Genomic DNA, 46,362 nt, shown 5'->3' with positions numbered 1-46,362 from the left:
CACACTTATCGGCTGTTTAGTTTTTAAAGAACAAATCTGCGTGAAGCAGAGAAACGAGATTATGAAGAAGTTTTTTAATCTTGTCAAGCAGCTGGGGTGGGTGACTCAACCGGTTATTAACTTGCCACATCGTGACAAAACCGCTTGAACACTGCCTCGCAGCGCCTTGACAAGGAAACCTTCATCCCCTCGTCGAGCCCGAAATTAAAACACATTTAAGTGTTAACGTCAAGCCAGACTGCCACCGGCCGAAACCGGCGCCTCGCCTTTTTACCCCGCACAACCATCGAGACCATTGCCTTCAAATGACTGCGCTTCGGCTTGCCAAACCACTGGTTTTACCCAGTGTTGTCGGGGTTAACCCTGACCGCCCGGCGGCGAAGAGACCGAACTATAGCACGCTTTTTTTGTTGTGCGCAAACTGCGTACCGGAAGCTCTGTGGTTTCTTTGATGGACTGCAAAGCGAAGCTGCTGCGGATGTCTACCACGGAGGGATGGCGCATCAGGGTATCCATGGCGAAACGGGAGAAAGCGGCGAGGTCTTCGACCTGGACACGCAGCAGATAATCCATATCGCCGGACATCGCGTAGCACTGGATGACCTCGGGCCAACCCTGAACATCCTGGGCAAAGCCGGTGATGCCCTGGTGCTCGGCACGAGAAGATTTATCCAGCCTTACCGAGATATAGGCAAGCAAACCCAAACCAAGTTTCTCGGGACTGGCCAGTGCCACATAACGTTGTATGTAGCCGTGGTCTTCGAGGCGCTTGACCCGGCGCAGACAGGGGCTGGGGGAAAGCGCCACCCGCTGGGCGAGCTCTTGGTTGCTGATGCGACCATCTTGCTGCAGGTGCATCAGGATAAGTTGATCAGTCTGGTCGAGGTCCTCGGCAGGCATCATGTAAAACCTATTTTGATAGAACAGCAATAAACGTTCAGGATAAGATGGCCTGCCAGCGCTGGCAATCCCTAACCACCCCAGCAGGGTTATTGAGCCTGCGCTTCTGGTGTACAGTCGCCCACATCGGCGCCTTGCGCCACTCTGGGCCTGCCTCCATTGTCATGAACGTCCTTCTTTATCTGAACACTATCCGGCAACGCAGCATACGCATGTTTATGACCATTGCGCGCATCATGGTGCCCGTGATGGTGATTGTCTACGCGGCCGACCGCATGGGCCTGGTGCAGCAGGTGGGCGAGTTTCTGGCACCCGCCATGGCATTTCTGGGGCTTCCGCCGCAAGCCGGGCTGATCTGGGCCACGACCGTCATTACCAATATCTATGGCGGCATGGCTTCGATGGCCGCGCTGTCGGACACCCTCGACATGAACGTAGCCCAGATCAGTGCGCTGGGTGCCATGATGCTGTTTGCGCATAACGTACCCACCGAACAGTCAGTGGTGCGTCGTGCCGGCGCAAGCGCCTGGATAACCGGTACGCTGCGCATTATCGTGGGCATTGTGTATGGCGCAGCCGTTACCTGGACTTGCCAGGCGGCCGGCTGGCTTCAGGATCCGGTGTCGTTTGCCTGGATGGGACAGGATGCAGGGCTTACCCAGGGCCCGCCCGATGTCCTGACCTGGCTGCTTTCCACGGTGCAATCCCTGCTGCTGGTGCTGCTGGTCATCATCGGCATGGTGATTTTGCTGGATCTGCTGGAGCGGCTGAAGATCACGCGCCTGATTACGCGCTTGCTGACCCCGGTGCTGAAGCTCTCGGGCCTGGAAGAACGCGCGGCACCACTGACCACCGTGGGGGTTTTGCTGGGCCTGGCCTATGGAGGGGCACTGATCATTGATGCTGCAGAACGCGAGAACTTCAGTGCGCGCACGCGATTGCTGGCACTCTCGTGGCTGTCGTTGTGTCACGCCCTGATAGAAGACACCCTGCTTATTTTGACGCTGGGGGCCAACGTGTGGGTGATTTTGGTGCTGCGCGGCCTGCTGACGCTGGCGGTGCTGGCCGCGCTGGCTGCCCTGACGCAACCACACACCCGGTGGGGCCAACACCTGGCCAGACAAGACAATATCAGGCCTGCTTGAGCAGCTTGGCGTAGCGCTGCCTGAACTTCGCCATCTTGGGCGCAATGACCACCTGGCAATAGCCTTGCTCGGGGTGCTGCTGGTAATACTGCTGATGGTAGGACTCGGCAGGCCAAAACGGCTGCGCCGCACGAAGCTGCGTACACACCGGGTCTGGCAGAAGGGCCTGGACTTCGGCCACCACCGCCCTGGCCTCTGCATGCTGGGCGTCGTCCTGGTAAAAAATCACTGAGGCATATTGAGGCCCGACATCATGGCCCTGCCGATTGGGCGTGGTAGGGTCGTGGGTGCCAAAAAATACTTCCAGCAAGGTGCGATAACTGATGCGGGCAGGATCGAACTGAATCTGGTTGACCTCGATGTGACCGGTATCCTGCTGACAAACCTGCTGGTAGGTGGGAGAAGGCACGCTGCCGCCACAATAGCCGGGCAGTACATCCAGCACACCATCCAGGGCACGAAACACGGGCTCCTGGCACCAGAAGCAGCCGCCACCAAAAATTGCCTGTTGCATAAGAAACTCCTGATCAGTGCGGCGCCGTGTTTGCCAGCGACAGAATCCAGCGAGCCAGCTGAATGGCATCGGTTTTGGACACCCGGGTTTGTGCCGGCATGGGAATAGCCCCCCACTGGCCTCTGCTGCCCTGGCGGATTTGCTGCGCCAGATAGGGTGCGGCATCCGCACGGCCCTGAAAACGCTGGGCAATGGCCGCAAAGGGTGGCCCCACGCGGCGGGCATTAACCTGATGGCACCCCAGACATTGCCGTTGTGCGGCCAGCGCCCGGCCCACGGAAACATCCGCCCAGGCGGACGGACCCCAGGAAAAGAGGCACACAGCCAATAACAGCAGCATCTGCCGCATACCGAGATGTGTTTGCGCCACCCGCACTGCCATCAAAGCTACCCTCTGGTTGAACCTGCGTTACGGTTATTATCCATGATTGTGTTTCCTCGGGGTGCCTGTCCATGCCTTTCCCTCATATCAACCCGATTGCCCTGCAATTGGGGCCCGTGGCCATCCATTGGTATGGCCTGATGTATCTGGCGGGGTTTGCCCTGGCCTGGCTGTTGGGGCGCTGGCGCATCCAGCATCATCCGGGTGAACTCAACTTGCGGGATCTCGAAGACATTATTTTCTACGGCGTGTTGGGCGTGGTGCTGGGCGGGCGCATCGGTTACGTGGTGTTTTACAAATTTGACGACTACCTGGCCAACCCCTTGTCGATTTTTTATGTCTGGCAAGGCGGCATGTCGTTTCACGGCGGTTTGCTGGGCGTGATTGTGGCCATGCTGATTTTTGCCCGCAAGCGTGGCCAGCCGCTATTGGCCATTGGCGACTTCATTGCGCCGCTGATTCCGCTGGGCCTGGCCGCCGGCCGCCTGGGCAATTTCATTAACGGCGAACTCTGGGGCCGGCCCACCGACCTGCCCTGGGGCATGGTGTTCCCGGGATCCGGGGATGGGATCGCCCGCCATCCTTCGCAACTGTACGAAATGGGCCTGGAAGGCTTTGCCCTGTTTGCGCTGGTGTGGTGGTTTGCCCGCAAGCCCCGCCCCATGGGCCAGATCAGTGCCGTGTTTTTGATGGGCTACGGTACGTTTCGGTTTCTGGTGGAATTCACCCGGGAACCCGACGCGTTTCTGGGGCTGCTGATGGGGGGCTTGTCGATGGGACAGATTTTGTCTGTCCCGATGGTGCTTATTGGTCTTTGGCTTTTTTTACGGGCCGCAAAAGAATCGTCCCGCTGACCGACACCGCAAGGGTTTGCTGGCCGCCCTCAATGGGCGCAGCCACCTTGTCGGCTGACATCATTGCCATCATCATGCGCGGCGCGGGGGAAGGTGGCATTTCGCCACTGCCGCCGACGTCGATGGTAGACAGGCGATAGGAATCAAACCCCAGGGCTTCTGTCAGCGCCTGCGCCCTGGCGCGAAACGCCTTGACGGCCTGAGTAGTGAGCGCCTGTTCTTGAGCCAGACGGCGCTCGCGCGAGACTGAAAAATCCATGCCGGAAATCGGCATATCCCCGGACAACTGCCCGGCCAGCTTGGAGGCAGCCGAAAAATCTTGCGACGTCAGGATGATTTCGGCGCGCCCACGCCATTCGGAGATCTGGCCATCCTGGTTGGTGGTGGGCCAGATACGATAGTTGCCGCTACGGACTTCGATGCCCTCGTGGCCCTTGGCCTGTTTCATTGTCGTATCCAGCCGCTGGTTAAGTTGCTCGGAGACCTTGGCCTGGCTATCGGCGGAAAGTTCTGCTGCCAGAGTAACCTGAACCGTATCCTGGGAGACCTCGGCACTGGCTTGCGCTGACAACGTGGCCGTCGGGCCGTGGGGGCCATCCCACTTGGCTTGATGGTGAGGTGCGGCAGACGCCAGAGAACCATAGGCGGCCAGCCCAAGGGCCATGGCGCCAACAAGGGCAAAACGGGATAAGGAATTGGATGGTGTCATGAATACCTCTGTGAATGCCGCCATCTGACTGACGGCCAATACCGCAGGATACCCGGAGAAGCCAGACAAACAAAAGCCCACCGTGTTACCACGGTGGACCATTTGTAAACGCCCCGCTTGTGCCGTCTAGGCCGGCATCCCGGAACCTGAGGTTCACGGTGGTCGCCATCAGTCAGGCTTTGGGCTATCCAGTGAAGGTAGCTCTCCCATCTGTCAATCCGGCAACCGATGCCAATTAGCATTGGTTCAAGGAATGTATGGCCAAGTCACGTACACGGCAGGGACTTAGAAGTTTGGATGCGCAAGAACACGGCATCCGAAAATCTGCTTAAGCGGCATCCCCGAGGATTTCATCAAGCATGCCGTTCATGTCGTCAATTTTACTCCTGAAATCACCCAAGGCAAGTTGACTGAGCGGGCCGTCGGGTGCGCGCAGGGTAAGAAGCTCGTTGGCGATCTGGATGGCAGCCATGACGGCGATACGCTCGTTGCTGACCACCTTGCCCGAACCCTTGATGGCGAGCATCCGTTGATCGACCTGTCTGACGGCCGCCAGCAAGGCGTCTTTTTCTTGGGGGGCGCAGGCCAGCGAATAATCGCGACCCAGGATGGAAACATCTACGCGTTCCATGGTCAGACCTCCGCGCCAGGCAGGCGCTCAAGGATCAGTTCGATCTGTTTTTGGGCATCCACAGCCACCGCGCTGAGCCGGCCGTAGTCTTCCTGGGTAGCATCCAGGCGCCGTTGCAAGGCATCGGCATGCTGTTGCTGGTTGCGCACCCGGGTTTCGAGGGCACTGCGGGCCTGTTCGGTTTCGGCACGCACGGCCTGAAGCTCGTGATCGTGCTGGGCGGCTCGTTGGGACATCTGGGAAAAGGCATCGCGCTCTTGTGCCTGTTGGGTTTTAAGCATCTGGCACTCGGCCTCGAGCTGATGGATGCGAGCCCGCAGGGTTTGGCGTTCGGCCTGCAGGCCCTGGGCCAGTTGCACAACCTTCTGGATGCGTCGTGACAAGGCGTCTAGATCTTCGAGCATGCGGATATCCTGGTTCAGGAGGTGGTCTGGGACGAATGCGATCCCGGCACTGCCGGGGAATGACTGGTCTGTACGGTACCGCGCGCCCCGCGATGACGCAAATAGCGATTCTCGCGACCCCGGCGAAACAACAAACTGGAGAGCTCGTTGAGCGCCAGGGTGTAGACTTCGCGTTTGAATTCGATGACGGCCTCTAGGGGCACCCAGTAGGCGTTCCAGCGCCAGGCATCGAATTCGGGCATATCGGTAGCCCGCAAGGAAACATCGGTATCCCGGCCCACCATACGCAGCAAAAACCAGATTTGCTTCTGGCCTTTGTAATGACCGCGGAGTTCGCGGCGAACGTAATGATCGGGCACGGTATACCGCAGCCAGTCTCGTGTACGCCCCAAAATGCGGACATGTTCTGCACGCAGGCCGGTTTCCTCGTGGAGTTCTCGGTACATCGCCTGCACGGGGGTTTCTCCGTGCTTGATGCCGCCCTGCGGAAACTGCCAAGCGTGCTCTCGGATGCGTTTGCCCCAGAAAACCTCGTTTTTCTGGTTCACAAGAATGATGCCGACATTGGGGCGGTAGCCTTCGCGATCCAACATGGGGCCACCTCGGTTGTGAATTCAATACAATTACTGTCGATTATACGTACCCAGCGGAATCCCTACCATGTACGCCAGCAAGTACCACCTGAATACACTCAAAGAAGCCCCTGCCGAAGCCGAGGTTGTTAGCCACCAGCTAATGACGCGGGCCGGCATGATCCGCAAGATTGCGGGCGGCATCTACACCTACATGCCCATGGGCCTGAAGGTACTGCGCAAAATTGAAAACATCGTCCGCGAAGAAATGAACCACGCGGGTGCCATCGAGCTGTTGATGCCGGTGGTGCAGCCGGCAGAGCTCTGGCAGGAGTCGGGGCGCTGGGAGCAATACGGTGCCGAGCTGCTGCGCATCAAGGATCGCCATCAACGCGATTTTGTGCTGCAGCCTACCTCAGAGGAAGTGATCACCGACATTGCCCGCAACGAAATCCACAGCTGGCGCCAGTTACCCCTCAATTTCTATCACATCCAGACCAAGTTTCGCGACGAACGCCGGCCCCGATTCGGCCTGATGCGCGGGCGCGAATTCACCATGAAGGATGCCTACTCCTTTGATCGTGATGAGCAATCGGCGCTGGCCAGCTACGACATCATGTACGCAGCCTATCAGCAGATTTTTTCCCGTCTGGGTCTGAGCTATCGGGCAGTGGCCGCAGACACCGGCTCGATCGGCGGCTCGCGCAGCCACGAGTTTCAGGTGATTGCCGACACAGGAGAAGACCTGATCGTCTACAACCCTGACTCGGATTACGCCGCCAATATAGAGCTGGCTGACGCCCCCTGCCTGATTGCCACGCGTGAGGCAGCACAACAGCCCCTTACGCAACGAGCCACTCCCGAGGCCCCCAAGTGCGAGATTGTGGCTGAACAACTGGGATTGCCGCTGTCCAAAACGGTAAAGGCCGTGGTGCTGGCCACAGACCCTGAAAAAGGCCCGGTGCGTTTGTGGCTGCTGCTGATTCGTGGCGACCACGAAACCAACGAGATCAAGGTAGGCAAACTGCCCGGCCTGACAGACGGCTATCGTCTGGCAAGCGAAGCCGAGATCGACAGCGTGTTTCATTGCACGCCCGGTTATCTGGGCCCAGTGGGCCTGGCCGCTGATTCAATCACCATCATCGCGGATCGCACCGTGGCCAATATGGGCGATTTTGTCTGCGGCGCCAACCAGCCGGGTTACCACTACACGGGCGTGAACTGGGGGCGTGATCTTCCAGAACCACATCTGGTGGCCGATTTGCGCAATGTCGTGGCCGGCGACCCAGATCCCGCAGGTGGCCAGCTGGCCATTCAGCGTGGCATCGAGGTGGGGCATGTGTTTTTCCTGGGAGACAAATACTCCAAGGCCCTGAATGCCACCTATCTGGGTACTGACGGCAAGCCAGCGGTATTGCAGATGGGCTGTTATGGCATCGGCATCAGCCGGATCGCCGCCGCTGCCATCGAGCAAAACCATGATGATCGCGGCATGATCTGGCCCCGGGCGCTGGCTCCCTTCGAAGTGGTGCTGTGCCCCATTGGCATGGCGAAAAGTGAAACCGTTCGAAACGCCGCGCGCTCGCTGTACCAATCCCTCAAGGACGCAGGCATCGATGTCATCTTGGACGATCGCGATGTGCGCCCCGGCATCATGTTTGCCGACTGGGAACTCATCGGCGTGCCGGTGCGCGTTACCCTTGGCGATCGCGGCCTGAAGGAAGGCATCGTCGAGATCCAGGCACGTCGCGATACCGAGGTAAAAAAGCTGGCGCCTCAGGATGCGGCTGCCCGGGTGATTGAGATGCTGCAATCCCTTTGATGCCTGCCATTCAGGCCACAGACCACGGGCATACGGATTCTGTGGCCTGTCACACGGCTTAACCAAAAAATGACGACAGATTCCAGCAACACTTCCGGCGACCTGACCATTCGCGTATATTACGAAGACACTGATACAGGTGGCGTGGTGTACTACGCCAACTACCTGAAGTTTTTCGAGCGTGGCCGCACCGAATGGCTGCGGGCGCTCGGGGTCGATCAACATACACTGGCGGTGCAGGAACAAATGATGTTTGTGGTGAGACATGCGGAGATTGCCTATCGGCAGGCCGCCCACCTCGACGACCAGATCCGCATCCACACAGACGTCACCGACATCCGGGCCTCGACACTGGTGTTTTCCCAGCAAGCCTGGCGCGGCACCGAACTTCTGTCCACTGCAACCGTCCAAGTGTGTGTGGTTCACGCCGTCAGCTTCAAACCTATCCGTTTATCTACTTCCCTTCGGGATCTCTTGAACAAGGCCCTTCACTAACCATGCAAGCCTCGAGCGATTTGTCGCTGCTCTCCCTGATTGGCAATGCCAGCATCCCCGTACAGATCGTCATGCTGATTCTGCTGGGCGCATCCGTGCTGTCCTGGACATACATTTTCAGCAAACGCGCCGCCCTGAAGCGCACAGACGAGCAAACCCGCCGTTTCGAAGACGATTTTTGGGCGGGAGGCGATCTGACCGTGCTGCAGCAGGCAGTGGCCAGCCGTCGCAACGAGCACGGTGCCCTGGCCCGCATCTTTGATGCCGGCATGACCGAATTCATCAAGGCACGACGCTCATCCACGCGCGGCGACACCATGCTGGACGCACCTCGGCGCGCCATGAAGGCGGCTTTTCAGCGCGAGATGGACAGCCTGGAATCCCACCTAAACTTCCTCGCCTCCACCGGCTCTGTCAGCCCCTATATTGGTCTCCTGGGTACCGTCTGGGGCATCATGCACGCATTCATGGGTCTATCCACCATGCAGCAGGCCACGCTGGCGGCAGTGGCCCCCGGTATTGCCGAGGCACTGATCGCCACGGCCATCGGCCTGTTTGCGGCGATCCCGGCGGTGCTGGCGTACAACCGCTACACCAACGAAATCGATCGCCTGTCGATTCGTTTCGAAAGCTTTATCGACGAATTCCTCAACATTCTCCAACGTCAGGTGCACTGAGATGACCTCACTTGGCAACCGCCGCACCCGCCGGATGAAAAACGACATCAACGTCGTCCCCTACATCGACGTGATGCTGGTACTGCTGGTGATCTTCATGGTGACGGCACCCATGATTACCCCAGGTCAGATCGAGCTGCCTTCTGTTGGCACGGCCTCCGAGGTTCCGTTGCAACCCATCGAAGTACAGATCGACGAAAAAGGCGAACTCTCCATGCGACTGCGCGAAGGTGGCGCGTCTTTTCGGCCTGTCGACAAGGCCAATCTGCTGGCCGAGGTAAGGGCCGCCGCCACACCGGATACCCCGGTGGTGATCTCGGCCGATGGCAAGGTGCCCTACGAAACCGTCATGCAGGTCATGGACCAGCTGCGCAGCGGCGGTGTCTCCAAGCTGGGGCTGATCGTCAACCAGAATGCTGCCGGCAGCCATCAGTGACCGTTCACGCACGCAAGGTTAAGGTTTCATGACTTGGCTGGATCGACTCCTTCACACCGATACGTCCTCTGACCAGCGCGACGACCGCATCGGCCTGGCCGCATCATTGGCTGCACACGGGCTGCTTATATTGCTGATGGTGGTGGGTTTCTCCTCCGCCCCGGACAACGCCGGCCCTGTGCAGGTAGAGCTCTGGTCACAAGGCACGGTGGCCGAGGCCGCTTCGCCGGAACCCACCGAAGAAGCCGCCCCGCCCCCTGAAAAGCCTGACGTCCCGCCCACACCCGAGCCCAAGCCGGAGCCTCCCAAACCGGACGACAGCGCCCAGAAGGCCGCTGAAGCCGAAGCGGCAGCGCAGGCCAAGGCGGCCGCCGAAGCACAGGCCGCCCGTGAAGCCGAAGCTGCACAGCAGGCGGAAGCCCAGGCCCGCGCGGCAGCGGCTGCCTTGGCCCAGGCCGAAGCCGAGATTGCACTGGAGAAAGAACGCCAGGCACAAGAAGAAGCCAAGCGGCAAGCAGAAGAACAAGCCAAAAAAGAGGCCGACGCAAAGGCGGCGGCAGAGAAATTAGCCCAGGAAAAAGCGGCCGCGGAAAAAGCGGCGGCACAGAAAGCGGCTGCCGATAAGGCTGCCAAGGAAAAGGCTGCCAAGGAAGCCGCCGATAAAGCAGCTGCAGAAAAAGCGGCTGCCGATAAGGCCGCCGCCGAGAAAGCAGCTGCAGATAAGGCTGCTGCGGAAAAAGCGGCTGCCGTGAAAATAGCCAAAGAGAAAGCCGCTGCCGATAAGGCTGCCAAGGACAAAGCTGCCAAAGAGGCCGCCGACAAGGCGGCCGCTGAAAAAGCTGCTAAAGAAAAGGCTGCCAAAGAAGCCGCCGCCAAGGCTGCAGCAGAAAAAGCCGCCAAGGCCAAGGCCGCCAAAGAAGCCGCTGCCAAGCGCGACGCCCTGAAGGCGGCATTGCGAGGCGCGGCCATGGAAGCAGCCGGTATCCCCAGCGGCAACGCCGACCGTAACCAGCGGGGCGGTGGCGGTAACGATGGCTATGCCGCCAAGGTGCGCGCCTGCGTCCAGCCGGGCGTGATCTATAACGTGCCGCCACAAAGCGGCTCACGCAACCCAACTGCCAGCTTCCGTACCCGGTTAGCCTCTTCGGGCCGGGTAGAAAGTGTTGACCTCACCCATTCCTCTGGAGACACACGTTTTGATGATGCCGTACGCAAAGGTATCCTGGCGTGCTCTCCCTTCCCCAAACCGCCTAACGGGCGGTATCCATCGTATATTGATGTGGATTACCGCATGTACGACTAAGGAGATCGTAACCATGACCGTATTTACAGCTACCGGCTTTATCGGGCGCCTGTGGCGGCGCACGGCGGCCGCTGGCGTGGGCCTGGCACTGGCTGCCCTGGCCACTGGCCCTGCCCATGCCCAACTGCGTGTGGATATCTCAGGGGTGGGCGCCACCCAGTATCCCATCGCCATTGCCGACTTCTCTGGTGCCAGCGGCACCACCTCCACCCCGGAAGTCATCCGGGCCGACCTCACCCGCTCGGGTCAGTTTCGACTGATCAGTGCCGGCGGTGCCAGTCTGCCGCTTAAAAGCACGGTGGATTACGGTACCTGGCAAGCCCGCGGTGCTGATTACCTGGCACTGGGCAGCGTCGAGCAAAACGGTGGCCAATACACCGTCAGCTACCGCTTGGTCGATAACGTCCGCAAGAGCGAACTCGACTCCGCTGTGTTCACCGGAAACGAATCCGAAATGCGTCGGATTGCACACCGGATTGCCGATCGAATCTACGAAAAAATCACCGGTGTACGCGGCGTTTTCTCGACTCGAATCGCTTATGTGTTGCAAACAAGCAACGGATATGAGTTACAAATTGCTGACGCGGACGGCCAAAATCCGCAGGTAATGTTGCGTTCAAAGCAGTCGATTATTTCGCCCACATGGTCTCCCGACGGCAGCAAGCTGGCATATGTCAGTTTCGAGTCAGGAAAGTCGGTGATTTACGTCCAGACTCTGGCCACTGCACAGCGCCAGCCGGTGTCCAATTACAAGGGTAATAACAGCGCGCCGTCGTGGTCTCCGGATGGTTCGCACATGGCGATCGTGCTGTCTATGGACGGCATCTCGCAGATATACACCATCAATGCGGATGGATCCAACTTGCGACGCGTCATGCGCTCTCCGCTGATCGACACCGAACCCGACTACACCCCCGATGGGCAATCCCTGATTTTCACCAGTGATCGGGGGGGAAGCCCTCAAATTTACAAGGTACCCGTGGCGGGTGGTGACGCCCAACGAGTCACCTTCTCCGGCAGTTACAATATCTCACCTAGGGTATCGCCGGATGGACAGCAACTGGTGTACGTTACACGTAGAAACGGTGCTTTCAGGATAGCTAGCCAGGCCTTGAATTCGGGCTCCGAGCAGCTTCTGACAGACGGTCCGGACGATCAATCGCCCAGTTACGCGCCCAACGGCATGCAAGTGCTTTACAGTTCCATCCAAAATGGGCGCAGCGTACTGGCAGTAACTTCGATCGACGGGCGTGTCCGCCAGACGTTGTCGGTACTCAATGGCAAGGTTCGCGAACCAGCCTGGGGCCCTTTCACGAATTGATTTTTTCGTGTGACTCTTTCTTCTAAAGGACATTCAATGAGCTCGCGCATCACCAGGACCCTAACCATTGCCGCGTTCGCTGCCTCTCTGGCAGCTTGCAGCTCCGTACCGCTCGACGAAAACGGTGCCGGCGGCGCCGGCTCGGATTCGGCGTCGGCCGGGCAGATCATGGATCCGTTCAACCCGCAAAGCCCTCTGGCGCAACAGCGCTCAGTCTACTTCGACTTCGACAGCTACACGGTGCCTGAACAATATCGCAGCGTCGTCGAAATGCACTCCAACTATCTGACCAGCCATCAGGGCCAGAAAGTGCGCGTCGAAGGCAACACCGACGCCCGTGGCAGCTCCGAATATAATCTGGCCTTGGGCCAGCGCCGTTCGGATGCCGTGGCACGCATGATGAAACTGCTGGGTGTAAACGCCAACCAGATCGAAGCCATCAGCTACGGTAAAGAGCGTCCCAAAGCTCAAGGCAATACCGAAGCCGACTACGCCGAGAACCGTCGCGCAGACATCAATTACCAACATTGATCGTCGTCTGACGCAGGCAGCGCCGTAGCGGTTGACGCTACGGCGTTTTTTATTCTGATGCAGACCTCTCGACCCAAAGGAAACATGCCATGCACGCCCTGACCCATCGTCTAAACACGCTTTCTGTGGCCACCTTGATGGCCCTGACGCTGGCAGCAGCACCCGCACATGCTTTTACGGATGACGAAGCGCGTCGTGCGATCCTGGATCTGCGCACGCAGTTGCAGCAAATCAAAGACCAAAATCAGCAGGCCCGCCTGCAACTGGCCGATCAGATCGACAAACTGCACCAGGAAATGGCCCTGATGCGTGGCCGTCTTGAAGAGCTTGGACAACTCAACCGGCAAGCCCAGGCGCCTCAGGGCCCGGCCAATGCGCCCAGTGCCGGCACACAGGCCCAGGATGACCCCCAACAACGGGCCGCCTACGAGGCAGCTGCGGATCAGTACCGCAATGGCCGCTACAAAGAGGCCGCCGCCAGCTTTGCCACGTTTGTGCAGTCGTATCCCGACAGCACGCTAAATGCCGACGCGCAGTTTTATCAAGGCAGCAGCCAATACGCAGCCAAAGATTTCAAGGGCTCGATCCAGACGATGCAAGCCCTGGTAAAAGCACATGCCGATGACGCACGCGCCCCAGAGGCCTTGCTGGTGGTGGCCACCGATCAGATCGAGTTAAACGACATGAAAGGCGCCAAGGCCACCTTGCAACGCATCATCAAAGACTACCCCAGCAGCAACGCAGCCGAAACCGCCAAAAGCCAACTGAAACTGCTGTAATGCCGGCTGCTCCTGTTTTACCGCCACACACGCTGGCCCTGCCCGATGGCGACGTGCTGCATTACACACGCATGGGCCGGCAGGGCAGCCCCATTTTGCTGATTCATGGCTCTTTATGCGACTACCGCTACTGGCGCTGGCAGTTTGAAGCCCTGAGCCAATCCCACCAATTGATTGCGCCCAGTTTGCGCGGCTGCTGGCCCGATACCCGCCCGCACCCGATGGCGGCTTACCGCACCGATCGTCACGCAGACGATCTTATTCATCTGGTGCGCCAGTTGGGCTTGCAAGCCGGTGTTCATGTGCTGGGGCACTCGCGTGGCGCACAGGTGGCATTTGAATTTGCCCGCCAGGCGCCTGACTTGTGCTTGTCGCTGACGCTGGCCGACCCAGGGTTTCGGTTTGACGACGAACCCGAAACACCCCCGTTTTATGCGGACACCGTGCGACAGCTGCAGGCGGGCGCCATCGATACTGCCTTGCAGGCCTTTATCGACACCGTCAACGGCCCCGACACCTGGCGCCGGATGGTGGCATGGTTCAAAGAGATGGCGCGCGATAACGCACTGACGTTGATATCCCAGATACAGGAAGCCAACCGCGCCGTGCGGGGGGCTGATGTCTCGGCATTGCACTGCCCGGTATTGTTGGTGGGTGGCAGCAATAGCCCGGCCAAATACGGCAACCGCCAGGATCGTCTGCAGCAGTGGCTGCCTGCCGCGCGGCGTGTGCGCATTGCCCTGGCTGCCCACGGCATGAACCTGGCCAACCCTAGGGCGTTTAACAAGGCACTGATGGATTTTGTGGCGTAAGGCCCCAGCCCCACGCCAGGCGCTTAATGCGCCATATGCTTCATGCCGTGCTTGCCCATGCCAGGCATGGCGTTGGGCGCCTTGACTTCGCACGACACAGACACTTGCTGCTGGTTATCAAGCACAAACTCGACTTGTACGTGATCGCCCACCTTCAAGCCATCACGGGGCTGCTCGAGCATCAGGTGATAGCTGCCCGGCTTGAATGCCAGGCTGCCACCGGCAGGCACCGCCACCTGATGCACCATCGACATTTTGCTCATACCGCTTTCTTGGGTGGTTTGATGCATCATCACCTGGCCGTAATCGGGCGAGCTGGCGGACGTGAGCTGACGGGCCTGCTGGCCGGCATTATGAAACACCAGGAACCCGCCTGAAGGGGCCGGAGACGGCAACTGGCGAATCCAGCAATTGGCGGCCGTGACCTCGGCTGGGGCCGCAGAGGTAGTGGCTGCTGGCGCCGCTGCCCAGACACTGGCAACTGCGAAAAAACTTAAAGAAAACATCCCGAGAGAAGCACACACGCGTTTCATGGACTGGCCTGTATCAATGAAGGTGCAGCGGGCCACCGTGGCGTAATGCTGCACAGGTTCTTGCCAGTGTACTATGGCCTTTTCCCTCGACCTTTGCGCCATGACAAGCGTTTCTTCCCTGGCGGATACCTTGCCGCCATCGTGCATCACCATCAAAGAGTTTGAAGATCTGCTGGCACGTCTGCACCCCTTTGCGGCCGTACTGGGTATCGAGATCAAGGATATCCGCCATGGCCAGGCCACATTACGGCTGCCACCCAACCCATCCAATCAGCGCTTGGGCGGCATTGTGGCAGGCCCCATGTTGATGGGACTGGCGGATCTGGCTCTGTATGCGGCGGTGGTCAGCGCCACCGGCGTACCAGAGGCCGTCACGGCCAGCCTCACTATCCACTTTTTGCGCGGAGCCCCCGCGGGCGGCATCATTGCACAGGCCAAGATATTAAAAACCGGCCGCATGACGGCCGGTGAGGTACTGCTGCTACCTGAAAGCGGGGGCGACCCCGTGGCTCAGGTAATGAGTACGTGGTCGGTACCCCGCAAGGCGGCTTAGTTTTTGCTGAGCTCGCCCACAACGCCTTCGACGTAATAATCCATGGCATTCAGCCCGGCATCATCCAGCGCACCCTCGGCCAGCACCACCTTGCCCTGATTGGTTTTGATCGGTGCGGCAAAGACATTAAGGCTGCCATCAGCAATGGCGTCTTCTTTGACTTTAAGCTCGGCCTTCAGCGCGTCGTCGACGGCAGGGCCAAAGCCCTCGAGATCAACCATGTGCTCTTTGAAGCCACCCCAGACTTGGTCGGGTTTCCAGGTGCCATCCAGGACGGCCTTGGCCTCACGGGTAAAGTACGGGCCCCAGTGATGGGTGACGGCAGCCAGCTGGGCATGCGGTCCGAACTTAAGCATGTCGGAGTGATAGGCAATGGCAAATTTGCCGCGTTCTTCGGCCGCTTGCACAGTGGCAGTGGAGTCGGTGTGATGGGTGACAATATCAGCACCCTGATCCAGCAAGGCCAAAGCAGCATCACGCTCTTTGCCCGGATCAAACCAACTGTTGACCATGATCACCCGCACCGTAGCATCGGGTTTGACGCTACGCAGGCCGCGCGTAAAGGCGTTGATACCCTGCAGAACCTCGGGGATGGGATACGCACCCACATAGCCGACGACACCGGTTTGTGTTTTATGGCCAGCCAGCACGCCTGCCACATAGCGGGCCTGGTAAAAGCGGGCGTTGGTGGTGGCCACGTTGGGCGCCGTTTTGTAGCCCGTGGAGTGCACAAATTTGACGTCCGGGAACTGGCGCGCCACCTTGATGGTGGGGTTCATGAAGCCAAACGACGTGGTGAAAATGAGCTTGTTGCCTTGCTGGGCCAGATCGCGGATAACACGATCGGCATCGGCGCCCTCGGGTACGTTTTCAACAATTTGCGTCTTGATTTTGTCGCCTAGCTGTTCTTCCATGTACTTGCGGCCCAGATCCTGCTGCCACGTCCAGCCGGCTTCGCCCACTGGACTGACATAGACAAAGCCGATTTTGAGGGGCTCTTGGGCCGAGGCCGGACCTGCTGCCCACAGGCAGGCGGCCGCGGTGGCCACCCCCAGGGTTTTAAGAATCGAAGCTGTATTCATGGCGGAAATCTCCGTGGTTCGAGTCGGTGAATGAAATCTTACCGGTTAAGCAGGAGCTGGCGCCGCAGCGCAACAGCCTTGGGGTTAATGGTTAGGGTTAAAGGCCCGCCCCAGCGAAGCTGGCATATTGATGCGTATCCAGTTGACGTTGCGGGAAATCAGCACTAGCACCAGGATGGTGGCCAGGTATGGCAGCATGGACAGCAGCTGCGAGGCAATAGGCACGCCCAGCGCCTGCATGTGGAACGTAAGGATGGTGATGCCACCAAACAGATAAGCCCCTATCAGCACCCGCAAAGGCCGCCAGGTGGCAAAGGGGGTAAGCGCCAGGGCGATCCAGCCGCGCCCGGCCACCATGTTCTCGACCCACATCGGGGTGTACACCAAAGACATGAACGCCCCAGCCAGGCCACAGCACGCCCCGCCAAACAGCAGGGCCACCAGGCGGATGCGGCGCACCGAGTACCCCAGCGAGTGGGCGGATTCGGGGGATTCACCGACAGCCCGCAACACCAGGCCGGCACGGGTGCGATACAAGAACCACGACAACAACACGGCCAGGGCCAGGGCGCCATATACCATGGGATGATGCTGAAACAGCGCCGGGCCCACAAAGGGGATATCACCCAGCAGCGGAACCGACCAGGTAGAGATCTGGATGGTGGCGCCCACATACGGCAAGCCGATGGATGCCGACACCCCTACCCCGAAAAGCGACAGGGCCAGACCACAGGCCACCTGATTGGCCCCCAGCCACACCACCAGCCAGGCAAAAAGCCCGGCCATCAGGGCACCAACCAGCGCACCCCCGATAAAACCCACGGCTGGGCTGCCGGTTTGCACGGCAAGTGCAAACCCCAGGGCGGCAGCCACCAGCATCATGCCTTCGGAGCCCAGATTGATGACACCGGATTTTTCGTTGATCAATAAGCCCAGCGCCGCGAGCATCAGCGGCGTGCCCGCGTTCATGGCGGCGGCGATCAGTGGGGCCAAGGCATCCATGATCAGGACCTCCAGCGCAAACGTTGATAGATCAGGACATCACAGGCCAGCAGGGAGAACAGCAAGATCCCCTGGAAAATGCCGGTGATGGCGCTGGGCATGCCCAGACGTGTTTGGGAGAGCTCGCCACCAATATAGAACAAGGCCATGATGAAACTGGCAAAGACCACCCCGATGGGATGCAGCCGGCCGACAAACGCCACAATGATGGCCGCAAACCCGTAACCAGGCGACACAGACGGCGTGAGCTGGCCGATGGGCCCCATGATTTCGCAGGCACCGGCGACACCTGCCAGCGCACCCGAGCCCAGCATGCAACCCCATAACGCCCGCCGGGATGAAAACCCAGCATAGCGCGCAGCCAAAGGGGCCAGGCCGCCGACGGTTAGACGATAGCCGGCAAACAGGCGTGACAACAGCAGCCATGCCAGCAACGCTGCCACCAGCGCCAGGACAATCCCCAGATGCAGGCGGGTGCCCGGCCACACCGGCAACAAAAAGCCAAAATCAAACAGGCGCGACTGCGGGAAGCCAAAGCCGTCGGGATCGCGCATGACGCCATGCACCAGATAGCTGAGCAGCAACTGCGCCACATAAACGAGCATCAGGGACACGAGGATCTCGTTGGCGTGATAGCGGTCTTTGAGCCAGGCCACCAGCCCAGCCCAGAATGCTCCGCCCAAGGCACCGGCCACCAAAGCCAAGGTGATCATCAGGGGGCCGCCCCCCGTACCCGAACCGTCGTCGAACTGCAAAATGAACGCGCCGGAGGTAATGGCACCCAGCACCAGTTGGCCTTCGGCCCCGATATTGAAAATATTGGCGCGAAAACACAGCGCCAGGCCCACCGCGCACAGCAGAAGCGGGGCCACCTTGACGCCGATTTCGGACCAGCCACGCAAGCTGCTGAGTGGCTCGATAAAGAACACCCCCAGGCCCTGCAGGGGCGACTTGCCCACCGCCAGAAACATAAGCACGCCGCAAAGAGCCGTAAGGCCCAGTGCCAGCAGTGGCGACAGCCATGCCATCCGGCGGGAGGGTTCGGCACGGGCAACGAGTTCAAGCATGAGCGGGCTCCGGGGTGTTATCTGACTGGGCGCCCGGCCAAAGGCCGCTCATCCACTGGCCGATCTGTTCGCGATCGGCGTGATCGCGGGCCAAGGCGGGTGATACCCGGCCCTTGGCCATCACCACCACACGATCCGAAAGCTCAAGGAGCTCGTCGAGTTCTTCGGAAATAAGCAAAATGGCGCAGCCGGCATCACGCAAGGCGAGGAGCTCGGCGTGGATTTGCGCGGCGGCACCGACATCAACCCCCCAGGTGGGCTGGGCGATGATGAGCAGACGCGGGTTGCGTACGACTTCGCGCCCCACGATATATTTTTGCAGGTTACCCCCCGACAGACTGCCTGCCAGTGCATGCGGGCCGGCAGCCTTTACCCGGAAACGCTGCAGGATTTCGGTGGTGATGCGTTGCACGGCACCGGTACGGATCCAGCCGTGACTGAGGGTTTGCGGCCCCTGGTGCGAAAGCAGCAAGTTGCGCGCGAGGGAGATCTCGGGCACCGCACCGCGCCCGAGGCGCTCTTCGGGCACAAAGGCCAGACCCTGTGCACGCCGCCAAGCCGTAGGCTGATGGCCGATGGGCGCGCCATCCATCTGGATGGCGGCAGCGCTGCTGCGGCGGTCTTCGCCCGAGAGCACGCCCATGAGTTCTTGCTGCCCGTTGCCCGACACCCCGGCAATACCCAGGATCTCGCCGGCATGCACATCGAAGGACACTTGCGACAAGGGTGTGGCAAACGGATGTGCTTGCGGGAGATCGAGCTGCTGCACCTGCAGCACCACGGGGCCGGGCTCGCGGGCCTGGCGGTGCTGTACCGGCAGATCGGCACCGATCATCAGGCGCGACAGACTGGCTTCGGTTTCTTCGCGGGGATCACACACGCCGGTGACCCGGCCGGCGCGCATGACCGTACAGCAATGACACAGGCTGCGGATTTCGTCGAGCTTGTGGCTGATGTACAAAATGCTGCAGCCCTCGGCCGCCAGTTGGCGCAATACCTCGAAGAGCCGCAGCACAGCCTGGGGCGTGAGCACGGAGGTAGGCTCGTCGAGAATCAACAAGCGGGGTTTGCCCAGCAAAGCGCGCACGATTTCGACGCGTTGACGCTCGCCCACCGACAGGGTGTGTACATGGCGATGCGGCTGCACATCCAGACCATACTGGCTGGCGGTCTCGGAGATGCGCTGGGCCAATACCTGCAAAGGGGTGCCCGGGGCCAGGCCCAGGGCAATGTTTTCGGTGACGGTTAAGGTATCAAACAGCGAGAAGTGCTGAAACACCATCCCCAGGCCCAGTGCGCGGGCCTCGGCGGGGCTGGCGATTTGTACGGTGTCGCCATCCCACTGCACCGTGCCGACATCCGGGCGTACTACCCCGTAGATGATTTTCATCAGCGTGGACTTGCCGGCACCGTTTTCACCCAACACCGCGTGAATTTGACCGGGTTCGACGGTGAGATCGATGTCGTCGTTGGCCAGTACGGCCGGGTAAGACTTGGTGATATGGCGCAAGGCCAGACGCGGGGGCATGCAGTGTCCTGTTCGAATCAAGGTGAAACAGCCGGGATTCGAAAAATTCTACTCAGGATGCCTATAAGGGCCTAAAGGGGATAAACCCCTAGGGACCCCGGATTGCCTGCACCAAAGAGCGTGTCAGGCGCATCTCGCGGGCCTGTCCGGCAATATCGGCTGACTCATCACGATGAGTGAATGTTGGATATTAACGCAGCGTGATGAATGATGTCACCCGGCGTCCAGTGCCATGCGCCCGGCAAACCACAGAAACAGGGCTCCCACCAGCGCACTGCCCGTGCGTGCCACCCCCGGCCGGCGACGAAAGGCAGCCGCCAGCCGCGCCCCGCCGAAGATCAGCGCCGACAAATACAACGCGCTGCACAGCTGCAAAATAGCGGCAAGAATCAGAAACGACAATGCCGGGTGTGCGTAAGCCGGATCGACAAACTGCACAAAGAAGGACAGCAAAAACAAAATGGCCTTGGGATTCAGCAAACTGAGCAACAAGGCCTTTTGGAACGGACGCCCACCGGCACTGGACACGGTGGTGGTGGCAGACGGTTGCCCAGGGTGCCACGCCGACCACAGCAGGCGCGCACCCAAATAGGCAAGGTAAATTGCGCCCACAGCCTTGAGTGCCAGAAACACCACGGGCAAAAGACGCAACACCGAAGCAGCGCCTGCTGCGGTGAGCGTCATCAGGATGGCATCACCCAGAAACACCCCAAATGCTGCCTGGTAGCCCGCCCGCACGCCCCGCCCTGCCCCGGTAACCAGGACAAACAAAGAGTTGGGGCCGGGCAGCAGCACAATAAAGATTGTGCCGGCGATATATGTCCAGACGTCCAGAACACCGTATTGCGACAGCATGGCGGGGCTCTGGTGATCAGGCCACAGCGGCCTCGGGCTCAACCGACGAGCGGATCAGGTGATCGAAGGCCGAAAGCGCTGCCTTGGCGCCATCTCCCGCCGCGATGATGATCTGCTTGTACGGCACCGTGGTGGCGTCTCCGGCAGCAAATACCCCAGGCACAGACGTCTGGCCACGGGCATCCACCACAATCTCGCCATGCGGAGTGAGCTCGACCACACCCTTGAGCCATTCGGTATTGGGCACCAGACCAATCTGGATAAACACACCTTCGAGTTCGACTTGATGCAGCTCGCCGCTGCGACGGTCTTTGTAGCTGAGGCCCGTGACACGCTTGCCGTCACCGTGAATCTCGGTGGTTTGTGCGGACGTGATGATCTGCACATTGGCCATGCTGCGCAACTTGCGTTGCAGCACTTCGTCGGCCCGCAGGACGTCGCCGTATTCGATCAGGGTGACATGACCCACAATACCGGCGAGATCAATGGCAGCCTCTACACCCGAGTTGCCACCGCCGATGACGGACACGCGCTTGCCCTTGAATAAAGGACCATCACAGTGCGGGCAATACGCCACACCACGATTGCGGTATTCGTCTTCGCCAGGCACGTTGATGTGCCGCCAGCGGGCACCGGTGGAGAGAATCACGTTCTTGGCCTTCAGCACCGCACCATTGGCCAACTCGACCTGAATCGACTTGCCCGGCACCAGGCGGGTGGCCCGCTGCAGGTTCATGATGTCTACTTCGTAGGCCTTGACGTGCTGCTCGAGTGCGACACCGAACTTGGGGCCTTCGGTTTCCAGTACCGAGAGGTAGTTTTCGATGGCCATGGTATCCAGCACCTGGCCGCCGAAGCGCTCGGCCACCACACCAGTGGCAATACCCTTGCGTGCCGCATACACAGCCGCCGCAGCTCCGGCCGGGCCACCGCCCACCACCAGCACATCGAATTCGCCACGGGCGTTCAAGGCATCTACCTTGGCCTGATCGTCGCCCACATCCAGCATGGCCAGGAGTTCTTCAACCCCGGCACGCCCCTGATGGAAGAGCTCGCCATTAAGGAACACGGCCGGCACCGAGAGGATCTCGCGGCGCTGGACTTCGTCCTGGAACAAGGCGCCATCGATAGCCACGTGATGGATGCGCGGGTTGATGACCGACATCACATTGAGTGCCTGCACGACATCCGGGCAGTTTTGGCACGACAGGGAGAAATAGGTTTCGAAGTGGTAGTCGCCCGGCAAGGCGCGGATCTGCTCGATGACGGCATCATCCAGCTTGGGCGGATGGCCCCCCACCTGCAACAGCGCCAGCACCAGCGAGGTGAATTCGTGCCCCAGCGGAATACCGGCAAAGCGCACGCCAATATCAGTACCCGTACGGGCAATTTCAAATGAGGGCACACGGTGATCGCCCGCCGGGGCGTCGATCACGGTGATGAGATCGGACAGGCTGCCGATTTCTTCCAGAAAGGCGCGCAGTTCTTGGGCTTGGGCGCTGCCATCCAGGGCGGCCCGCAGCTCGACGGGTTGACTGACCCGCTCGAGGTAGGTTCCTAATTGTCCTTTGAGGTTTGCATCCAGCATATTGACACCTTTTTGGAAAAAATCTGCCCCCAGAGTACGCCAATTGGGCGTGCCCCGACAGGGTGCAGAACATGAAAGAAACCCGCTGCCTGCCCGTAGACAGGCAGCGGTGAAATCAGAAGGCCGGCAAAGACGACCGGCGGCCTTCTGTGTCGCAGATAAGACTTAGATCTTGCCCACGAGGTCGAGCGAAGGGGTAAGGGTCTTGGCGCCTTCTTCCCACTTGGCGGGGCAGACTTCACCGGGGTGAGCAGCGATATACAGGGCAGCCTTTACTTTGCGCAGCAGCTCGGAGGCGTCACGGCCAATGCCGTTGTCGTGGATCTCAAGCACCTTGATCTCGCCCTCGGGGTTGACCACAAACGTGCCACGCAGGGCCACGCCTTCTTCCTGGATCAGGACTTCGAAGTTATTGGCCAGCACATGGGTGGGATCGCCGATCATGGGATAGGTGACCTTGCTGATGGCGTCGGATGTGTCATGCCAGGCTTTGTGGGCAAAGTGGGTATCGGTAGACACCGAGTAGACTTCAACACCCAGTTTTTGGAACTCGGCGTAATGATCGGCCAGGTCTTCGAGTTCTGTGGGGCACACAAAAGTGAAGTCGGCGGGATAAAACACAAACACAGACCACTTGCCCGCGACGGATTGCTCGCTGACATCAACAAACTTGCCGTTGTGATAGGCGGTGGCTTTAAACGGTTTGATCTTTGTGTTGATCAGGGACATAGAGGGCTCCTTGGTTTAGTGAATTGCCTGATTGGCGACAGACCCAGTGTAGGCAATCCCTATTGATAAGTAAAATTGATAGTTTTTATAGTGTCGATTGCTTTAGACTATCAGAAACACTGGGTAGCTGGCCCAACGCGTCTTCTGGCTTGACTTGTAACAGAGTGGCCGGAATCGTAGCCTGATCTTAATACAGACAAAAACACAAACCCGTGTTTTTTTTGCATCCGGGCATGCCACCCATCAGCAGACCGGCAGTCTTAAGAGAATTCCCACCCCAGTGGCTCATATTTAGATATGCATAATTTTTAACACTTTCAGCCAAATGGTTATTGACCCTGATTAAGACAACAGCGTAGCGTGATTATTACGAGGTTTTATTTTATTAATCATGGAGGATAATCTCATGCGTGCACAGAAAACTATTGCAGCATTAGCCGTTATAACCATGAGCATGGCTGGTACCGCTTTTGCACAAACATCAGATTCTCAAGCGCCGGCGGGTTCGGCGTCCACTTCAGCAGCAAGCAGCGCATCTGCGGACACCTCTGCAGATCAGCAGAAATCCACACAAATGCTGGCCAGCAATATCATAGGCATGCCTGTTAAAAATGGCACCGGCGATGATGCCCAGGATATTGGCAAGATTACTGATCTGGTTTTAAACCGCGAACAGAAAACCGTTAACGTACTGGTTGGTGTAGGTGGCTTTCTGGGGATCGGCACTAAAGAAGTAGGTGTGCCTTTAAACGAAGTGAAATTTAATCCCGGCACCAAGACCGCTGTGGTTGCCATGAGCAAGGAAGCCCTGGAAAAGGCCCCTGCTTACGTAACCCTTGAGGAAAAGCAGGCGAAAACCGAGCAGGCACAGCAAAACGCCAAGATGAAGCAACAACAAACCCAGCCGCCTTCTTCGCCGTTGGGCGCACCGGCCGCCCCGGCCCCCGGTGGTGCCACCAAGTAAGCCACTGTGCCATCACTGCAGGCAACATCCAGCCGGAATTTACGAGAGCATGACGTAAGTTCTGGCTAAAACCCAGACTGGCGAATAAACACCGGTCTGGGTTTTATATCAGACGCTTTTATCGCGGCAAACATCAATCAGATGAGTTTCCCGCCAACCGTTACCAGCCGACGGGCCTGATGACGAATTGCATCGAGTTGATCTTCGGTGAATTCGGTTCCGTATGTATGCGAGTAGCCGTAGGGATTGCCGCCTGATTTGAAAATCGACTGATCTGTGTAGCCTGGGGCTACGATGATGCCGCCCCAGTGCATGACCGAGGTGTAAAAGGACAGGATCGTGGCTTCCTGGCCACCATGGGTATTTTGCGCCGAAGACATGGCCGACACTGCCTTGTTGGCAAACCCGCCCTTGGCCCAGAACCCGCCCAGCGTGTCGATGAACGCACGCATCTGGCTGGCCATCACACCAAATCGCGTGGGCGCAACAAACAGATAGGCATTTGCCCATTCCATGTCATCCACCGTAGCGACTGCCACATCAGCCGTGCGGTCGGCCTGGGCTTTCCAGCCGTCAACGCCAGCAACTACCTCGTCAGACGCGGTTTCTGCCACCTTGCGCAAGCGCACTTCTGCTCCTGCGGCACGCGCAGCCTCTGTGGCTACGGTAGCCATCTGATGATTTGTTCCGTAGGTGGAATAGTAAATAACGGCAAGCCTGACACCCATGCTGAACTCCTGAACGAATGAGAGTGAAATTGAGAACCGCCCTGCCAGAACAACCCGGCAAGCGGACAATGTGCTCATTCTATTGATCCAAAACATGACAATAAATAGATGTAATGGAATATGGTATTTTCATAATTGGAACAATGCATCTCCAGCCGCTATATTCATGAACGTCCCGAATCTCTACGCCAACGACTTGATCCTCTTTACGCACATCGCTGAAAGAGGTCGCTTCACTGCGGCAGCGCACCTTTGCGTTCATGGAGATTTTGACCGAGGTGCTGGGACCACAAGGGAGTTGAGCTGATTCCATTAAAATCAGGCATCAGACATTTCTTGTTATCCACCTAATGCCGCCACACATCTACGTGATCAGCCTGGCCACCGCGCACGAGCGGCGGGTTTTTATGCGCCAGCAGCTGGATGCGCTGGCCCTGCCTTACACCATTGTGGATGGCGTGCATGGCGCCACCACGCCAGACCACGCGCTATTTGGCAAGTACAACGACAAGAAGCGCCTGCGCCGCCGCGGGGCGGGGTCTTCGTTGCGGCTGTCTCAACTGGGCTGCTTTGCCAGCCATTACCTGCTTTGGCAACGGTGTCTTGAAAGCAAGCGGGCGATCATCGTGCTGGAAGACGATGCCATCCTCCAGCCTACCTTTACTGATTTCTATCAAGCCGCAGAGCAGCTTGCAACACAGCATGGTTTGATCTGGTTGCAGCCCAGCCGCAAGCAGGATCAGCACTCGGGTAGGAAAATCGGCAACCTGGGCCCCTTTACGATCCGCCAATACACAAAGGGCTTTTCAGGAACAACCGGCTATCTGCTGACACCCTTGGCGGCAAAGACCCTGTTGGCATACTCCACCGAGTGGCTTTATCCCGTGGATAACACCATGGATCGCTTTTTTGAGCACGGTATTGCAGCCATTGGCCTGGATCCAGTGTGCATCCAGCAGGACGATGATTTCGAATCCTCCATCAATGTGGCAGATGCAGGCACGCGGCGCACATTGCCCGACCGCCTGCGGCGCGAAGCCGATAGCCTGAAGGACACCCTGGCACGGGGTTGGTACAACCTGAAAGCCAGGATGGCTGCCCGCAATCCTTAAGCCGCAACAGGCGCAGGATCTGCAACCCTTAGTGGCGCAAGTAACGATCCAGCTGCAGCATTAAATAGCTGGCCACCGTTGCGAACAAAAACAGCATCAGCGCAAGCGCCATGATGCTGGCGGTGACATGCCGGTTTCCTTGCAAACGCGGCTATTGCGCGTCTTGCAAGAAAAAGAAGTCATTCGCCTGGGTGGAACCCAGCCTATCCCGGTCAATGTGCGCGTCATCGCGGCCACGCATCACATCCTGCACGATCGGATCCAGCAGGGGTTGTTCCGCAGCGACTTGTATTACCGTCTGAATATCCTGCACCTGCATCTGCCCAGCCTGAGATTTTCTCGCCTCACGTCGGCCTGGCAACTAACGATGCAAACAGCCTGGATGTCGAATCCGTGAAGGCCGCCCTGACCAAAACCCACGGCAACCGCCGCAAGGCGGCAGAACAACTGGGTGTCAGCCGCACCACGCTATGGCGCTGGCTTAAGTCGCATGAAGCGGCCGGCCTTCCGAGCCTCACCCGCCGTATTATTCAGTCGTCGGGCCAACTCGACGAATCCATACCTTCCAGATCAACCCAAGGGAGTTTTTCATGAGTGAGTTTGAATTTCAGCCTGGCATCATTCACCGCCTCGGTGATGTCTACGAGGGACAACTACAGCGCCGTATCGATCATCGCCCGGCCGAGGTGTGGCAAATGCTGACGGCGCCGGATCGCCTGGCGCAGTGGCTGGCGCCGGGGATCATTCAGTTGCGCGAGGGCGGCAACGTACGCATCAATTTCGCCGACAGCGGCACCCTGATCGAAAGCACTGTGCTGGCGTTTGAATCCGAGCGGCTGCTTACCTACTCATGGAGCAGCGGCAGCGAGCCTCAGCGGCCCCTGTCATGGTCGCTGGAAGCCGTGGACGAAGGCACTGTGCTTACCCTTGTCGTGCAGGTGCCCATACAAGAAGACATCGCCAAGGCCTGCGCAGGCTTCGAGGGCCATCTTGAGATGCTGCTGGCCGCGCTCGAGGGTGTGCCCATCCGCTTTCCATTTGATCTGTTTCTGCAAGCGCGCACGGCGTATCAAGCGGCAGTTGCAGCACTCGTTAAAGCATAGGCTTTCGGTCGCATCGTCCATCACACAGCCGGTTGCGTGAGTCGGTTCAGGCGGGCGAAGCCATACTGTTTCACTAAAGCCCCTCCGCATCAGCAGACGGTTCGGCAGTGCGCGAAAAATCACTCACACCCACCCAATCGCCTTGGGCGACAAGCCCACGAGCCACGTTGCGCATGACCACGCGCGCAGCCAGGGCCGCCGGTGAGAGCTCGTCATCCGAGAGGCTGACCAGATAGCCGCGGCGGCTGAGCCATTGGTCGGAAATCCTGGCGGCCATCAGCTGCGCGCGCCCTGCGCGGCTGATGGCGGCGTCTGGCTGAATGGTGGCCACCAGCCCCGCGGCCACCGTATCCATCAGGACGGCCAGCGAATCAATCTCCATGACGATATTCAGGCCCAGCGCATGACGGTCGGCCGCTGTGGACAACACGCTGCGCAGCCCGTGCATATGCGTGGGCATCGCCAGGGGCAGCTCGCCCAGGCGCGCGAGCGGCACGCTGTCGCCCTCGGGAAACCCGGCAAATCCCACCTTGGCCATCACATAAAGCGATTCTTCAAACAGCGGCATCACCGAGCAGCCCCAGTTTGGTTCATCACCAAACAGGATGGCCAGATCCAGCTGGCGTGATTTCAGCATCGCCGCCAAGTGCCCGGAAAGCGACTCGACCAAATGAAACCGGACATCCGGGTACTGCTGGCGCATTGCAATGATCAATGGCAAGGCCATTACCGATGCCGTGGTGGGTGCCAGCCCGACACTGACGTGGCCCGCCAGGCGCGCATTTTGCGCCGAGCGCACGGCTTCGTCCGCATGACGCAAGGCCAGTTGCGCCTGGCGAAAGAACGCAATGCCCGCATCGGTGGGGATGACGCCCTGATGGGTGCGTTGCAGCAGGCGGGTGGAGAGCTCTGACTCCAGCCGGCTGATCTGCTGGCTTAGCGTCGAGGGCACCACGCCCAGCTCGCGGGCGGCCTTGCCCAGGCTGCCCTGCCGGACAACGCAGACGAAATATCTGAACTGACGGATTTCCAAACGAAAGGCTCCAAAAATCCTGTATCCGGCGGCGGCACAAACGGCGTCGTCCAGAGATTTTATCTCGCACCGTCGAGAAAGTTCACGATTCTTGAATACCTATTGAGCGCATGCCCTCTAGCGACCACGACTCCACAAGCATATCGTGAAAAACAGACAGGCAGATGAGCCCATTTTTTCTCCTGGGCAGCAGCCCGGCCGGACAACGGAGACACATGACATGAGCAATGACCAATACGACGTGATCGTCGTGGGCGCCGGCAACGCCGCCCTGTGTGCTGCACTCGCAGCACGAGAACAAGGCATGAAAACCCTGGTGCTCGAAAGAGCACCGGAGTCTGAGCGCGGCGGCAATTCTTACTTCACGGCCGGTGGATTCCGGTTCGCGCACAACGGCCTGGAGGATATCGCCCAGGACATCCTGGTGGACCTGACCCCGGAGGAGCGCGACAACATCGTGTTGCCGCCCCATGATCGGCAAACCTTTTTTGACTTGCTGATGGATGTCACCGGCGGGCGGGCCAATGAAGAGCTGGCCTGGATCCTGATCGACCAATCACGTCCCGTGATGGCCTGGATGCGCAGCCATGGAGTGCGCTTTCTGCCCATGTACGGACGCCAATCGTTCCTGGTGGAAGGCAAGCATCACTTCTTTGGCGGGCTGGCGATAGAAGCCGTGGGCGGCGGCGCCGGCCTGGTGGAATCGGAAATTGCCCTGGCAGAGAAACTGGGCGCGGAGATCCGCTACGAGACGGCAGCCGTCGATCTACTGCAAGACGATCGCGGCGCCATCCACGGGGTACGGGTACAAACACCAGCCGGCTACCAATCCATTACGGCACGTGCCGTGATCCTGGCAAGCGGCGGCTTCGAATCCAACCCGGAAATGCGTGCCCGCTACCTGGGCCCGGGCTGGGATCTGTGCCACGTGCGCGGGACACGCCACAACCTGGGCGAAGGCATAAAAATGGCGCTGAAAGCCGGCGCCAACCCGTTTGGCAACTGGTCCAGCTGTCACGCCTGCGAGTGGGACATCTCGGCACCGCCCTATGGCGACCGCTGGGTACTGGACAACTTCCAGAAGCACTCTTACCAACTGGGCATCATCGTCAACAATGAATGCAAGCGCTTTGTGGACGAAGGCGAAGATTTCCGCAACATGACCTACGCCAAATTTGGGCGCGAGATCATGAAACAGCCCCAGCGCACTGCCACACAGATATTCGACCAGAAAACCGTGGGCATGCTGCGCGACGAATACCGCATCAAGCAGGTTACCAAGGCCGAAGCACCCACCATCCGTGGGCTGGCCGATCAGCTTGGGCTGGATCCGGACGCGCTGGAGCAGACCGTCAACGAATACAACGCAGCATGCGGCGATCAACCCTATAACCCGGCCGTACTCGACGGCAAAGGCACCACCGGCATCACTCCGCCCAAGTCCAACTGGGCCCTGCCGCTGGACAAACCGCCTTACGTAGCCTTTGTGACAACCACCGGCATCACCTTTACCTTCGGCGGCCTGCAGATCAATGCCCATGCCGAGGTTCAAGGCACGATGGGCCGATCCATCCCCGGCCTGTTTGCAGCCGGCGAGCTGGTGGGCGGGCTGTTCTACGAAAACTACCCGGGCGGCACCGGCCTGATGTCCGGCTCGGTGTTTGGCAAGCTTGCCGGCGAAGGCGCCGCACGCTACGCAAAAGCTGCGCAAGACAAAGACCAGGGGGCAGCACAATGAAGGTTTTGGTACCGGTCAAGCGCGTGGTGGATTTCAACGTCAAGGTACGCGTCAAATCCGACCACACGGGCGTCGACATTGCCAATGTAAAAATGGCCATGAACCCGTTTGACGAAATTGCGATGGAAGAAGCCGTGCGCCTGAAAGAAAAGGGCTCGGCCGCCGAAGTGATCGCTCTCTCGTGCGGCGTCACGCAGTGCCAGGAGACGTTGCGCACCGCGCTTGCAATCGGTGCGGATCGCGGCGTGCTGGTGCACACCGACGCCGATTTGCAGCCACTGGCCGTGGCCAAACTCATCGCCGCCCTGGTGCGCCGCGAGGAACCCGCGCTCGTGATCCTGGGCAAACAGGCGATTGATGACGACGCCAACCAGACCGGACAAATGCTTGCGGCAATCCTGGATTGGCCTCAGGCAACCAACGCCAACCAGGTAGAGGTGGCGGACGGCCACGTGCAAGTGCGCCGCGAGGTGGATGGGGGCCTGGAAACAGTACGCCTGACCTTGCCTGCGGTGATCACGGTGGATCTACGCCTGAACGAGCCGCGCTACGTGACGCTGCCCAACATCATGAAGGCCAAGAAAAAGCCCGTGGCCACGCTCTCTCCCGAAGACCTCGGGGTAGACGTCGCACCACGCTTAAAGACATTGCAGGTCACAGAACCACCGGCGCGCCAGGCGGGCATCACGGTGCCGGATGTGGCTACCCTGGTGGACAAGCTGAAAAACGAAGCGAAGGTGGCGTAAATGGGGATTCTTGTTATAGCGGAACACGATAACGCGCATCTATCGCCTGCCACCCGCTGCGCGGTGGCGGCAGCGGCAGCCATCGGCGGCGAAGTACACGTACTGGTGGCAGGCCTGGATGCACAAGCGGTGGCGACACAGGCTGGCGGACTGGCCGGCGTAGCCAAGGTACTGCACGCCGATGCAGCGCCGCTGGCCGATGGGCTGGCCGAGAACGTGGCCGCGCAAGTACTGGCGGTTGCGAAAAGCTACAGCCACATTGTCTTCGCCGCCACTGCCACAGGCAAAAACGTGGCCCCACGCGTAGCAGCCAAGCTTGATGTGGCGCAGATCTCCGACATCATCGCCGTGCAGTCACCCGACACCTTTGTGCGGCCCATCTACGCGGGCAATGCGCTGGCCACCGTGCAGTCGGCCGACACGGTCAAGGTGCTGACCGTTCGCACCACAGCGTTCGAGCCGGTTGCCGCAACCGGCGGCACAGCCTCCGTTGAATCTGTGGCCGCAGTCACAGACTCCGGCAAGTCGGCTTTTGTGAGCCGGGCGCTGGATACCAGCGAGCGTCCTGACCTCACCACGGCACGCGTGGTGGTCTCGGGCGGACGAGGCCTGGGAAGCGCCGAGAACTTCAAACTGCTGGAGCCACTGGCCGACAAGCTGGGGGCAGCGCTGGGCGCATCACGCGCAGCGGTGGACGCGGGCTATGCCCCCAACGACTGGCAAGTGGGGCAAACCGGCAAGATCGTTGCCCCGCAGCTCTACATCGCCGTCGGGATCTCGGGTGCCATTCAGCACCTGGCGGGGATGAAAGACTCGAAGGTAATCGTCGCCATCAACAAGGACGCCGAAGCACCCATCTTTGGGGTAGCGGATTACGGGCTGGTGGCCGACCTCTTTGAGGCAGTGCCAGCCCTGAAACAGGCGCTCTAAGAGGGTTTAGTCGCTTGTCAGGTTTCACGAAGTAGACTGAAACCGCTATTTTCAGACCGAGAAAAGCGGCCGTTGTGCGCAGCCATCCGGGTAATCAGACCCACAGCAAATGGGCACGGGTGACCAGCGCTTCCATTATCAAAGGAGCACACCATGAATCACTCTATCCGTAAGCTATTTGCCGTCTCCAGTATCGGCGCGGCCTGCCTGCTGGGGATGTCAGCCACGCAGGCGGCAGACCTGACCGTACGCCTGGCCTGGTACATGCCACCGCATACCGCGACGGCCGATCAAGGAGAAAATTTTGCCAAGGCCATCACGGATCTGAGCAAAGGATCCATCAAGGTTGAAACTTACCCGTCGGGATCCCTGCTGAAGGAATCCAACATTGCGCAAGGGCTCAGCAACAACACCACCAATATGGCCATTTTCGGCATGCACTGGTGGTCCAAGTACGAACCATCGCTGGAATGGGACACCATCCCCTTTTTGGTGGATGATGCCAGCTTGCTGCTCCAGACCTTGCACGGCAAGCTGGGCCAAGATGTTAATGCCAGCCTGAACAAACACAATGTAGAAGTGATTGGCTGGGGCTTTTACGGCTACGCAGAAAGCTATATCAATACCAAGCACGTCATCAAGACGCCGGCCGATATCAAGGACCTGAAAATCCGCTCTGAAGGCAAGCTCTCGGCCAAGTTTCTGGCCGCCCAGGGGGCCACGCCGGTGGCAGTGGATTCCAGCGAGGTGTACACGGCCTTGCAAAGCGGCAGCCTGGACGCAGCCGTCTCGGGATTGTCGAGCATCATCTCGCGCAAGTGGTACGAAGTTGGCCACTACATCACCGCTATCCACTACGTCCCGCTGGTGTACCCCATCCAGGTCAATGCCAAGTGGTGGAAAGGCCTGACGCAAGAGCAGCGTGACATCATCAGCAAAGCTGCCGTCAGTACCGAGAAGCTGGCCGTCGCCGACATCGAGAAAGAATTCAACAACGATATCGTCATTGCAAAAAAGAATGGCAACGATGTCTATCGGCCAACGGATGCCGAGCTGAAAGAATGGAAGGCCACCGCCGGCGTGCAGGCACGCAAGGACTATGTGGCTGAAACAGGCGCCAGCGGCCAGCAGATACTGGACGATGTGGACGCCGCACTCAACAACAAGAAGTGATCCGGGCACACCGCCCGTAATCATCCACTGTACTGTCCGGCCAACCACAGCCGGACAGCAAGGGGGCAACAATGACTGAATCATCTGCAAGATCCCCCAGCGGGGGACGCTGCGTGCAAGCGGCGCAACACGCCGCCACAAAGCTGGGGATCACTGTCGGCTATCTCTCAGCCGTCTTCATGATCGTGATGGCAGCATCCATCATCTTAGGTATCGTGATGCGCACCACCCACATCGATAACTCCTGGACATACGATGTGGATCTGTTTGCCCTGTCCTGGCTGGCTTTCGTGGGGGCGTCATATACCGCACTGCGCGAAGAGCACGTTACTTCGGGCATCGCGCTGGAAAACATGTATCCGCGCAGCGCCCGGATCATGCACATCCTGCGTTTCATCATCATCGCCGGATTCCTCGTGGTGTTTACCATTTCGGGCTACACGCAGTTCAGCGACAGCCTCCTGGCCCACGAAACCACGCTGGACGTCATGAGCTGGCCTGTCTGGATTCCACACCTGGCCTTACCGGTGGGCACCCTGCTGTGGCTGATCTTCGAAGTCCACCTGTTTGTACGCCGCCTGACCACCCCCCGGAGCTGACATGGTCTTTACACTCACATTGGTTTCGCTGGGCGTATTGCTCATTCTCGGGGTTCCCATTGCCGTATCACTGCTGATCAGCGGCACGGTGGGCTACATGCTGACCATCGGCTTTGATCCCGGAATGACTGCCCTGGCGCAACTGGCCTATACCGACCTCAACTCCTTTGTCATCATCGCCATCCCGCTCTATATCCTGATGGGGCAGATCATGCTCAAAGGAGAATCCGGGCGCGATCTGTTTGATTTTGCACAGCGGATCGTTGGCCGCCTGCCTGGCGGGCTGGCTGTGGCCGCCACCGTGGCCAGCGCCATCTTTGCGGCAATCTCCGGCTCATCCACCGCCACCGCCGCCACCATCGGTTCAATCAGCGTCCCCGAGATGTGCGACCGTGGCTATGACAAGCGCATGGCAGCCGGTGTCGTGGCCGTTGCCGGCACCCTGGGGATTTTGATCCCGCCCAGCATCTCGTTCATTCTTTATTCACTGGTCACCAACGCTTCCGTTGGCAAGCTGTTCATGGCCGGTGTGCTTCCCGGCATCATGCTGGCCGCCATGTTTTGCCTCTACTCCATTTACTGGGCCTGGCGCAGAAACCAGCGCAGCGGCGGCAAGGTCTCGATTTCTCGCGAACACGTGCCCTTTACCTGGGGCATGTGGGGCAGCCTGTTCATGATCCCCCTGATCCTGGGCGGCATCTACACCGGCTGGTTTACACCCACCGAAGCCGCCGGCGTGGGCGTCATCTACGCCTTCATCCTGACGACATTCTTCAAGCGCACACTGACCTGGCAGCGCTTTATCGACGCCGTGCGCGACAGCGTTGTCACCAGTTGCATGATCCTGATGCTGATTGCTGGCGCAGGGGTGTTTGGCAACACGCTGTCGCTCTTGCGCGTACCACAAGACTTTGCCACCTGGCTGGAAGGCCTGCAGCTGGCACCCTGGCAGTTTCTGATTGCCATCAACCTGCTTTACCTGGTTTTGGGTATGTTCATGGATGCCTCGGCCGCCATCCTGGTTACCGTACCCATCCTGCTGCCCGGCCTGGTGGCGATGCAAATCGATCTGGTCTGGTTTGGCGTGATTCTGGTCATCAACATGGAGATCGGCGCCGTTACCCCACCCGTGGGGATGAACCTGTTTGTCGTCAAGGCCCTGCGCCCGGATTACACCATCCGCGATGTGCTGATTGGATCCTTGCCCTACGCCGGCCTGGGGCTGGTGGGCCTGGCGTTGGTGGTGATCTTCCCGCAGATCGCGTTGCTGCTGCCCAGCATGGGGGGCGGGTAAGCCGATAACAACAAGCGGCTTGCCACTGCGCGCATGGTAGATTCAGAAGTTGCACGATCTGTCCTTTTTAAGGTTTGATCTGTGCGGACTCAACCACTTCGACGCGTGCGCTGGTTGCCATGCACGACGCTCCTGGCTGACAACCACAGCCGAGCCAACGGCGCACACCATGAGCATCCAAGAAAAGATCCACACTTCAAGAATGAGCAATCCAATATGACGGTTACCATCTACGGCATCAAGAACTGCGACACGATGAAGAAGGCCTTCACGTGGCTTGATACGCAGGGCGTTGATTTCAAATTCCACGATTATCGCGTTGTGGGCATCACCCGCACCGAAGTCGCGGCATGGGTTGCCGAAGCAGGCCTGGACAAGGTGCTGAACAAGGCGAGCAGGACGTTCCGTGCCCTGCCAGAAGCAGTACGCAACGATCTGGATGACGCCAGAGCAATCGACCTGATGGTCGCAGAGCCAACGATGATCAAGCGCCCGGTACTGACAACACCGCACGGCATTGAAGTGGGTTTCAAGCCCGAGCGCTATGCAACGATTTTCGGGCTTTGATCGCGGCGGCAAACCATCTTGACGATCTCGTCGGGACGATTGCCGCAGCGAGCTGCCTGCACGATGCGGGGCTTACCACCCAAATCCCTTGGCATCTGACCTTGGCAATCACCCCGCGCAGATCCACACCAAACATTAGTGGACTGGATCTTTTTGTGCGGCCCCGCCAAGCGGCACCCTGTCAATTTGAGAACTCTTTGATCCCAATCAACAAAAGCATCTTCAGCATGCGGCACCAGCGAGCCGTTCCTATACACTGACAGAATCGGATTTATCGATAGCAATCGCCATCTCGGTTCGGTTCTTCTTAGAGGGGATTCCTCATGCGCACACGTCTCTTTGCGACCCTACTGGGGCTCTCGACATTGGCCTTTCAGGTTCAGGCCCAGAATGCCACCTACGTGGTCGAAGCGGATCACAGCTTTGTCACCTTCGCGGTTGTGCATAACGGCACATCCACCACCCGCGGGCGCTTCGATACGGTCACCGGCAGCATCCAGCTGGATCAGGCCGCCCAAAAGGGGCAGGCCAGCATCGTGATCGATATGAACTCGATCAACAGCGGCTCAACCGGCTTCGACGAGCACCTGCGCACCAAGGACTTCTTCGATACCGGTGCCTTTCCAACGGCCCGTTTCGAAAGCTCTGCCTTCACCTTTGAAGGAGATCGAGTCACCGGCCTGAGCGGCACGCTGACACTATTGGGTGTTCAGCAGCCAGTGGCACTGACAGCCAGCCACTTCAACTGCTATACGAACAAACGCATCCAGCGCGACGTCTGTGGCGGCGACTTCGAGGCCACGATCCAGCGCAGCCAGTGGGGCATGAACTTTGGGATACCCGGCATCCCGGATTCTGTTCGGCTGGAAATACAAATCGAGGCCATCAAGCAATAAGGCTGGTTTTGCTGCCTATGCGTGCTTCCTGGACACAGTTTTCTTCAGAACCTCATTCATCCGAGCCTGCCAGCCTGGACCATCAGCCTTGAAGGCGTCGATCACAGCCTCGTCGTAGCGGATCGTCACGGCAACCTTTGGGTGTCGAACGCCACTGAGGTCTGAATCACCACTTCTTTTAAATCAGCAAGCTGCAGAGAAGCCACCATTGAGTCTCGACCAACCTGGTCGTTGAGTTCTGAACTTTCCGGACTATCCGCCGCTAAGTTTTAAACTTTCCGAATGGATCAGCATGAACGGCTGGTTTCGGCGTGCAAGAGACAGTGAGCGCGAATGATCTTTTTTACTGGCCGCCGGGACATAACGTAAAGGTGGAGGTAGACGCCGACATCGTCATGTTTAGTCCTCACCGTGAACACACCCACGTCATTAATCACATGATCGAAAAAGTGAAAGGCTAAAAGCGGTGCAAGAAGTTTGGTGGGGGCGTCCTCGTATGCCGGGGATACGGCCATGAGCATAATACCGGGCACCGTCCCACCGGCGATATTGCATAACTTGAAGCACAACAAGGTGCTACATGAGCCATTGCAACTTTCTTATTTTCTGTCGAGTCACTCCCAGCCGTATTGTTGAGATGGGAATTCAGGAGGAGATATAGTGGCACATTCGCGCTTTGGCGGCGTTGTAATAGTGCCAACTGTTGACGGAAATGCATAAATGAATACTCAAGTACCGAATAGTAGACCACCGCGGACGTCGGTCAAGTCAGATGGGGCAACTTATTTTGGCAAGCCGGAGTCGGGATTCCGCGACCGTTTGTTCGTGATTATTTTTGAAGCCGATACGCGAGCTGGCCGGTGGTTCGATTTTGTGTTGATCGCAATGATATTGCTCAGTGTGACAGTAGTGATGCTTGATAGCGTTGACACGATAAACATACGGCATGGTGCAAGCTTATGGGCTTTCGAGTGGTTTTTTACCGTTGCTTTCACTATTGAATATATCGCCCGGCTGGCCTGCGTGAAACACCCGTTAAGGTACGCAAAGAGCTTTTACGGGATAGTGGACCTTTTGGCCATTCTGCCCAGTTATGCTGCTTTTTTCATCCCAGAACTGCACGCTCTCTTCGACCTGCGTCTGTTGCGATTGCTACGAATCTTCCGGCTTCTGAAGCTTGCTGCCTACATGGAAGAGTACGCGATGCTGGGCAACGCTCTATTGGCCAGCAAGCGCAAGATTGTTATATTTTTGTCGGTCGTTGCAATAATTGTAATTGTTAATGGCACGTTGCTTTATGTAATAGAAGGCGGTCCCGGCTCTGCCTTCAGCAGCATCCCCACCTCAGTTTACTTTGCCATCACCGCCGTCACGACTGTTGGCTTCGGAGATATAACGCCCCAGACGGATCTTGGAAGGGCGATCACATCAATCAGTATGCTTGTCGGATGGAGCATTCTCGCTGTTCCTACCGGAATCATCAGCTCGGAAATGACCGCTCAACGATTCATTATCCGACTGAATACGCGTACATGCCCTGAATGCCTTACGACTGGACTGGATGAAACGGCAAAGTTTTGCCGAAATTGCGGCACAAAGCTTCCTCCGTTCGCCCAAGATGGGAAATAGCCCCCAACGCGACTGCCTATTTCCAACAAGTCATGAGGCAACGCCGGCTGGGGGAGCGTCACTTCTACCCAAAGGGACTCTAACGCCAGCGGCAACATCCGACTGCGGATTCAACCGTAAGCAGTCAACATAGCTGGTCTGCCCCGAAAAGAGCATCCAAGCCTAGAAAACCACTAAAATAAGGTTTTCTTGAAGCCTACCTCAGTCCCATTTTTGACCGGGGGCCCGTATCAGCACTCGCTTTAGGTGTTTTTTGGAGTTCAGAACTGAGTGGCGGAAGTTCAGAACTCATGTCGAACGCCACTGAGGTCTGAATCACCACTTCTTTTAAATCAGCAAGTTGCAGAGAAACCACCATTGATTCTCGACCAACCTGGTCGTTGAGTTCTGAACTTTCCGGACTTTCCGCCGCTAAGTTTCAAACTTTCCGAATGGATCAGCATGAACGGCTACTTTCGGCTGCGGATTCAACCGGTGGATGCAACATACTAGACGCTACGTGAGCAGAAGGAGTGTCGCAGATGAAGCAGATGCCTCGAATCTACTACACAGAAAGCCAGAAAGCCCTGATGTGGGAGCGCTGGCGTAAGGGCGAATCGCTTCAACAGATCGCTCAGACTGTCAGAGTGGCTACTCGTAATGCGTCCACATTCTCAAAACACGGACGATACGTTCCTGGACGAACACCTCATACACCAATCGATGCTGGATATTGATTCTGCGGGAATAGGCACCAGAGAGATCACCGACCAGCTTTTCATAAGGCGGCGGGTTTTGCAACGGGTTAGCCTCCAGTATTCCAATCAGTGTTTGCACCTTAGTCTTGAAGCCAGCCGCAGCAACCTTTTTCGCATCCTTGAGCGCTGCATTTGCGTAGACGACCTGCCAAGTCACCAATCAAGCTCCTTGGCACTGCTTCCCAGGGGTTCTGCCATCCCTTTCTTGATGGAATCGCGCATGCCCGGCACGGAAGCCAGATACAGGGTTTCCTGGATGGCATCCCAATCTGTCTCGGAGATAAGTACCGCGCTTGAACGCTTGCCGGCAATTCGAATCGGCTGGTGAGACTCGGCTGTTTGGTCGATGAGGCGATAGAGGTTGGCACGTGCCTCGGTCGCAGTCATTGTTGTGGACATGGTACATCTCCTAAATACTGTATCGTACGTTTTTACGTACGCACAGTCAAGCACAGTGGTGCTTGTCAGAAGTCGACCCCTATGCGCAGGTCGCAACTATGTGCAGGAGGTTGGACGCGAACGGGGCTTCGGTAGGATTGGTGCGGCGCATATAGATACTGGTCGATGGCGATCTGGACATAGTTTCTGCTGAGGCGTGCACTGGTGACTTCACTTCTGGAGATCACCATGAGAATTCCTCGTCAATCACACATGGACATCAACCGTCTTGCTGATGGGCCGATTGGACCATACGTTGATGCGTTCAAGCAGTACCTGACCGAACGCCGGTACGCTGAACACACGGTCGCAAGCTATGTTGCCGGCATCACACATTTTGCGCGTTGGGCGCGTAGCAGACGCCTGCGACTGCCCCGGATCGACGAAGGAGCGATCACCGAGTTCCTCGACAGTCATCTTCCCAATTGCAAGTGTTCTGGACCCACGCGCCACGACCGCGGGGACCACAGCGCGGCGTTGGGCCACCTGCTTGTTGTGCTTCGCGTGCATGGTGCCATTGCGCCACCGGCCGTCGCCTCCACGCCAGTGGAGGCGGAACTGATCCGCTATGACCACTACCTGGAGCAAGTGCGTGGCCTGGCACCCAAGACCCGGGACATGTCGTTGCGTATTGTCGGGCGGCTGCTCGCCGCGCGCTTCGGTGGCGGTGCCATCGATATCCCAGCGATCAGTCCCGAACATGTCCGGCGTTTCTTCGCACAGCAAGCCGAGCTTTACAGTAAGCCCGCCAGTGCCGGGTCGGTGGTGGCATCACTACGAGGCTACTTTCGCTACCGGGCATCGCTTGGCGATCTTGTTCACGGTCTGGTCGGAGCCGTCTCCTACCCCGCCAACTGGTCGCTGTCCTCGTTGCCCAAGTCGTTGACGACAGAAGAGGTTGAGCAGCTGGTAGGTTCTCTTGGTCAACCGGGCCGCTCGATGCGGCGCGCCGATGCCATTGTGCGCTGCGCCCTGGATCTTGGCCTTCGCAGTGCAGAGGTGGCTCGGCTCGCTCTGAACGATATCGACTGGCGCGCAGGCACGATCACGCTACGCCGTACCAAGGGTCGGCGCGAGGATGTACTGCCACTGCCAGTGGCCACCGGCGAGGCCATCGCGGCATACCTGAAGCAAGAGCGGCCCATGACTAGCAACCGAGCTGTCTTCGTGCGCATTGTGGCGCCTCGCGATGAACCGATCGGCCCCGATCTCGTTCGCAAGACGATCCGTCAGGCTTATGAGCGCGCCGGATTGCCATACACGCGCTCGCATCTGCTTCGCCACACGATGGCCAACCGACTGCTGGCCGCTGGTTCGTCGTTAAAGGAGGTGGCCGATGTGCTGCGACACCGCTCACTAAACACCACGATGATCTACGCCAAGCTCGACAGTCGCAAGCTGGCTGAAGTTGCCTTGCCATGGCCGGGGAGCGCGACATGAGTATCTCCATTTCTTTGTCCTCGCACGTCGAGAAGTACCTGGTCGAACGCCGCCGTTTGGGGTTCTCTGACCGCAACGATGGCTATAGCTTGCGAAGCTTTGCACGCCATGTCCGAGCGGTCGGCCACCGTGGGCCGCTAACGACGGAGGTCATGGCCGACTGGGCTCGGCACGACAGCCACGCCAGCAGTGACCCCCATACCTGGGCCCGACGGCTAAAGAAATTGCGCACGTTTGCGCGCTGGCTGCAGCAGTTCGAGCCGCGCACCGAAGTACCCACCGACGCGATCTTCGGAAGTCTTCCTGAGCGACAGGCGCCACACATCTACAGCGAACAGGAGATCGTCGATCTGCTGGCAGCAGCGCGTCGGCTCGGGCCAGCGCCTGGGCTGCGCGGCACCGTCTTTGAGACGTTGTTCGGCCTGATCGCCTCGACCGGGCTGCGCATCGGCGAAGCATTGTCGCTGCGCAACCTGGATGTTGACCTTAATGCCGGGATGCTCAGGATCCATCGGACCAAGTTCGGCAAGTCGCGCCAAGTGCCCATGCACCCCAGCACTGTGGATGCTTTGCGTCGTTATCGCCGGAAGCGCGATCTGGCGGGCGAACCCGCTGCCGAAGATGGCGCATTCTTCATCGGCACAAGAGGTCGGCAGCGAGGCCTGCCGCTAGGAGACCGGCAGGTCCATCGCGTCTTCGAGGAGCTGCGCCAGCAACTGGGTGGGCGTAACCGCGGGACTCATCATGCCCCGCGCATCCACGACTTGCGTCACACGTTTGTCGTGCACCGCATCCTGCAGTGGCAAGCCACAGGCGTGGACATCGATCAGGCCATGCTGTCGCTGTCGACCTACGTCGGCCATGCGATGGTGACCAACACCTATTGGTACCTCTCGGCCGTGCCTGAGCTGATGGCACAGGCTGCGGGCCGCTTCGAGTCGTTCATGTCGCAGGCGGAGGTCAATCATGCATAAGGCCATCGCACCGAAGCCGCCGTCGTTCGCTGCCCTGATCCAGCAGTTCTTCACCGAGTACCTGGTCGCTCAAAGGGCCCTCAGTCCTCGCACGGTGGCGTGCTACCGAGATGCGTTGATGCTGTTCTTGGACTTCGCCAGTCACAAGTTAGGCAAGACGCCAACGGCGATGCGACTTGCCGACGTTCAGCCCGAGCTGATCTTGGCCTTTCTTGATCATTTGGAGTACGGGCGCAAGAACGCGATTCGTAGCCGCAATCTAAGACTTACAGCGTTGCGCGTGTTTCTGAAGTTCGCCGCTCGCCGCGACGTGACCTCGCTGCACGACATCGAGCGGGCACTGGCGGTGCCCATGAAGCGATTCGAACGCCCGATGCTGGGCTTTCTTACCCGAGAGGAGATGTTGGCGGTGCTCGGTCAGCCTGGCACGACTTGGTCATCGCAGCGCGATCATCTGCTACTGGCCATGATCTACAACACGGGCGCACGCGTCTCGGAGATCATTGGCGTTCGCGTGGTGGATGTTGTCTTAGAGGGTGGTGCCTGCGTTCATCTGCACGGCAAGGGGCGCAAGCTACGATCCATTCCGCTGTGGAACCGCACAGTCGTGGAGATCCGATCCTGGCTGCGACTGAACCCGACTTTGCGAGGCGATGCCGCCTTGTTGCCAAACCGAGACGGGCAGGCAATGTCCAGATCCAATGTCGCGCAGCGACTGGATCTCGCCGTGGCGCGGGCAGCCGTGCACGAGCCCAGCCTCTCGAAGAAACGCATCTCACCCCACACGTTGCGGCACACGAGCGCCATGCACTTGCTTCAGTCGGGCGTGCCCTTTAACGTCATCGCTCTATGGCTCGGACACGAGAGCACGACAACCACCCATCGTTACGTCGAAGCCGACCTCGCGATGAAGGAGAAGGCGCTTGGTCGGCTAAAAGAACCCGACACCAAGATGGGCCGTTACAAGGCGCCCGACTCGCTCATGCGATTCCTGCAGACCCTGTAACTATGCGCAGAAATCGCCGCCTCCCAGGGTTCCCCGCCATAGGGGCCGGCGTCATCCGCACCAGATCAACTGTGCATAGTTGCGACCTGCGCATAGGGGTCGCTATGGAGAGCTTTGCATAGCGACCCAAAGCAGACGGTCGAAAGATCACTCTGATCCTGAGGATTCTCCCGCTATTCCTTGTTGAAAGCGCTATTCATGGAGCGAAGCGAAACAGGCTACAGTGCATCAATCCTGAAGGCCACGACAACATTCACATCGCCTTTTCGGTCCCGTATGACCTGCATGAGGCTAAACATTGACTTTCGACTTGGCATGCGAAAACCATGACGCCGGCATCCACAACCCGGTGGGACCAGGTCATGGATGTCTGGCTATGAACAGTTAGCCGTCAGGTGATCACACTTTCCGTCTGTGGTTCAATACTGCTTCGCGAAAGGAGGCGTGGTGGGCGTCAATTGGAACCATGGGCTGATGAGATGGATGCCGCATAGGAATGCGGCAGGGGAGCTCTATCCCCTCAACCACTTGCACCCGTTCCGTTTCTCACTCGAGCTGGAGCGCGGCGCCGTGACAATCGCGGTCGCCTTCGCGATGCATTGCTTCACCAAAGATGCAGCAATGGCAGATCCCTCTGCTGACACGTATTCAGATGAACGGGAAACTCGCGCGTTTTGTTCTGATCGGTATCAGCTATCCAAGCTGCTGCCCGCACTGGTGAGAGGGCTGGCCTCTTCTGCCTGCCAGTTCGCCAAAGCCGATAACTATGTGGTTGTCGAGACGGCTGACCAAGAGGGAAATGCTCGGCTGTACGGCGTGTTCTTCAATGTGAAGAAGTGGAAAGCCGAGGATGGACCATGCGTCTTGCTGACCGTACAGAGCGCCTACCCGTTTAGCCCGTCAAAGCCTCAGCCAGGGCAAGGCAAGATTCGCTTCACTAGACTCATTGAGCTCACCCTGGACGGTGTCAAGCCTCAAAAACCTCGCCGCTAAAAAAACGAAGGCCCCATAGGGGCCCCGTAGTCTGGATTCCGTTGCCACCGCTTTTGGCAGTACCGATTGCTCGGCGGCAAGCGCTATTGTCGAAGACTCACCAGCTATTGCGCTTGAATTAATCTTAACTGATTCAAATTAATTTTTCAATGAAAAAGCGGTGAAAATCATTGCGCATTCATTGTTTGAGTCAACGGTCGTGATCGCGGTTTGGTTCACCTTTCGCCCCTGATAGGCCTCCGATCGGGATACGCCAGGCCTGCAGCGGTCGCGGCTAGCTGACGCCGGAAATGGTGTTCCCGCCATGTTTCTGAAAGGCAAGCCAGAGATCGACAATGATGTCGACGCACTTCTTGAGTCGTTCAAATCTGGGGCGACCAGAAATGCTGTCAAATTTCAAGGGAACGGTTTGTATGGAACGCTTGAGATCTGCCGTGTTAGAGGGGGAAAGTTCTCTCTCAACGCTGGCAATGCGGCTCTTATCTGTGCGCACGAAACAGTATCGGCACGACGTGAGTCCGTCCCATTCACCGGGACAACGGTCGACGCCTTTATTGATTTCTCTAAGTCCTCTCAGCTTGAACGCGCCCTCGCAATAGACGGCCGCATTCACCAGCCCATTGACTACATAGAGCAGCGATACGAACAAAATTCTGAACCGCACCTCAACCCCGTTTTCGGTTGGGAACCCGTGCCAGTGCTGCAAATAGCCATTTTTCGGAGTTCAAAACTGAGCGGCGGAAGTTCAAACCTCAGTGGCGTTCGACAACATCCCTCACCAAATGTAACTTCCCTACCCCTCCCTCTTGAAATCCCCGAGATCATCTCTATAATTAGCACTCGATGGGGTTGAGTGCTAACACATGCGCCGACTCCCGCATTTTTCAATTTCTCTTTACGAACAGGAGTTCCTCCATGGCACTGCGTCCTTTGCACGATCGCGTGATCGTCAAGCGTCTGGACAACGAGCGCACCACAGCCTCGGGTATCGTCATCCCTGAAAGCGCCGCTGAAAAACCCGATCAGGGTGAAGTCCTGGCAGTTGGTCCCGGCAAAAAGACCGAAGACGGAAAAGTCATCCCCGTCGACCTGAAAGTGGGCGACAAGGTTCTGTTTGGCAAATATGCCGGCCAGTCTGTCAAGGTTGATGGCGAAGAAGTCCTCGTCATCCGCGAGGAAGAAGTCCTCGCCGTGATCCTGTAAGCCTCCACACTGCTCATCTATACCAAGGAATTTCAACATGGCTGCAAAGCAAGTTTATTTCGGTGATGATGCCCGCACACGTATCGTGCGTGGTGTCAACATCCTGGCCAACGCCGTCAAGACCACCATGGGCCCCAAAGGCCGCAACGTTGTTCTCGATCGCTCGTTTGGCGCCCCCACCGTCACCAAGGACGGTGTGTCTGTTGCCAAAGAAATCGAACTGAAAGACAAGTTCGAAAACATTGGCGCACAATTGGTCAAGGAAGTTGCTTCCAAGACCTCCGACAACGCCGGTGACGGCACCACCACGGCCACCGTGCTGGCCCAGGCCATCGTCGAAGAAGGCCTCAAGTACGTAGCCGCCGGCATCAGCCCGATGGACCTGAAGCGCGGTATCGACAAGGCCGTCCTGGCCGCCGTCGACAGCCTGCACGCGCTGTCCAAGCCCTGCACCACCAGCAAGGCCATTGCCCAGGTGGGTTCCATTTCCGCCAACAGCGACACCTCCGTGGGTGAAATCATCGCCAACGCGATGGACAAAGTGGGTAAAGAAGGCGTCATTACCGTCGAAGACGGCAAGTCGCTGGACAACGAACTCGACGTCGTCGAAGGCATGCAATTCGACCGCGGTTACCTGTCGCCCTACTTCATCAACAACCCGGACAAGCAAGTTTCCGTCCTGGAAGATCCGTACATCCTGATTTTTGACAAGAAGATCAGCAACATCCGTGATCTGCTGCCGGTGCTCGAGCAAGTGGCCAAGTCCAGCCGTCCGCTGCTGATCGTGGCTGAAGACGTCGAAGGCGAAGCCCTGGCCACCCTGGTGGTCAACAACATCCGTGGCATCCTCAAAACCACCGCCGTCAAGGCGCCTGGCTTTGGCGATCGTCGCAAAGCCATGCTCGAAGACATCGCCATCCTCACGGGCGGCACGGTGATCTCCGAAGAAACCGGCTTGTCCCTCGAAAAAGCCACTCTCGAGCTGCTGGGCCAAGCCAAGCGCATCGAAGTCGCCAAAGAAAACACCACCATCATCGATGGTGCCGGTCAGGCCACCAACATCGAAGCACGCGTCAAGCAGATCCGTGCCCAGATCGAAGAAGCCACCTCCGACTACGACCGTGAAAAACTGCAAGAGCGCGTGGCCAAGCTGGCCGGCGGTGTTGCCGTGATCCGTGTCGGTGCTGCCACCGAAATCGAAATGAAAGAGAAGAAAGCCCGTGTCGAAGACGCGCTGCACGCCACGCGCGCTGCCGTCGAAGAAGGTATCGTCCCGGGCGGCGGTGTGGCACTGATCCGTGCCAAGGCTGCTGTGGCCAAGGTCAAGGGCGACAACGTCGACCAGGAAGCCGGCATCAAGCTGGTGCTGCGTGCCATCGAAGCCCCGCTGCGTACCATCGTCAGCAACGCCGGCGACGAAGCCAGCGTGATCGTCAACGCCGTTGAACAAGGCGAAGGCAATTACGGCTACAACGCCTCCACCGGCCAGTACGGCGACCTCGTCGAACAAGGCGTGATCGACCCCACCAAGGTGACCCGCACCGCGCTGCAAAACGCTGCGTCTGTGGCCAGTCTGCTGTTGACCACCGAAGCTGCTGTGGCCGAAATCGTGGAAGACAAACCGGCCCCCGCCATGCCCGACATGGGCGGCATGGGTGGCATGGGCGGCATGGGCGGCTTCTAAGCCATCTTGCTCAACCCTGCCGCAACCGGCACTTCGGTGCCGGTTGTTACCGGTTAAAAGCAAACCCCGCCAAGTGAACTGCACCCCAAAAGTTGGACACCGATCCAACCTTTGGGGTGTTTTTCATGACGAAGTACGATGAGCAATTCAA

51 protein-coding genes, 1 other RNA gene and 2 pseudogenes are annotated in these 46,362 nt (G+C 58.6%); 33 read left to right on the top strand and 21 right to left on the bottom strand.

Annotation, left to right across the window (positions count from 1 at the left end; all coding sequences use genetic code 11):
- Nucleotides 1–357: 357 nt before the first annotated feature.
- Nucleotides 358–900 carry an Lrp/AsnC family transcriptional regulator gene (locus ABS758_RS14090; protein ID WP_350383910.1) on the bottom strand — a complete coding sequence of 181 codons (543 nt, stop codon included), beginning with the start codon at nucleotides 898–900 and terminating at the stop codon, nucleotides 358–360.
- A gap of 164 nt (nucleotides 901–1,064) precedes the next feature.
- On the opposite strand from ABS758_RS14090, the gene ABS758_RS14085 reads away from it, so the two are divergent.
- Nucleotides 1,065–2,045, top strand: coding sequence for a hypothetical protein (locus ABS758_RS14085; RefSeq protein ID WP_350383909.1), 981 nt, complete (start codon nucleotides 1,065–1,067; stop codon nucleotides 2,043–2,045).
- On the opposite strand, the gene msrA is transcribed toward ABS758_RS14085, so the two are convergent.
- Both msrA and ABS758_RS14075 read right to left on the bottom strand, forming a co-directional pair.
- Nucleotides 2,032–2,559, bottom strand: a complete 528-nt coding sequence (gene msrA, locus ABS758_RS14080) for a peptide-methionine (S)-S-oxide reductase MsrA (protein WP_350383908.1) — start codon at nucleotides 2,557–2,559, stop codon at nucleotides 2,032–2,034. The two genes, ABS758_RS14085 and msrA, sit on opposite strands and share 14 nt — an antisense overlap.
- A gap of 13 nt (nucleotides 2,560–2,572) precedes the next feature.
- Nucleotides 2,573–2,908: a c-type cytochrome gene (locus ABS758_RS14075; RefSeq protein ID WP_492304517.1), complete on the bottom strand. Its 336-nt coding sequence runs from the start codon at nucleotides 2,906–2,908 to the stop codon at nucleotides 2,573–2,575.
- A 104-nt stretch (nucleotides 2,909–3,012) separates the two neighbouring features.
- On the opposite strand from ABS758_RS14075, the gene lgt reads away from it, so the two are divergent.
- Entirely contained in the window at nucleotides 3,013–3,795 is a 783-nt protein-coding gene (gene lgt / locus ABS758_RS14070; protein ID WP_350383905.1) for a prolipoprotein diacylglyceryl transferase, read from the top strand.
- Here lgt and ABS758_RS14065 read toward each other — a convergent pair.
- From ABS758_RS14065 to ABS758_RS14045, 5 genes are all read right to left on the bottom strand, one after another.
- On the bottom strand, nucleotides 3,746–4,504 hold the full coding sequence (locus ABS758_RS14065; RefSeq protein ID WP_350383904.1) for an SIMPL domain-containing protein: 759 nt from the start codon (nucleotides 4,502–4,504) through the stop codon (nucleotides 3,746–3,748). The two genes, lgt and ABS758_RS14065, sit on opposite strands and share 50 nt — an antisense overlap.
- Nucleotides 4,505–4,610: 106 nt before the next feature.
- A non-coding RNA gene (gene ssrS, locus ABS758_RS14060) (6S RNA) lies at nucleotides 4,611–4,791 on the bottom strand.
- Between the two features lie 41 nt (nucleotides 4,792–4,832).
- Complete coding sequence (locus tag ABS758_RS14055) at nucleotides 4,833–5,135, bottom strand: cell division protein ZapA (protein WP_350383902.1); 303 nt, start codon at nucleotides 5,133–5,135, stop codon at nucleotides 4,833–4,835.
- A gap of 2 nt (nucleotides 5,136–5,137) precedes the next feature.
- The gene (locus ABS758_RS14050) at nucleotides 5,138–5,539 is read right to left on the bottom strand and encodes a hypothetical protein (RefSeq protein WP_350383901.1); all 402 of its coding nucleotides are present in this window, start codon (nucleotides 5,537–5,539) and stop codon (nucleotides 5,138–5,140) included.
- 14 nt (nucleotides 5,540–5,553) lie between these two features.
- Nucleotides 5,554–6,132 (bottom strand): RNA pyrophosphohydrolase, encoded by a 579-nt coding sequence (locus tag ABS758_RS14045; RefSeq protein WP_350383899.1) that lies wholly within the window; start codon nucleotides 6,130–6,132, stop codon nucleotides 5,554–5,556.
- A gap of 67 nt (nucleotides 6,133–6,199) precedes the next feature.
- On the opposite strand from ABS758_RS14045, the gene ABS758_RS14040 reads away from it, so the two are divergent.
- From ABS758_RS14040 to ABS758_RS14000, 9 genes are all read left to right on the top strand, one after another.
- Nucleotides 6,200–7,933, top strand: coding sequence for a proline--tRNA ligase (locus ABS758_RS14040; protein WP_350383898.1), 1,734 nt, complete (start codon nucleotides 6,200–6,202; stop codon nucleotides 7,931–7,933).
- Nucleotides 7,934–8,002: 69 nt separating this feature from the next.
- Nucleotides 8,003–8,428 carry a tol-pal system-associated acyl-CoA thioesterase gene (gene ybgC / locus ABS758_RS14035; RefSeq protein WP_350383897.1) on the top strand — a complete coding sequence of 142 codons (426 nt, stop codon included), beginning with the start codon at nucleotides 8,003–8,005 and terminating at the stop codon, nucleotides 8,426–8,428.
- A 2-nt stretch (nucleotides 8,429–8,430) separates the two neighbouring features.
- Nucleotides 8,431–9,105 carry a protein TolQ gene (gene tolQ / locus ABS758_RS14030; protein WP_350383895.1) on the top strand — a complete coding sequence of 225 codons (675 nt, stop codon included), beginning with the start codon at nucleotides 8,431–8,433 and terminating at the stop codon, nucleotides 9,103–9,105.
- 1 nt (nucleotide 9,106) lies between these two features.
- On the top strand, nucleotides 9,107–9,541 hold the full coding sequence (gene tolR, locus ABS758_RS14025) for a protein TolR (protein WP_350383894.1): 435 nt from the start codon (nucleotides 9,107–9,109) through the stop codon (nucleotides 9,539–9,541).
- A 28-nt stretch (nucleotides 9,542–9,569) separates the two neighbouring features.
- Complete coding sequence (tolA, locus tag ABS758_RS14020; RefSeq protein ID WP_350383893.1) at nucleotides 9,570–10,844, top strand: cell envelope integrity protein TolA; 1,275 nt, start codon at nucleotides 9,570–9,572, stop codon at nucleotides 10,842–10,844.
- A 13-nt stretch (nucleotides 10,845–10,857) separates the two neighbouring features.
- Nucleotides 10,858–12,165, top strand: a complete 1,308-nt coding sequence (gene tolB, locus ABS758_RS14015; protein ID WP_350383891.1) for a Tol-Pal system beta propeller repeat protein TolB — start codon at nucleotides 10,858–10,860, stop codon at nucleotides 12,163–12,165.
- 36 nt (nucleotides 12,166–12,201) lie between these two features.
- Nucleotides 12,202–12,696 carry a peptidoglycan-associated lipoprotein Pal gene (gene pal, locus ABS758_RS14010; protein WP_350383890.1) on the top strand — a complete coding sequence of 165 codons (495 nt, stop codon included), beginning with the start codon at nucleotides 12,202–12,204 and terminating at the stop codon, nucleotides 12,694–12,696.
- 89 nt (nucleotides 12,697–12,785) lie between these two features.
- Nucleotides 12,786–13,475, top strand: a complete 690-nt coding sequence (ybgF, locus tag ABS758_RS14005; protein WP_350383888.1) for a tol-pal system protein YbgF — start codon at nucleotides 12,786–12,788, stop codon at nucleotides 13,473–13,475.
- The gene (locus ABS758_RS14000) at nucleotides 13,475–14,287 is read left to right on the top strand and encodes an alpha/beta fold hydrolase (protein ID WP_350383887.1); all 813 of its coding nucleotides are present in this window, start codon (nucleotides 13,475–13,477) and stop codon (nucleotides 14,285–14,287) included. Before ybgF ends, ABS758_RS14000 begins: the two co-directional genes overlap by 1 nt.
- Nucleotides 14,288–14,310: 23 nt before the next feature.
- On the opposite strand, the gene ABS758_RS13995 is transcribed toward ABS758_RS14000, so the two are convergent.
- Nucleotides 14,311–14,874, bottom strand: a complete 564-nt coding sequence (locus ABS758_RS13995; RefSeq protein ID WP_350383886.1) for a copper chaperone PCu(A)C — start codon at nucleotides 14,872–14,874, stop codon at nucleotides 14,311–14,313.
- Between the two features lie 46 nt (nucleotides 14,875–14,920).
- On the opposite strand from ABS758_RS13995, the gene ABS758_RS13990 reads away from it, so the two are divergent.
- Nucleotides 14,921–15,373, top strand: coding sequence for a PaaI family thioesterase (locus tag ABS758_RS13990; RefSeq protein WP_350383885.1), 453 nt, complete (start codon nucleotides 14,921–14,923; stop codon nucleotides 15,371–15,373).
- Here ABS758_RS13990 and ABS758_RS13985 read toward each other — a convergent pair.
- From ABS758_RS13985 to ahpC, 7 genes are all read right to left on the bottom strand, one after another.
- Nucleotides 15,370–16,455 (bottom strand): BMP family ABC transporter substrate-binding protein, encoded by a 1,086-nt coding sequence (locus ABS758_RS13985; RefSeq protein ID WP_350383884.1) that lies wholly within the window; start codon nucleotides 16,453–16,455, stop codon nucleotides 15,370–15,372. The two genes, ABS758_RS13990 and ABS758_RS13985, sit on opposite strands and share 4 nt — an antisense overlap.
- Before the next feature lie 84 nt (nucleotides 16,456–16,539).
- Nucleotides 16,540–17,457: an ABC transporter permease gene (locus ABS758_RS13980; protein ID WP_350383883.1), complete on the bottom strand. Its 918-nt coding sequence runs from the start codon at nucleotides 17,455–17,457 to the stop codon at nucleotides 16,540–16,542.
- A gap of 2 nt (nucleotides 17,458–17,459) precedes the next feature.
- Nucleotides 17,460–18,524, bottom strand: coding sequence for an ABC transporter permease (locus ABS758_RS13975; protein WP_350383882.1), 1,065 nt, complete (start codon nucleotides 18,522–18,524; stop codon nucleotides 17,460–17,462).
- On the bottom strand, nucleotides 18,517–20,052 hold the full coding sequence (locus ABS758_RS13970; RefSeq protein ID WP_350383881.1) for an ABC transporter ATP-binding protein: 1,536 nt from the start codon (nucleotides 20,050–20,052) through the stop codon (nucleotides 18,517–18,519). The genes ABS758_RS13975 and ABS758_RS13970 overlap by 8 nt, the downstream gene beginning before the upstream one ends.
- 213 nt (nucleotides 20,053–20,265) lie before the next feature.
- Nucleotides 20,266–20,907 (bottom strand): leucine efflux protein LeuE, encoded by a 642-nt coding sequence (gene leuE / locus ABS758_RS13965; protein ID WP_350383879.1) that lies wholly within the window; start codon nucleotides 20,905–20,907, stop codon nucleotides 20,266–20,268.
- A gap of 16 nt (nucleotides 20,908–20,923) precedes the next feature.
- Nucleotides 20,924–22,495 carry an alkyl hydroperoxide reductase subunit F gene (ahpF, locus tag ABS758_RS13960; RefSeq protein ID WP_350383877.1) on the bottom strand — a complete coding sequence of 524 codons (1,572 nt, stop codon included), beginning with the start codon at nucleotides 22,493–22,495 and terminating at the stop codon, nucleotides 20,924–20,926.
- A 165-nt stretch (nucleotides 22,496–22,660) separates the two neighbouring features.
- Nucleotides 22,661–23,224: an alkyl hydroperoxide reductase subunit C gene (gene ahpC / locus ABS758_RS13955; protein ID WP_350383876.1), complete on the bottom strand. Its 564-nt coding sequence runs from the start codon at nucleotides 23,222–23,224 to the stop codon at nucleotides 22,661–22,663.
- A gap of 406 nt (nucleotides 23,225–23,630) precedes the next feature.
- Between ahpC and ABS758_RS13950 the strand changes: the two genes are divergently transcribed.
- Complete coding sequence (locus ABS758_RS13950) at nucleotides 23,631–24,188, top strand: PRC-barrel domain-containing protein (RefSeq protein ID WP_350383874.1); 558 nt, start codon at nucleotides 23,631–23,633, stop codon at nucleotides 24,186–24,188.
- Between the two features lie 137 nt (nucleotides 24,189–24,325).
- Here the strand turns inward: ABS758_RS13950 and wrbA are convergent, their stop codons facing one another.
- On the bottom strand, nucleotides 24,326–24,994 hold the full coding sequence (gene wrbA, locus ABS758_RS13945; protein ID WP_350383873.1) for an NAD(P)H:quinone oxidoreductase: 669 nt from the start codon (nucleotides 24,992–24,994) through the stop codon (nucleotides 24,326–24,328).
- 272 nt (nucleotides 24,995–25,266) lie between these two features.
- On the opposite strand from wrbA, the gene ABS758_RS13940 reads away from it, so the two are divergent.
- From ABS758_RS13940 to ABS758_RS13925, 4 genes and pseudogenes are all read left to right on the top strand, one after another.
- Nucleotides 25,267–26,028, top strand: coding sequence for a glycosyltransferase family 25 protein (locus ABS758_RS13940; RefSeq protein ID WP_350383872.1), 762 nt, complete (start codon nucleotides 25,267–25,269; stop codon nucleotides 26,026–26,028).
- A 112-nt stretch (nucleotides 26,029–26,140) separates the two neighbouring features.
- Nucleotides 26,141–26,362: pseudogene (locus ABS758_RS13935) on the top strand (sigma 54-interacting transcriptional regulator); the annotation flags it as partial.
- Nucleotides 26,363–26,421: 59 nt separating this feature from the next.
- The gene (locus tag ABS758_RS13930) at nucleotides 26,422–26,622 is read left to right on the top strand and encodes a helix-turn-helix domain-containing protein (RefSeq protein WP_350383869.1); all 201 of its coding nucleotides are present in this window, start codon (nucleotides 26,422–26,424) and stop codon (nucleotides 26,620–26,622) included.
- Nucleotides 26,619–27,131: an SRPBCC family protein gene (locus ABS758_RS13925; protein WP_350383867.1), complete on the top strand. Its 513-nt coding sequence runs from the start codon at nucleotides 26,619–26,621 to the stop codon at nucleotides 27,129–27,131. Before ABS758_RS13930 ends, ABS758_RS13925 begins: the two co-directional genes overlap by 4 nt.
- Before the next feature lie 73 nt (nucleotides 27,132–27,204).
- On the opposite strand, the gene ABS758_RS13920 is transcribed toward ABS758_RS13925, so the two are convergent.
- Nucleotides 27,205–28,164 carry a LysR substrate-binding domain-containing protein gene (locus tag ABS758_RS13920; protein ID WP_350383866.1) on the bottom strand — a complete coding sequence of 320 codons (960 nt, stop codon included), beginning with the start codon at nucleotides 28,162–28,164 and terminating at the stop codon, nucleotides 27,205–27,207.
- Nucleotides 28,165–28,384: 220 nt separating this feature from the next.
- Between ABS758_RS13920 and tcuA the strand changes: the two genes are divergently transcribed.
- From tcuA to ABS758_RS13880, 8 genes are all read left to right on the top strand, one after another.
- Nucleotides 28,385–29,902 carry an FAD-dependent tricarballylate dehydrogenase TcuA gene (gene tcuA, locus ABS758_RS13915; RefSeq protein ID WP_350383865.1) on the top strand — a complete coding sequence of 506 codons (1,518 nt, stop codon included), beginning with the start codon at nucleotides 28,385–28,387 and terminating at the stop codon, nucleotides 29,900–29,902.
- The gene (locus tag ABS758_RS13910; protein WP_350383864.1) at nucleotides 29,899–30,648 is read left to right on the top strand and encodes an electron transfer flavoprotein subunit beta/FixA family protein; all 750 of its coding nucleotides are present in this window, start codon (nucleotides 29,899–29,901) and stop codon (nucleotides 30,646–30,648) included. The genes tcuA and ABS758_RS13910 overlap by 4 nt, the downstream gene beginning before the upstream one ends.
- On the top strand, nucleotides 30,649–31,578 hold the full coding sequence (locus ABS758_RS13905; protein ID WP_350383863.1) for an electron transfer flavoprotein subunit alpha/FixB family protein: 930 nt from the start codon (nucleotides 30,649–30,651) through the stop codon (nucleotides 31,576–31,578).
- A 153-nt stretch (nucleotides 31,579–31,731) separates the two neighbouring features.
- Entirely contained in the window at nucleotides 31,732–32,751 is a 1,020-nt protein-coding gene (locus tag ABS758_RS13900; protein WP_350383860.1) for a TRAP transporter substrate-binding protein, read from the top strand.
- A 71-nt stretch (nucleotides 32,752–32,822) separates the two neighbouring features.
- Entirely contained in the window at nucleotides 32,823–33,350 is a 528-nt protein-coding gene (locus tag ABS758_RS13895) for a TRAP transporter small permease (protein WP_350383858.1), read from the top strand.
- A gap of 1 nt (nucleotide 33,351) precedes the next feature.
- Nucleotides 33,352–34,644 (top strand): TRAP transporter large permease, encoded by a 1,293-nt coding sequence (locus tag ABS758_RS13890; RefSeq protein ID WP_350383855.1) that lies wholly within the window; start codon nucleotides 33,352–33,354, stop codon nucleotides 34,642–34,644.
- Nucleotides 34,645–34,860: 216 nt separating this feature from the next.
- On the top strand, nucleotides 34,861–35,211 hold the full coding sequence (locus ABS758_RS13885) for an arsenate reductase (RefSeq protein ID WP_350383852.1): 351 nt from the start codon (nucleotides 34,861–34,863) through the stop codon (nucleotides 35,209–35,211).
- A 323-nt stretch (nucleotides 35,212–35,534) separates the two neighbouring features.
- Nucleotides 35,535–36,107, top strand: coding sequence for a YceI family protein (locus ABS758_RS13880; RefSeq protein WP_350383850.1), 573 nt, complete (start codon nucleotides 35,535–35,537; stop codon nucleotides 36,105–36,107).
- A gap of 15 nt (nucleotides 36,108–36,122) precedes the next feature.
- Here the strand turns inward: ABS758_RS13880 and ABS758_RS13875 are convergent.
- Nucleotides 36,123–36,239, bottom strand: a pseudogene (locus ABS758_RS13875) (BrnA antitoxin family protein); the annotation flags it as partial.
- A gap of 588 nt (nucleotides 36,240–36,827) precedes the next feature.
- On the opposite strand from ABS758_RS13875, the gene ABS758_RS13870 reads away from it, so the two are divergent.
- A complete protein-coding gene (locus ABS758_RS13870) occupies nucleotides 36,828–37,736 on the top strand; it encodes an ion transporter (RefSeq protein WP_350383847.1) in 909 nt (302 codons plus the stop codon).
- A 630-nt stretch (nucleotides 37,737–38,366) separates the two neighbouring features.
- Here the strand turns inward: ABS758_RS13870 and ABS758_RS13865 are convergent.
- Both ABS758_RS13865 and ABS758_RS13860 read right to left on the bottom strand, forming a co-directional pair.
- Nucleotides 38,367–38,630 (bottom strand): Txe/YoeB family addiction module toxin, encoded by a 264-nt coding sequence (locus tag ABS758_RS13865; protein ID WP_350383844.1) that lies wholly within the window; start codon nucleotides 38,628–38,630, stop codon nucleotides 38,367–38,369.
- A complete protein-coding gene (locus ABS758_RS13860) occupies nucleotides 38,627–38,872 on the bottom strand; it encodes a type II toxin-antitoxin system Phd/YefM family antitoxin (protein ID WP_350383842.1) in 246 nt (81 codons plus the stop codon). The genes ABS758_RS13865 and ABS758_RS13860 overlap by 4 nt, the downstream gene beginning before the upstream one ends.
- A 228-nt stretch (nucleotides 38,873–39,100) precedes the next feature.
- On the opposite strand from ABS758_RS13860, the gene ABS758_RS13855 reads away from it, so the two are divergent.
- The 7 genes from ABS758_RS13855 (at nucleotide 39,101) to groL (ending at nucleotide 46,211) form a co-directional block, all read left to right on the top strand.
- Entirely contained in the window at nucleotides 39,101–40,351 is a 1,251-nt protein-coding gene (locus ABS758_RS13855) for a site-specific integrase (protein WP_350383839.1), read from the top strand.
- Nucleotides 40,348–41,325, top strand: coding sequence for a tyrosine-type recombinase/integrase (locus ABS758_RS13850; protein ID WP_350383836.1), 978 nt, complete (start codon nucleotides 40,348–40,350; stop codon nucleotides 41,323–41,325). The genes ABS758_RS13855 and ABS758_RS13850 overlap by 4 nt, the downstream gene beginning before the upstream one ends.
- Nucleotides 41,318–42,331, top strand: a complete 1,014-nt coding sequence (locus tag ABS758_RS13845; RefSeq protein ID WP_350383834.1) for a tyrosine-type recombinase/integrase — start codon at nucleotides 41,318–41,320, stop codon at nucleotides 42,329–42,331. The genes ABS758_RS13850 and ABS758_RS13845 overlap by 8 nt, the downstream gene beginning before the upstream one ends.
- 474 nt (nucleotides 42,332–42,805) lie before the next feature.
- Nucleotides 42,806–43,324, top strand: coding sequence for a YjaZ family protein (locus tag ABS758_RS13840; protein ID WP_492304516.1), 519 nt, complete (start codon nucleotides 42,806–42,808; stop codon nucleotides 43,322–43,324).
- A 304-nt stretch (nucleotides 43,325–43,628) separates the two neighbouring features.
- Nucleotides 43,629–44,177, top strand: coding sequence for a hypothetical protein (locus ABS758_RS13835; RefSeq protein ID WP_350383828.1), 549 nt, complete (start codon nucleotides 43,629–43,631; stop codon nucleotides 44,175–44,177).
- Between the two features lie 62 nt (nucleotides 44,178–44,239).
- Nucleotides 44,240–44,527, top strand: a complete 288-nt coding sequence (locus ABS758_RS13830) for a co-chaperone GroES (protein ID WP_350383825.1) — start codon at nucleotides 44,240–44,242, stop codon at nucleotides 44,525–44,527.
- Between the two features lie 37 nt (nucleotides 44,528–44,564).
- Entirely contained in the window at nucleotides 44,565–46,211 is a 1,647-nt protein-coding gene (gene groL / locus ABS758_RS13825; RefSeq protein ID WP_350383822.1) for a chaperonin GroEL, read from the top strand.
- Nucleotides 46,212–46,362: the final 151 nt, after the last annotated feature.

Source organism: Castellaniella sp. FW104-7C03, from assembly GCF_040276085.1.
Taxonomy (GTDB): Bacteria; Pseudomonadota; Gammaproteobacteria; order Burkholderiales; family Burkholderiaceae_B; genus Castellaniella.
Note: the sequence above shows the minus strand (reverse complement) of the source record. Positions and strands in the feature narration are given on the sequence as shown.

What these genes read in the sequence shown, in the direction of transcription:
- ABS758_RS13990 (WP_350383885.1), top strand. Translation starts at nt 14,921, where the DNA reads ATGACAAGCGTTTCTTCCCTGGCGGATACCTTGCCGCCATCGTGCATC.
- ABS758_RS13910 (WP_350383864.1), top strand. Translation starts at nt 29,899, where the DNA reads ATGAAGGTTTTGGTACCGGTCAAGCGCGTGGTGGATTTCAACGTCAAG.
- ABS758_RS14085 (WP_350383909.1), top strand. Translation starts at nt 1,065, where the DNA reads ATGAACGTCCTTCTTTATCTGAACACTATCCGGCAACGCAGCATACGC.
- ABS758_RS13970 (WP_350383881.1), bottom strand. Translation starts at nt 20,052, where the DNA reads ATGCCCCCGCGTCTGGCCTTGCGCCATATCACCAAGTCTTACCCGGCC.
- ABS758_RS13880 (WP_350383850.1), top strand. Translation starts at nt 35,535, where the DNA reads ATGCGCACACGTCTCTTTGCGACCCTACTGGGGCTCTCGACATTGGCC.
- ABS758_RS13870 (WP_350383847.1), top strand. Translation starts at nt 36,828, where the DNA reads ATGAATACTCAAGTACCGAATAGTAGACCACCGCGGACGTCGGTCAAG.
- tolB (WP_350383891.1), top strand. Translation starts at nt 10,858, where the DNA reads ATGACCGTATTTACAGCTACCGGCTTTATCGGGCGCCTGTGGCGGCGC.
- tcuA (WP_350383865.1), top strand. Translation starts at nt 28,385, where the DNA reads ATGAGCAATGACCAATACGACGTGATCGTCGTGGGCGCCGGCAACGCC.
- groL (WP_350383822.1), top strand. Translation starts at nt 44,565, where the DNA reads ATGGCTGCAAAGCAAGTTTATTTCGGTGATGATGCCCGCACACGTATC.
- ahpC (WP_350383876.1), bottom strand. Translation starts at nt 23,224, where the DNA reads ATGTCCCTGATCAACACAAAGATCAAACCGTTTAAAGCCACCGCCTAT.
- ABS758_RS13885 (WP_350383852.1), top strand. Translation starts at nt 34,861, where the DNA reads ATGACGGTTACCATCTACGGCATCAAGAACTGCGACACGATGAAGAAG.
- leuE (WP_350383879.1), bottom strand. Translation starts at nt 20,907, where the DNA reads ATGCTGTCGCAATACGGTGTTCTGGACGTCTGGACATATATCGCCGGC.
- ABS758_RS13840 (WP_492304516.1), top strand. Translation starts at nt 42,806, where the DNA reads ATGAGATGGATGCCGCATAGGAATGCGGCAGGGGAGCTCTATCCCCTC.
- ABS758_RS14050 (WP_350383901.1), bottom strand. Translation starts at nt 5,539, where the DNA reads ATGCTCGAAGATCTAGACGCCTTGTCACGACGCATCCAGAAGGTTGTG.
- ABS758_RS13985 (WP_350383884.1), bottom strand. Translation starts at nt 16,455, where the DNA reads ATGAATACAGCTTCGATTCTTAAAACCCTGGGGGTGGCCACCGCGGCC.
- ABS758_RS13940 (WP_350383872.1), top strand. Translation starts at nt 25,267, where the DNA reads ATGCCGCCACACATCTACGTGATCAGCCTGGCCACCGCGCACGAGCGG.
- ABS758_RS14075 (WP_492304517.1), bottom strand. Translation starts at nt 2,908, where the DNA reads ATGCGGCAGATGCTGCTGTTATTGGCTGTGTGCCTCTTTTCCTGGGGT.
- ybgC (WP_350383897.1), top strand. Translation starts at nt 8,003, where the DNA reads ATGACGACAGATTCCAGCAACACTTCCGGCGACCTGACCATTCGCGTA.
- ABS758_RS14040 (WP_350383898.1), top strand. Translation starts at nt 6,200, where the DNA reads ATGTACGCCAGCAAGTACCACCTGAATACACTCAAAGAAGCCCCTGCC.
- ABS758_RS13900 (WP_350383860.1), top strand. Translation starts at nt 31,732, where the DNA reads ATGAATCACTCTATCCGTAAGCTATTTGCCGTCTCCAGTATCGGCGCG.
- ABS758_RS13890 (WP_350383855.1), top strand. Translation starts at nt 33,352, where the DNA reads ATGGTCTTTACACTCACATTGGTTTCGCTGGGCGTATTGCTCATTCTC.
- tolA (WP_350383893.1), top strand. Translation starts at nt 9,570, where the DNA reads ATGACTTGGCTGGATCGACTCCTTCACACCGATACGTCCTCTGACCAG.
- tolR (WP_350383894.1), top strand. Translation starts at nt 9,107, where the DNA reads ATGACCTCACTTGGCAACCGCCGCACCCGCCGGATGAAAAACGACATC.
- ABS758_RS13835 (WP_350383828.1), top strand. Translation starts at nt 43,629, where the DNA reads ATGTTTCTGAAAGGCAAGCCAGAGATCGACAATGATGTCGACGCACTT.
- tolQ (WP_350383895.1), top strand. Translation starts at nt 8,431, where the DNA reads ATGCAAGCCTCGAGCGATTTGTCGCTGCTCTCCCTGATTGGCAATGCC.
- ABS758_RS13845 (WP_350383834.1), top strand. Translation starts at nt 41,318, where the DNA reads ATGCATAAGGCCATCGCACCGAAGCCGCCGTCGTTCGCTGCCCTGATC.
- ABS758_RS13975 (WP_350383882.1), bottom strand. Translation starts at nt 18,524, where the DNA reads ATGCTTGAACTCGTTGCCCGTGCCGAACCCTCCCGCCGGATGGCATGG.
- wrbA (WP_350383873.1), bottom strand. Translation starts at nt 24,994, where the DNA reads ATGAGCACATTGTCCGCTTGCCGGGTTGTTCTGGCAGGGCGGTTCTCA.
- ABS758_RS13980 (WP_350383883.1), bottom strand. Translation starts at nt 17,457, where the DNA reads ATGGATGCCTTGGCCCCACTGATCGCCGCCGCCATGAACGCGGGCACG.
- ABS758_RS13925 (WP_350383867.1), top strand. Translation starts at nt 26,619, where the DNA reads ATGAGTGAGTTTGAATTTCAGCCTGGCATCATTCACCGCCTCGGTGAT.
- lgt (WP_350383905.1), top strand. Translation starts at nt 3,013, where the DNA reads ATGCCTTTCCCTCATATCAACCCGATTGCCCTGCAATTGGGGCCCGTG.
- ABS758_RS14000 (WP_350383887.1), top strand. Translation starts at nt 13,475, where the DNA reads ATGCCGGCTGCTCCTGTTTTACCGCCACACACGCTGGCCCTGCCCGAT.
- ABS758_RS13905 (WP_350383863.1), top strand. Translation starts at nt 30,649, where the DNA reads ATGGGGATTCTTGTTATAGCGGAACACGATAACGCGCATCTATCGCCT.
- ahpF (WP_350383877.1), bottom strand. Translation starts at nt 22,495, where the DNA reads ATGCTGGATGCAAACCTCAAAGGACAATTAGGAACCTACCTCGAGCGG.
- ybgF (WP_350383888.1), top strand. Translation starts at nt 12,786, where the DNA reads ATGCACGCCCTGACCCATCGTCTAAACACGCTTTCTGTGGCCACCTTG.
- ABS758_RS14045 (WP_350383899.1), bottom strand. Translation starts at nt 6,132, where the DNA reads ATGTTGGATCGCGAAGGCTACCGCCCCAATGTCGGCATCATTCTTGTG.
- ABS758_RS13830 (WP_350383825.1), top strand. Translation starts at nt 44,240, where the DNA reads ATGGCACTGCGTCCTTTGCACGATCGCGTGATCGTCAAGCGTCTGGAC.
- ABS758_RS13895 (WP_350383858.1), top strand. Translation starts at nt 32,823, where the DNA reads ATGACTGAATCATCTGCAAGATCCCCCAGCGGGGGACGCTGCGTGCAA.
- ABS758_RS13850 (WP_350383836.1), top strand. Translation starts at nt 40,348, where the DNA reads ATGAGTATCTCCATTTCTTTGTCCTCGCACGTCGAGAAGTACCTGGTC.
- ABS758_RS13950 (WP_350383874.1), top strand. Translation starts at nt 23,631, where the DNA reads ATGCGTGCACAGAAAACTATTGCAGCATTAGCCGTTATAACCATGAGC.
- ABS758_RS13860 (WP_350383842.1), bottom strand. Translation starts at nt 38,872, where the DNA reads ATGTCCACAACAATGACTGCGACCGAGGCACGTGCCAACCTCTATCGC.
- msrA (WP_350383908.1), bottom strand. Translation starts at nt 2,559, where the DNA reads ATGCAACAGGCAATTTTTGGTGGCGGCTGCTTCTGGTGCCAGGAGCCC.
- ABS758_RS14065 (WP_350383904.1), bottom strand. Translation starts at nt 4,504, where the DNA reads ATGACACCATCCAATTCCTTATCCCGTTTTGCCCTTGTTGGCGCCATG.
- pal (WP_350383890.1), top strand. Translation starts at nt 12,202, where the DNA reads ATGAGCTCGCGCATCACCAGGACCCTAACCATTGCCGCGTTCGCTGCC.
- ABS758_RS13855 (WP_350383839.1), top strand. Translation starts at nt 39,101, where the DNA reads ATGAGAATTCCTCGTCAATCACACATGGACATCAACCGTCTTGCTGAT.
- ABS758_RS14055 (WP_350383902.1), bottom strand. Translation starts at nt 5,135, where the DNA reads ATGGAACGCGTAGATGTTTCCATCCTGGGTCGCGATTATTCGCTGGCC.
- ABS758_RS14090 (WP_350383910.1), bottom strand. Translation starts at nt 900, where the DNA reads ATGCCTGCCGAGGACCTCGACCAGACTGATCAACTTATCCTGATGCAC.